General features: G+C 42.9%; 50 protein-coding genes (2 of these 50 running past the window's edge). 28 read left to right on the top strand and 22 right to left on the bottom strand.

Going from position 1 to position 57,671, the window contains the following annotated elements; genetic code table 11:
• The 3 genes from Q0590_RS09790 to Q0590_RS09780 form a co-directional block, all read right to left on the bottom strand.
• Positions 1 to 705: the 5' portion of a sensor histidine kinase gene (locus Q0590_RS09790; RefSeq protein ID WP_302037342.1), read on the bottom strand. 558 nt of this gene lie to the left of the window's left edge; only the first 705 of its 1,263 coding nucleotides appear in the window; it begins with the start codon at positions 703 to 705; its stop codon lies off the left edge, out of view.
• Positions 706 to 708: 3 nt separating this feature from the next.
• On the bottom strand, positions 709 to 1,395 hold the full coding sequence (locus Q0590_RS09785) for a response regulator transcription factor (protein WP_302037341.1): 687 nt from the start codon (positions 1,393 to 1,395) through the stop codon (positions 709 to 711).
• Positions 1,396 to 1,467: 72 nt separating this feature from the next.
• Entirely contained in the window at positions 1,468 to 4,068 is a 2,601-nt protein-coding gene (locus Q0590_RS09780) for a PAS domain-containing protein (protein WP_302037340.1), read from the bottom strand.
• Positions 4,069 to 4,377: 309 nt separating this feature from the next.
• On the opposite strand from Q0590_RS09780, the gene Q0590_RS09775 reads away from it, so the two are divergent.
• The 4 genes from Q0590_RS09775 (at position 4,378) to Q0590_RS09760 (ending at position 7,887) form a co-directional block, all read left to right on the top strand.
• Complete coding sequence (locus tag Q0590_RS09775; RefSeq protein ID WP_366970409.1) at positions 4,378 to 4,698, top strand: sensor histidine kinase; 321 nt, start codon at positions 4,378 to 4,380, stop codon at positions 4,696 to 4,698.
• 146 nt (positions 4,699 to 4,844) lie between these two features.
• Complete coding sequence (locus Q0590_RS09770) at positions 4,845 to 5,375, top strand: GNAT family N-acetyltransferase (RefSeq protein WP_302037339.1); 531 nt, start codon at positions 4,845 to 4,847, stop codon at positions 5,373 to 5,375.
• A 127-nt stretch (positions 5,376 to 5,502) separates the two neighbouring features.
• The gene (locus Q0590_RS09765) at positions 5,503 to 6,642 is read left to right on the top strand and encodes an acyltransferase family protein (RefSeq protein ID WP_302037338.1); all 1,140 of its coding nucleotides are present in this window, start codon (positions 5,503 to 5,505) and stop codon (positions 6,640 to 6,642) included.
• 24 nt (positions 6,643 to 6,666) lie between these two features.
• Positions 6,667 to 7,887 (top strand): CehA/McbA family metallohydrolase domain-containing protein, encoded by a 1,221-nt coding sequence (locus Q0590_RS09760; RefSeq protein WP_302037337.1) that lies wholly within the window; start codon positions 6,667 to 6,669, stop codon positions 7,885 to 7,887.
• A gap of 56 nt (positions 7,888 to 7,943) precedes the next feature.
• On the opposite strand, the gene Q0590_RS09755 is transcribed toward Q0590_RS09760, so the two are convergent.
• From Q0590_RS09755 to Q0590_RS09740, 4 genes are all read right to left on the bottom strand, one after another.
• A complete protein-coding gene (locus Q0590_RS09755) occupies positions 7,944 to 9,395 on the bottom strand; it encodes a Gfo/Idh/MocA family protein (protein ID WP_302037336.1) in 1,452 nt (483 codons plus the stop codon).
• A gap of 236 nt (positions 9,396 to 9,631) precedes the next feature.
• Positions 9,632 to 10,447: a polysaccharide deacetylase family protein gene (locus Q0590_RS09750; RefSeq protein ID WP_302037335.1), complete on the bottom strand. Its 816-nt coding sequence runs from the start codon at positions 10,445 to 10,447 to the stop codon at positions 9,632 to 9,634.
• Positions 10,448 to 10,550: 103 nt separating this feature from the next.
• The gene (locus Q0590_RS09745; protein ID WP_302037334.1) at positions 10,551 to 13,589 is read right to left on the bottom strand and encodes a PVC-type heme-binding CxxCH protein; all 3,039 of its coding nucleotides are present in this window, start codon (positions 13,587 to 13,589) and stop codon (positions 10,551 to 10,553) included.
• Between the two features lie 225 nt (positions 13,590 to 13,814).
• Positions 13,815 to 13,997 (bottom strand): hypothetical protein, encoded by a 183-nt coding sequence (locus tag Q0590_RS09740; protein WP_302037333.1) that lies wholly within the window; start codon positions 13,995 to 13,997, stop codon positions 13,815 to 13,817.
• A gap of 52 nt (positions 13,998 to 14,049) precedes the next feature.
• On the opposite strand from Q0590_RS09740, the gene Q0590_RS09735 reads away from it, so the two are divergent.
• The 4 genes from Q0590_RS09735 (at position 14,050) to Q0590_RS09720 (ending at position 17,218) form a co-directional block, all read left to right on the top strand.
• On the top strand, positions 14,050 to 14,190 hold the full coding sequence (locus tag Q0590_RS09735) for a hypothetical protein (protein ID WP_302037332.1): 141 nt from the start codon (positions 14,050 to 14,052) through the stop codon (positions 14,188 to 14,190).
• A 21-nt stretch (positions 14,191 to 14,211) separates the two neighbouring features.
• A complete protein-coding gene (locus Q0590_RS09730) occupies positions 14,212 to 15,510 on the top strand; it encodes a PcfJ domain-containing protein (RefSeq protein ID WP_302037331.1) in 1,299 nt (432 codons plus the stop codon).
• Between the two features lie 405 nt (positions 15,511 to 15,915).
• Entirely contained in the window at positions 15,916 to 16,581 is a 666-nt protein-coding gene (locus tag Q0590_RS09725; protein ID WP_302037330.1) for a hypothetical protein, read from the top strand.
• A gap of 124 nt (positions 16,582 to 16,705) precedes the next feature.
• The gene (locus tag Q0590_RS09720; protein ID WP_302037329.1) at positions 16,706 to 17,218 is read left to right on the top strand and encodes a TPM domain-containing protein; all 513 of its coding nucleotides are present in this window, start codon (positions 16,706 to 16,708) and stop codon (positions 17,216 to 17,218) included.
• Between the two features lie 246 nt (positions 17,219 to 17,464).
• On the opposite strand, the gene Q0590_RS09715 is transcribed toward Q0590_RS09720, so the two are convergent.
• Together Q0590_RS09715 and Q0590_RS09710 are read right to left on the bottom strand one after the other, a co-directional pair.
• Complete coding sequence (locus Q0590_RS09715; protein WP_302037328.1) at positions 17,465 to 17,920, bottom strand: cold-shock protein; 456 nt, start codon at positions 17,918 to 17,920, stop codon at positions 17,465 to 17,467.
• Positions 17,921 to 18,033: 113 nt separating this feature from the next.
• Entirely contained in the window at positions 18,034 to 19,266 is a 1,233-nt protein-coding gene (locus Q0590_RS09710) for a DEAD/DEAH box helicase (protein WP_302037327.1), read from the bottom strand.
• Between the two features lie 364 nt (positions 19,267 to 19,630).
• Here Q0590_RS09710 and Q0590_RS09705 point away from each other — a divergent pair, with 364 nt between their 5' ends.
• Positions 19,631 to 19,822, top strand: a complete 192-nt coding sequence (locus Q0590_RS09705; RefSeq protein ID WP_302037326.1) for a cold-shock protein — start codon at positions 19,631 to 19,633, stop codon at positions 19,820 to 19,822.
• A gap of 385 nt (positions 19,823 to 20,207) precedes the next feature.
• The gene (locus tag Q0590_RS09700; protein WP_302037325.1) at positions 20,208 to 21,350 is read left to right on the top strand and encodes a fatty acid desaturase family protein; all 1,143 of its coding nucleotides are present in this window, start codon (positions 20,208 to 20,210) and stop codon (positions 21,348 to 21,350) included.
• Between the two features lie 162 nt (positions 21,351 to 21,512).
• Here the strand turns inward: Q0590_RS09700 and Q0590_RS09695 are convergent, their stop codons facing one another.
• The 3 genes from Q0590_RS09695 to fdhA all read right to left on the bottom strand — a co-directional run bounded on the left by Q0590_RS09695 (position 21,513) and on the right by fdhA (position 25,922).
• Entirely contained in the window at positions 21,513 to 23,804 is a 2,292-nt protein-coding gene (locus Q0590_RS09695; RefSeq protein ID WP_302037324.1) for an FdhF/YdeP family oxidoreductase, read from the bottom strand.
• Positions 23,770 to 24,627, bottom strand: a complete 858-nt coding sequence (fdhD, locus tag Q0590_RS09690; protein ID WP_302037323.1) for a formate dehydrogenase accessory sulfurtransferase FdhD — start codon at positions 24,625 to 24,627, stop codon at positions 23,770 to 23,772. The genes Q0590_RS09695 and fdhD overlap by 35 nt, the downstream gene beginning before the upstream one ends.
• 104 nt (positions 24,628 to 24,731) lie before the next feature.
• The gene (fdhA, locus tag Q0590_RS09685) at positions 24,732 to 25,922 is read right to left on the bottom strand and encodes a formaldehyde dehydrogenase, glutathione-independent (protein ID WP_302037322.1); all 1,191 of its coding nucleotides are present in this window, start codon (positions 25,920 to 25,922) and stop codon (positions 24,732 to 24,734) included.
• 302 nt (positions 25,923 to 26,224) lie between these two features.
• Here fdhA and Q0590_RS09680 point away from each other — a divergent pair, with 302 nt between their 5' ends.
• Entirely contained in the window at positions 26,225 to 26,449 is a 225-nt protein-coding gene (locus Q0590_RS09680) for a hypothetical protein (protein WP_302037321.1), read from the top strand.
• A gap of 209 nt (positions 26,450 to 26,658) precedes the next feature.
• Here Q0590_RS09680 and Q0590_RS09675 read toward each other — a convergent pair whose 3' ends face one another.
• Entirely contained in the window at positions 26,659 to 27,537 is an 879-nt protein-coding gene (locus Q0590_RS09675) for an AraC family transcriptional regulator (RefSeq protein WP_302037320.1), read from the bottom strand.
• 425 nt (positions 27,538 to 27,962) lie between these two features.
• Here Q0590_RS09675 and Q0590_RS09670 point away from each other — a divergent pair, with 425 nt between their 5' ends.
• From Q0590_RS09670 to Q0590_RS09660, 3 genes are read left to right on the top strand one after another with little or no spacing between them, the layout of a single operon-like run.
• Positions 27,963 to 28,811, top strand: coding sequence for a methylated-DNA--[protein]-cysteine S-methyltransferase (locus Q0590_RS09670; RefSeq protein WP_302037319.1), 849 nt, complete (start codon positions 27,963 to 27,965; stop codon positions 28,809 to 28,811).
• Positions 28,798 to 29,208: an Ada metal-binding domain-containing protein gene (locus tag Q0590_RS37540; protein WP_366970395.1), complete on the top strand. Its 411-nt coding sequence runs from the start codon at positions 28,798 to 28,800 to the stop codon at positions 29,206 to 29,208. The genes Q0590_RS09670 and Q0590_RS37540 overlap by 14 nt, the downstream gene beginning before the upstream one ends.
• On the top strand, positions 29,192 to 29,797 hold the full coding sequence (locus Q0590_RS09660) for an alpha-ketoglutarate-dependent dioxygenase AlkB family protein (protein WP_302037318.1): 606 nt from the start codon (positions 29,192 to 29,194) through the stop codon (positions 29,795 to 29,797). The genes Q0590_RS37540 and Q0590_RS09660 overlap by 17 nt, the downstream gene beginning before the upstream one ends.
• 167 nt (positions 29,798 to 29,964) lie before the next feature.
• Here Q0590_RS09660 and Q0590_RS09655 read toward each other — a convergent pair whose 3' ends face one another.
• Complete coding sequence (locus Q0590_RS09655) at positions 29,965 to 30,180, bottom strand: hypothetical protein (RefSeq protein WP_302037317.1); 216 nt, start codon at positions 30,178 to 30,180, stop codon at positions 29,965 to 29,967.
• Positions 30,181 to 30,500: 320 nt separating this feature from the next.
• Positions 30,501 to 31,799, bottom strand: coding sequence for a cation:proton antiporter (locus Q0590_RS09650; protein WP_302037316.1), 1,299 nt, complete (start codon positions 31,797 to 31,799; stop codon positions 30,501 to 30,503).
• Positions 31,800 to 32,461: 662 nt separating this feature from the next.
• On the opposite strand from Q0590_RS09650, the gene Q0590_RS09645 reads away from it, so the two are divergent.
• The 3 genes from Q0590_RS09645 to Q0590_RS09635 all read left to right on the top strand — a co-directional run bounded on the left by Q0590_RS09645 (position 32,462) and on the right by Q0590_RS09635 (position 35,251).
• A complete protein-coding gene (locus tag Q0590_RS09645) occupies positions 32,462 to 32,953 on the top strand; it encodes a GNAT family N-acetyltransferase (protein WP_302037315.1) in 492 nt (163 codons plus the stop codon).
• 371 nt (positions 32,954 to 33,324) lie between these two features.
• Positions 33,325 to 34,566, top strand: coding sequence for a T9SS type A sorting domain-containing protein (locus tag Q0590_RS09640; RefSeq protein WP_302037314.1), 1,242 nt, complete (start codon positions 33,325 to 33,327; stop codon positions 34,564 to 34,566).
• Positions 34,567 to 35,014: 448 nt separating this feature from the next.
• Positions 35,015 to 35,251, top strand: a complete 237-nt coding sequence (locus Q0590_RS09635; RefSeq protein WP_302037313.1) for a hypothetical protein — start codon at positions 35,015 to 35,017, stop codon at positions 35,249 to 35,251.
• Between the two features lie 2 nt (positions 35,252 to 35,253).
• On the opposite strand, the gene Q0590_RS09630 is transcribed toward Q0590_RS09635, so the two are convergent.
• Positions 35,254 to 38,508 (bottom strand): ligand-binding sensor domain-containing protein, encoded by a 3,255-nt coding sequence (locus Q0590_RS09630; protein ID WP_302037312.1) that lies wholly within the window; start codon positions 38,506 to 38,508, stop codon positions 35,254 to 35,256.
• Between the two features lie 224 nt (positions 38,509 to 38,732).
• Between Q0590_RS09630 and Q0590_RS09625 the strand changes: the two genes are divergently transcribed.
• A complete protein-coding gene (locus Q0590_RS09625; protein ID WP_302037311.1) occupies positions 38,733 to 39,077 on the top strand; it encodes a hypothetical protein in 345 nt (114 codons plus the stop codon).
• Positions 39,078 to 39,334: 257 nt separating this feature from the next.
• Here the strand turns inward: Q0590_RS09625 and Q0590_RS09620 are convergent, their stop codons facing one another.
• From Q0590_RS09620 to Q0590_RS09610, 3 genes are all read right to left on the bottom strand, one after another.
• On the bottom strand, positions 39,335 to 40,480 hold the full coding sequence (locus tag Q0590_RS09620) for an acyl-CoA dehydrogenase family protein (RefSeq protein ID WP_302037310.1): 1,146 nt from the start codon (positions 40,478 to 40,480) through the stop codon (positions 39,335 to 39,337).
• Between the two features lie 69 nt (positions 40,481 to 40,549).
• Entirely contained in the window at positions 40,550 to 40,933 is a 384-nt protein-coding gene (locus Q0590_RS09615) for a group I truncated hemoglobin (RefSeq protein ID WP_302037309.1), read from the bottom strand.
• Positions 40,934 to 41,065: 132 nt separating this feature from the next.
• Positions 41,066 to 42,145, bottom strand: coding sequence for a nickel-binding protein (locus tag Q0590_RS09610; protein WP_302037308.1), 1,080 nt, complete (start codon positions 42,143 to 42,145; stop codon positions 41,066 to 41,068).
• A gap of 914 nt (positions 42,146 to 43,059) precedes the next feature.
• Here Q0590_RS09610 and Q0590_RS09605 point away from each other — a divergent pair.
• The gene (locus tag Q0590_RS09605) at positions 43,060 to 43,962 is read left to right on the top strand and encodes a class I SAM-dependent methyltransferase (protein WP_302037307.1); all 903 of its coding nucleotides are present in this window, start codon (positions 43,060 to 43,062) and stop codon (positions 43,960 to 43,962) included.
• Between the two features lie 213 nt (positions 43,963 to 44,175).
• Positions 44,176 to 45,000, top strand: coding sequence for a sialate O-acetylesterase (locus tag Q0590_RS09600; RefSeq protein ID WP_302037306.1), 825 nt, complete (start codon positions 44,176 to 44,178; stop codon positions 44,998 to 45,000).
• Positions 45,001 to 45,103: 103 nt separating this feature from the next.
• Here the strand turns inward: Q0590_RS09600 and Q0590_RS09595 are convergent, their stop codons facing one another.
• Entirely contained in the window at positions 45,104 to 45,607 is a 504-nt protein-coding gene (locus Q0590_RS09595) for a hypothetical protein (protein ID WP_302037305.1), read from the bottom strand.
• A gap of 50 nt (positions 45,608 to 45,657) precedes the next feature.
• Positions 45,658 to 46,413 (bottom strand): DUF4386 family protein, encoded by a 756-nt coding sequence (locus Q0590_RS09590; protein ID WP_302037304.1) that lies wholly within the window; start codon positions 46,411 to 46,413, stop codon positions 45,658 to 45,660.
• A gap of 113 nt (positions 46,414 to 46,526) precedes the next feature.
• On the opposite strand from Q0590_RS09590, the gene Q0590_RS09585 reads away from it, so the two are divergent.
• The 8 genes from Q0590_RS09585 to Q0590_RS09550 all read left to right on the top strand — a co-directional run bounded on the left by Q0590_RS09585 (position 46,527) and on the right by Q0590_RS09550 (position 56,900).
• On the top strand, positions 46,527 to 47,555 hold the full coding sequence (locus Q0590_RS09585; RefSeq protein WP_302037303.1) for an AraC family transcriptional regulator: 1,029 nt from the start codon (positions 46,527 to 46,529) through the stop codon (positions 47,553 to 47,555).
• Positions 47,556 to 47,924: 369 nt separating this feature from the next.
• Complete coding sequence (locus Q0590_RS09580) at positions 47,925 to 50,756, top strand: PA14 domain-containing protein (RefSeq protein WP_302037302.1); 2,832 nt, start codon at positions 47,925 to 47,927, stop codon at positions 50,754 to 50,756.
• Between the two features lie 489 nt (positions 50,757 to 51,245).
• Complete coding sequence (locus tag Q0590_RS09575) at positions 51,246 to 51,833, top strand: TetR/AcrR family transcriptional regulator (RefSeq protein WP_302037301.1); 588 nt, start codon at positions 51,246 to 51,248, stop codon at positions 51,831 to 51,833.
• 5 nt (positions 51,834 to 51,838) lie between these two features.
• On the top strand, positions 51,839 to 52,987 hold the full coding sequence (locus tag Q0590_RS09570) for a hypothetical protein (RefSeq protein WP_302037300.1): 1,149 nt from the start codon (positions 51,839 to 51,841) through the stop codon (positions 52,985 to 52,987).
• Between the two features lie 10 nt (positions 52,988 to 52,997).
• Positions 52,998 to 53,702: an ABC transporter ATP-binding protein gene (locus tag Q0590_RS09565; RefSeq protein WP_302037299.1), complete on the top strand. Its 705-nt coding sequence runs from the start codon at positions 52,998 to 53,000 to the stop codon at positions 53,700 to 53,702.
• Between the two features lie 6 nt (positions 53,703 to 53,708).
• Positions 53,709 to 54,878, top strand: coding sequence for an ABC transporter permease (locus Q0590_RS09560; protein ID WP_302037298.1), 1,170 nt, complete (start codon positions 53,709 to 53,711; stop codon positions 54,876 to 54,878).
• Positions 54,875 to 56,146 (top strand): ABC transporter permease, encoded by a 1,272-nt coding sequence (locus Q0590_RS09555; RefSeq protein WP_302037297.1) that lies wholly within the window; start codon positions 54,875 to 54,877, stop codon positions 56,144 to 56,146. Before Q0590_RS09560 ends, Q0590_RS09555 begins: the two co-directional genes overlap by 4 nt.
• Before the next feature lie 19 nt (positions 56,147 to 56,165).
• Positions 56,166 to 56,900: an outer membrane lipoprotein-sorting protein gene (locus tag Q0590_RS09550; RefSeq protein WP_302037296.1), complete on the top strand. Its 735-nt coding sequence runs from the start codon at positions 56,166 to 56,168 to the stop codon at positions 56,898 to 56,900.
• 311 nt (positions 56,901 to 57,211) lie between these two features.
• Here Q0590_RS09550 and Q0590_RS09545 read toward each other — a convergent pair whose 3' ends face one another.
• A protein-coding gene (locus tag Q0590_RS09545) for a PAS domain-containing sensor histidine kinase (protein WP_302037295.1) crosses the window boundary here: on the bottom strand, positions 57,212 to 57,671 show its 3' end. Its footprint extends 677 nt past the window's final position; 460 of the gene's 1,137 nt are visible here — the last part of the coding sequence; its start codon lies off the right edge, out of view — the gene reads right to left on this strand; it ends in the stop codon at positions 57,212 to 57,214.

The raw sequence follows: 57,671 nt of genomic DNA, 5'->3' as shown, positions 1-57,671 counted from the left end.
TAGCAGTTCCAGCTTTCCACGCATAATGGCTAATGGCGTTTGCAACTCATGAGAAGCGTTTTCTGTAAATTCTTTAAGAGACCGGTAATCTTCCAGGGCTTTGGTGGTCATTTTTCCAAGAAAGGTATTCAGGGTTTTAAATTCATCTGTACGGGTAGTGGTGAACGGTATAGGATCTTTTTGTTTGAGATGAAAAGCTTGAATGGCTGAAAGAGTATGCTGAAAAGGGGTTAAGATAGCCTTGGAAAGTAGGCGGCCAGAAAGGGCAACCACCAGCAGCAGTAACCCGAATATCCAACCAATAGACTGCAGCACGCCATCCAGAATCTCGTCGGATTCAGCTACCAGGTTGGAGGCGGCAATAAAATAATGTTTGTCTTTAATTTTGTAGGAGGCCGATGCCCGCAGTTCCCGTTCAAAGTGCTGATGAGGTTCAAACCAGGCAAGGGTATCTTTAATTTGAACGGGTATTTCTGCAGCAGCTGGGTCTAATTCCCGGATTATTACCTGGTGGCCGGCAATGTCGTCTATCTCTGTGCCTTTTTCCAGCAAGCCGGCAATCAGCTTTACAGTGTCTTTCAGGCGGCGGCCTTCTTCATCAATGATTTCCCGCTGTACACTGTAAAACACAATCATTCCGCCAGCCAGTAGCACAATGGCTGAAATACATAGATACCATAACGTAAACTGGTTAATTAATTTCATGGATCAGGTAGCAATACTGGTGTCGAATTTATACCCCAGCCCGTAGACTGTACCAATGTATTCTTTTCCACCGGCAGCACTTATTTTTTTTCGCAGATTTTTTACATGCTGGTACACAAAGTCGAAGTTGGCCAGGTTGTCGGTATAATCTCCCCATAAATGTTCGGCAATCGACTGCCTGGTAAGCACCCGGTTCTTGTTGATCAGGAAATACAGCAATAAGTCATATTCTTTTTTTGTCAGGTCCAGCAGAGAGCCGTTTACCAGCACCTCTAAGGTATCTGTGTTAATGCTTATTTCCTGATAAGTGATAGAGGTATCACCTTTAAGGTTTTTCCGCCGGTAAATGGCTTTGAGCCGTGCATGCAACTCTGGCAAATGAAAGGGTTTGGTCAGGTAATCATCTGCACCAAGATCCAGCCCGGTAATTTTGTCGTCCAGGGCATTTTTGGCGGAAATAATTAACACACTGGTTTCAATTTTCTCGGCCCGGATAAAGCGCAGAATATCTAAGCCATTGCCATCGGGCAGCATAATGTCTAACACCACACAGTCGTAGGGAAAGGAGATGAGTTTGTTTTCCGCCTCAAAATAGGTAAACCCTACTTCGCAAATATATCCTTCCCCCGAGAGATATTCCTGAATCGTATGGGCTATTGTTTTATTGTCTTCTATAACCAGCACTTTCATAGGACTTAAAGGTAGAGGTTAATTTTGAAGCAATTTTGAGGATGTTTTCAGGTAGAATAAGGCCTGTGTGCATTAGGGAAACGGCCGCTTAAAATAGATTTTGAATGTAGATCCCTCATCTATTTTGCTTTCTACGTCTACTTTTCCGCCGGCATTTTCCACAATCCGCTTAACCATATATAAACCAATGCCCGACCCTTCTACATGGTTGTGGAAACGTTTGAACATGGAAAAAAGCGGTTGATCGGCTGAAAGGTTCATACCCAATCCATTGTCTGTTACCGTCAACAGGTAATAGTGTTCGGTGGGCTGGCAATAGATATGGATATGTGGTGTGCGCTCGGGTGACCGGTACTTAATGGCATTGGAAAGCAGGTTATACACAATGCTCCGCAGGTTTTTTTCTGCAAATTCTATTTCCGGGCAAGCATCCACATGTACCTCAATACTGGCTTGTGCTTCCAAAATCTGGGGGGCAAGGTCCAGTTGTATTTCAGAAATGATTTGTTGCAGATTTACCCTGGTAGGCAACTGGCTGCTTTCCTTCTGTAGCTTTACAACTTCTGTCAGGCTAGCAATGGTACGTTTAAACCGTTCAATTGCCTGTTGAATGAATGATAGAGTAGTCTGTACATTTTCTCTGCCCAAAGTTTCTGTAGACAGGTAGCGCACCAGGGCTTTTATTAAGCCTTCAATATTAATAATAGGTGCTTTTAAATCGTGGGAGGCTGTATAAACAAAGGTATCCAGATCGGAGTTGATCCGAAGCAACTGGGCATTCACCTCCGCTAATTCTTCTGCCAGAGCTTGGGCTTCTATTTCCCGTTGTTCGATCCGGAGCATATTTTCTACGGATTCCGTAATGTCGGCAACAAGGGTGAAAAAGCCCACCACTTCTCCTTCGCGTATATCGGGTACATAACTTGTATGAATGTGCTTTACAAAATTATCCCGGTAGGGCATACGGGCCTCAAAATCCAATCGTTCCCCGGCCAAAGCCCGGTCAATGTAGGTTTTAACACCCATATACGCTTTATCTCCCACAACCTCCCGCACTGGCCGGCCCAGTAATTCTTCCGGCTGTTGATTGAACCATGCGGTATAGGCTTTGTTGGCAAAGCGGTACTTTTCTTCTCTATCCAGATAGCCGATCAGCACCGGAAGGGCATCTGTGATGAGGCGAAGCTGGTAAGCATTGGTTTCGACGGCTTTGCGCGCCTCCACTTGTTGGGTAACTTCAAACGCAAATATCATAATGCCATCCACCTTGCCGGAGGAATTAAGGCGGGGTTTGTAAATGAAATTAAAATAGCGGTCTTCTAAGGGTGCGCCTTCTTTTCTGGCAAAAGCAATATGAACCTCCTTCCCATCATAGGTTTCGCCAGACTGATAGGTTTTTCTAAGAATCTGGTAGATGGGTTGCTGCTCAATTTCTGCCACAGCCTCTAATACTGGCTTGCCCAGAAGCGGACGTCCGGAAAAAAGTTCGCTGAAATAGGGGTTTACTAACTCAAAAACCATTTGAGGGCCATCCAGAACACAAATGGCTGCCGGCGCCTGCATAAAAAACTGTTCTAAGCGGTCTTTCTGGGCTTGTGCAAGCTCCTGTGCCTCGTTTGCCTCTTTTGTGCGCTGAACCACACGCTCCTCCAGCTCAATAGTCAATCGTTCTAACTGCTGGTGGGTTTGCAATAATTCTTCCTGGGCAGTAGATAATTTTTCATTAGCCGACCGTAATTCTTCATTGGTGAATGCCAGATCTGCATTGGTAGAAGTCAGCTCCCGGTTAAGCAACTGCCCTTGTTTGCGGTTCTCTTCTACCTTCTTGCGGGAATTGACCAGTTCGGTTACTTCAAAAGCAAAACACACGATGCCATCTACCTTTCCTTGCTCATCCCGCTGTGCCTGGTAGATAAAGGTAAAATACATTTCTTCCAGAGGGCCTCCAGCATGGCGGGCAATATCTACCCTGACTTCTGTTCCAAAATAGCTTTCTCCTGTTGCCATTACGTTCCAAAGAATTTTTTCAATCTCCCGTCCTTTTATCTCTGGCAATGCCTTGAACAGGGCTTTTCCCAATAATTCGCGCCCGGGAAATAATTTCTGGTAGGCTGGGTTGATAAAGGTATAGACAAGGTCTGGCCCATGTAACATGGAAATGGCTGCCGGTGCCTGCATGAATAACCGCTCCAGCCACTCATTCTGAGATTGTATTTTAGCCATGGCTGTTTTTTCTCTTTCCTGGCTATCAGTCAATTGCTTTTGTATGATTACGCTTTCTGTTACATCTTTTACTTTTTGAATGATGTAGGCCACTTCTCCTGTTTCGTCCAGCACTGGGGTATTTACAACAGACCAGTAACGTTCCAGAAATACCCCTGCCTGTGTGGGATGCGGTATATCGTAAGGCTGAACAGCCATTGTATGAGGCTTTTTTGTAGCCAGGGCTTGCTCAACGGAAGCGCTCAGATTAGGAGCCAGAGGAGTGGAAGTATGTAAATTTTCAGGAAACACCTCGAATACATGCCGCCCAATAAGCTGGCTACGTTGCGTCAGCGTCGCCTCTAAGTAAGCATTGCTGGCATTTAGGATAATAAAATCAGGAGAGAATATTAAATATAAATCAGGTACAGTTTCCAATACCTTCAGCATCTCGGGGGTGGGAATATTCATGCAATGGCAAAAATTTATACAAAAGTAAATTATAGAGGGTTTGTTCAGTTTCGTGAACGAAAGGGGCTAATTTACAATTTTACCTGCATTTTTAAATAGTTTTCCTCAGCTATTCACGTATTTGTATGATACAGCATAGATCAAGCTGTCAATCCGGGATTCAGCAGGGTTTTAGTGTATCAGAGAAAGGTATGAAAGTAAATACCCTACAGGATTACTTTATTATATGAACTAAGAGAGAATGGGTAGTTTAATTTTCTAACAAATGGCTAAGCAGTAAGGGGTTTTTAGTGCGTTTACTAACAAGCTATCAACATTGAAGAAATAGCGTTTTTTGGAGATTGGTTCCGCTTACAGATCCTGTTCAACAATATCCTTTCAAATGCTATTAAATACCAGAATCCGTATACAGACAAACATTATTTGCCTATTACTCTTCATAAAACACCTCACAACACAGAAATTATTTTTACCGACAACGGCATTGGTATAAAAGATGATCACAAATCCAGGGTATTTGAAATGTTTTACTGGGCCACCGAAAATACCGACGGATCAGGATTAGGATTATATATAGTTAAACAAACGGTAGAAAGAATGAAGGGAAGAATAGCGTATACGGGCAAATGACTCAGATTACGGTAAATATTCCAAATGCAACTCCCTAGGTGTTTCTCCATCATGCCATACACGTTCCTGACAAAATTCTGCCGCGATGGTATGAATTATTACCCAAAAGCCCTTTCTTAGGAGGTATAAACATTTTTTATGCTTATATGATCTACTTTAGAAAAGCTACTACCCAGGATGCAGAAAACATTGCTGCTTTACATGCCTTAAGCTGGCAACTGCATTACCGGGGCATTTTACTGGACGAGTTTCTGGATAACCATGTGCAACAAAACAGACTGGAACTCTGGCAAAGCCGCCTAGAACAACCCAAAGAAACACAACATGTGGTGCTAGCAGAGGCAGAAGGCAAGGCCATTGGTTTTGTTTGTGTATATGCCCATGCAGACCCGGTGTGGGGAGCCTTGGTAGACAATCTGCATGTGTTATTTCCACAGAAAGGGCAGGGGATAGGCACTCAATTAATTCAACAAGCAGCAAAGTGGGTGTACTCAACGTACGGGGATTCTGGTTTATACTTGTGGGTATATACCCAAAATACACAGGCCAGAGGTTTTTATGAAAAGATAGGTGGCGTAAATCAGGAAGAAATAATAGAAGAATGCCCTGGTGGAGGCAAAGCGCCTATTTGCCGCTATGTATGGAAAGAGATTCAGCAATTAATCAAGCTGAAATGAACGCCAGCCTGCTAGCCTTTATGTATCGGAAGGGCAATAGGTGTTTGCTATATTTTTATTGAAAACTGTAGCAGCTTACCTGCATAAACTGTAACTTGTCTGGAGACAGCCACTAATGCACCTGCCTATGTACACCTTAGAAAAAACACCTGTATCGCCGGTGATTTCAACAAAATCCGGGCGGCTTCTGTCCATTGACACCCTCCGGGGATTTGATATGCTGTTTATTTCTGGTGGGGGCACCTTTCTGGTTTTGCTGGAGAATAAAACCGGTTTACCCTGGATAGATTGGATAGCCAGGCAGCTGGCGCATCCTGCCTGGAATGGCTTTACTTTTTATGATTTTATATTTCCGCTTTTTCTCTTTATTGCTGGTGTATCGCTTCCTTTTTCGTTAAACAAAGGACTGGCAGCCGGATTGAGTAAAGCTGATTTGTACCGCAAGGTTTTTGTACGGATGCTTATTCTGATTGCTCTGGGAATTTTAGATAAAAATGCCCCGGTACCGTTTTTTGAACCCTCCCAGATCCGGTTAGGCAGTGTGCTTGGGCGCATCGGGATTGCTTGTTTTGTTGCTACATTGCTCTATTTGAACTTCTCCTGGGTAAAACGGCTATGGTGGGTAGCAGCTCTTTTGTTACTCTACTATGCTGCACTCTATCTCCTTCCAGTACCTGGGTATGGAGCAGGCAATCTTTCGTTTGAGGGAAATCTAGTAGGCTGGATAGACCGTAATTTTTTGCCAGGCCGCTTATTACAAAAAACCTACGATGAGCTTGGCTTATTAACACAGTTTCCGGCTCTTTGCCTTACTGTGTTGGGAACTATAGCCGGGGATGTATTACGGACTGAACTCCCTGATCGAAAGAAAGTAGCGTACTTGCTGGGAGCTGGCTTTGTAAGTATGGGTATGGGCTTAGTATGGAGCTTGCACTTTCCCATTAATAAACATCTTTGGAGCAGCTCTTTTATTCTGCTCACCGGTGGAATGGCCTTTACTTTCTTAGCCGTATTTTATGTAGTAATTGATGTCTGGAAGTTCCAAAAGTGGACATTCTTTTTTAAAGTTATTGGGATGAACTCCCTGACTATCTATCTGGCTTACCGCTTTATTGACTTCTACCATACGTCCAACCTGTTGTTTGCTGGTCTCTATGCGCCATTGCCTGAGCCCTGGCACAAAGTTTTTGAAGCCCTGGGTGCCCTGGCATTGGTATGGGTATTTTTATATATTTTATACCGGCAAAAAATATTTGTTAAAATCTAAATGGCTCCCATACATTCCCGCTGAATGCAAAAATTAGTTAGCCTGCTCTTATTTCTGATTACCCAATCGGTTGTGGCTCAACAGGCCACCAATCAGTGGTTTAAGGGTAATACACATACTCATTCTTACTGGAGTGATGGAGATGATTTTCCGGAGATGATTATGCACTGGTACAAATCCCATGGCTATCAGTTTATCTCTCTATCCGACCATAATACGCTGGCAGAGGGAGAAAAGTGGAAACAGATTCCTGCCCATCCTTTCCGTCAGCGGCGGTTTAATGAGTATCTGGAAAAGTATGGAAAGGATTGGGTAACCTATAAAACTGATTCTACCGGGCTTATGGAGGTGAAGCTCAAAACATTTGAAGAATATGCTCCATTATTTGAGGAAAAAGGCAAGTTTTTGATTATGCCGGCAGAAGAAATTTCAGATGGGTACAAAGGCAAACCAGTGCATATGAATGCCATTAATGTGAAGGATGTGATACAGCCAAAGGGTGGAAATTCCATAGCCGAGGTTATGCAAAATAATTTAGACCAGGTGTATGCTCAGCGGCAAAGAACCGGGCAACCCATGTTTCCGCACATTAACCATCCGAATTTTGAATGGGCTGTTAAACTGGAAGATATGCTGGAGTTGAAAGGAGAGCGGTTTTTTGAAGTATATAATGGGCATCCGCATGTACACAATTATGGAGATTCCGTAACCATGGGTATGGAAGAATTGTGGGACAAATTGCAAATACATTATATCCAGCAAGGAAAGCCCCTGCTCTACGGACTGGCGACCGATGATGCCCACAATCATTTAGAATACAAAATAAGTTTAAGCAACCCGGGAAGAGGGTGGATTATGGTAAAAGCCAGAGAACTAACAGCTTCTGCCATTATTGAGTCGATGGAAAAGGGAGATTTTTATGCCTCCACGGGTGTAGAACTGAACCAGGTGAGCTTCTCAAAAAATACACTTTCGGTAGAGGTAAGCCCTCAGGAAGGAGTAGCCTATACGATTCAATTCTGGGGTGCTAGAAAAGCTGGGAAAGCTGAAGCTGATAAACGGGTGTTGCTGAAAGAAATAAAAGGAGAGAAGGCTATGTTCAAATTAACAAAGAAACATTTGTTTGTCAGAGCCAAAGTAATCTCTTCTAAATTCAAAGAAAACCCATACAAAGAAGGAGACTTGGAAACTGCCTGGACTCAGCCAGTAACTATACAACCATTGACCGAAATGACACTAAAATGAAATAAGAAAGGACCCAAAACTGGGTCCTTTATGAACAAAATGTACGATCAATAGAATTACACTAGTTTCCAGCCGTTTTCGTATTCCCGTTTCACAAACTGGTTAGCTTCCTCAAAGTTAGTGATCTTCATGTTCTTTCCATCCCAAAGCAATTTCTTGCGGCCAGGATAATTAAATCCTTTGCCATCGGCTCTTTGCGTACGGAGGTCATAACTGCGGATAGCCAGATTCCCCATTAAAACTGTCTCGGTAAGAGGTCCGGCGTAATCAAACGAGGAGGTTAATGCTTTGTGCTTGTCGCTGTTGAAGCCAGCCTTACAAGCTTCCTGCCAGGCTACATTGTGTTCCAGATCCGGCACATTAATAGGTTCTGTTTTAGATTCCGGGCTTTTTCCAGAGTTAAGGAAGATTTTGGGATTAGCGCCATACGCACCACAGGTAATCACACCCTTTGTGCCGATCATATATACTCCATTGGCTCCCCCTGGTTCACTCAGCTCTGCATCTGGTGGAATTACATCCGGACGGAATGGCCGTATACCTCCATCAGACCAGGTCATTATCACGTCTGACTTGTTTTTGCTGGTTGCCGGAAACTTCAATTGCACATGAGAGGAGGGAGGGCAACCTTCCGGAATATATTCAGGCGTCCAGTCTTTGGTGAAAACAGAGCCTACGCTTGCTTCTACTTCCGTAGGGTATCCTAAGCCCAGTACCCGGAAAGGCGGATCAATCAGGTGGCAACCCATATCACCTAAAGCGCCTGTCCCAAAGTTCCACCAGCCACGCCACTTGAATGGATGGTAAGCTGGGGTGTACCCTACCTTTGTAGCAGGTCCAATCCAGAGATTCCAGTCTAAGGTATCGGGTACCTGGTCTCCTCCTTGAGGAACTGGTATGCCTTGCGGCCACACTGGGCGGTTAGTCCATACATGCACGGTATGTACCGGACCAATAATACCTTCGTTCTGCCACTTAATCATAATATTCTGATGCGGATGAGAGGCACCCTGGTTGCCCATCTGGGTTACTACTTTGTATTTACGGGCAGCTTCCGTTATCATGCGGGCCTCATAAATATTGTGCGTTAAGGGCTTTTGTACATATACATGTTTTCCCAGTTGCATTGCTGCCAGGGTCGCCACTGCATGGGTATGGTCGGCAGTGGAAATAGTTACCGCATCTATGTTCTTGCCTTCTTTATCCAGCATCTCCCGGAAATCTTTGTACTTTTTAGCCGTGGGATGTTTGGCAAACTGCTCCTTGGCATGATTCCAGTCTACATCACACAAAGCCACAATATTGTTAGCTCCTTTATTAAAAGCATTATTTACATCAGAGAAGCCTTTTCCTGCTACACCAATCCCTGCAATATTTAGTTTATCACTTGGGGCTATATAGCCTTTGCCTAATACATGCCGCGGAACAATAAAAAAGCTACCGGCAGCTGCCAATGCGCTGGTTCGCAGGAATTGTCTGCGAGATGTCGGTTGTTGTTTTTCTTTCATTTTTAACGTATTTGATTTAGATAGACTGACAAAGGGAATGGCTACAGACAACTGTATCTTTATATAATAACTCAATAACCATTCAATTCCCCTAAAATTAGCCCATAAAAATGGTAATTTTACTATCTGATATTATAATTTACCATGTTTTCAAGACATGGGGTGATACCATAATTAGCAGTCCGATCAAAGAAGAATCCATTAACTTCTCAAAAATGGGAGTGTTGTGGCTGCTTTCAGGGTTTTGCCGGTTTTTTCTGCTTCTGGATATACTCACTTACGGTACCTACCGGAGCAAGCCATATACCATTAGCCGGGTCTTGTGCGTAGGCAAGTAAGTCTTTCAGCATGGAGAGCCGGGTAGTCTGCTCGCCCGAGTCATTCATTTCGTGGCCGGCTAATACTACCCATTGCCCGGTTTCTTTGGCTTTTTCCAGCAAAGGCTTAATCTGGTCGAAGTTTTTACCATCCATTTCCATACCCGTCAGTTGAGCCATATCGCAGAACAAGGGGTCATTAGGACCTTCGCTTAGCCATAACCTGCCCGATGAAAACAATTCAGCAATTACCGGAACATAACTTTTAGTATCTTTGCCTCTGCCAACAAAGGTCTGGCCGCAGGGATAGGCGAAAACCTGTGGTGTTACCCCCAATAAATCCTTGATTTGCTGATTGGCTTCTCTCAACTCATTTCGCATGTTGTCTAGCGTATAGTCTTCTAAAGCTTTTTGTCTGGCCCAGGGAAAATTCCCGGTACACGGATGATTCAGGGAATGGTTGCCAATTTCATGGCCACTGACTACAGCTTGCTTCCAGCTCTCCAGCCGTTGTTTTACTGTGGCGGGCACCACATAAAAAGTAGCTTTTGCCTTATATTCATTAAGCAGGGCGGTTCCTTTTTCTACCTGGCTCATACGGGCATCATCGAAGGTAAGGCTAAGGGCCATGCGTTTACCCTGTGGCCAGGCCAACGGAGGTAATGCCTGGGCATGTATGCCTTTTGTAGACAATAGCAAAAAACTAAGTGTGATAAAAGTAAAAAATAGACGCATAACAAGAAATTTAGGAAAGATGAAGGTAGAAAGTTAGCAGGTCAATAGTTGGGTATTTATGGAATTTATAAGCTTTGTCAGAATGTATCCGCTTGAGAATGATTTATTTTAGTTGTTTGAGATAGGCAAGCAGATCAGCCATTTGTTGATGATTGAGTTGTTTTTCCAACCCGGCAGGCATGGCAGACATGTTTAAGGCTTGTATCTCTTTTATAGCTTGGCGGGCAATGGTTGATTGTTGTCCTCCGGTAGTACGCAGGGTAATAGCTGTAGGCGTTTCTGAAGAAATAATTCCCTGCAAAGACTCTCCGTTTGTTAGTTCAACCATCCATAGATCGTAGCCATCGGCAATAGACTGGTTAGGATTCAGAATATCTTGCATGATAGATGCCGGACGGCGGTTTTTAATAGAAGCCAGATCGGGTCCAAAAGCGGTACCTGCGCCAGCCATTTGATGGCAAACCATACAGTTCTGCTCAAATACTTGCTTCCCAGGTTGTGGATTTCCTTTCAGCGTTAAAGCCGTTTGATACTGTTGAATCACTTCCTGTTCCTGCTTGTCATTTTTTGTAAACAGCATTCTGGCGCGGCTCCGCAAGGTTTCATCGGTATGCCACATCAGGCTTACACTTCTGCGCCAGCCCACGCCGGACGCTTGAATCTGACCTCTTTCAATAGCATCTAACAGGAGCTTTACCCGCTCAGGGTCTGATAAAAAAGTGGTGATGGCCGGGTCACGCAATTCGGGTGTCAGGGAAGGCCAGTGCTGTAACAAATACTGGCTTACTGACTCACCCGGAACCACGCTTAATGCTTCCAAAGCCGCCAGTTGAACAGGTAATGGTTCTGCCGGCGAAATACAGGAAGTCAGGAAAGTACTATGTTCTTGGGGATTTCCCAGGGACAGATACTGGATAAATACTGCTCTTTCTTCGGCCGGTAAACCATGAGCTTCAGCTTTTTTCCTGGCTTGCTGAAGGGAAGTTTGAGCAATGGCTGCTTCCGGCAGACCTGTCACTTTCAATAATGAAACTATTGCTTTGCGTACTGGCAAAGAGGGATGCCGGAAAAAAGCCTGGTTTACCAGGTTTATTTCTTGTTTCCAGGTCGCTGGTTGTATTTCTTTGGATTGTAAGCCTTGTGCCAGGCCTTCCAGTAAGGATGCCTGCCAGGTAGCTGCTTTTTTATCATAGGGTGTAATGGATTTCTGAATCAGTTGCCGGATTTGTTCTGGTTGCTGACTGGCCCCAGCCATGGCGCTTAACCGGCTGACTAAAGATGCATGTGCTGCATTCGATGGGTCAAAATTTTTCAAGACGGCCTCCAGTAAGCCACTTTGTTGAGATGATGTTGCAGAGAGGGCGGCTATCTGTACCCATTCATCCTGAATATCTCCAAACAATAGCTTTTGCCTGGCAAGGGCCGCTTGAGGACTATCGATAAATCCCAAGGTGCAAAGCAATTGATACCGCACTTTTGCATTTGAATCTGACTGCAAATTAAGCAAGTCCTGGGCTAGGACAGGAGTAGAAGCTAACTGAAGTTCAGCCAGTTTAATGGCATTTTCCCGGATGCCTGGAACAGAATCTTGTAAGGCCACCCGGATAAGATCAGGCGAAAGCTGTTTCATTCCTTCCAGAGTCCATAAGGCATGTAAACGGCCAAGCGGAGAACTACCTTTTTTCGCCAATTGCTCCAGCGTAGGTACAGATGCTTTGGAATTACGGTCGACCAATAAGCGCTGAGCATTTCTGCGCCACCATATATTTGAATGTGATAAATACTCTACCAACTGCTCATTTGTGGCTTTCCCTAACGCAAGGCCTTTTGTCCAGCTGGCAGCTTTAGCATCGGTAGTTGAAATACGGTAAATACGTCCTTTATCGGTGCCATTGTATAAAGCTCCGGACTTAACTACGTCGTCTGCCATCCATTCCGGGTGTTCAATAATCTGGCGGTAATAATCCACTATATACAGGGCGCCATCCGGCCCTATGTACATATTTACCGGCCGGAACCAGGCATCAGTAGAAGCCAGAAACTCTTTTTGAGGATTAAGGCGGCTGGCTGTAAAACTAGACCCGTTGCTATGTATCCGGTCAGCATGGATTAAATTACTTACTGGCTCCGCTACAAAAACTACACTATCATACACCGTAGGAAAAGCATTGCCCAGGTAGGCTGTAATGCCGCAGGCTGAAGTTATTACACCAACATCTGTTAGCAATTGATGCTGGGGATTCTGTGTGATAGGAAAAACTTCTGCCGCATCTCCATGATCGGATAGAGACTGAGTTGTAGTGGATACCAGCAGATCGGGATTCCGGTTGAGGTAAGGTGCAGAAAATACTTCCTGAAATATATGGTTGTAGTTGGTGACTAACAGGTGGTTGCCCCAGGCATCAAACGAATGCCCGAATTGGGTGTTGCTGGAAGTCATTTCCAACTGGTAGGAGTCCGGCCGGAAGCGTACACTGCGGCCACGGGCATTCTGAGGTAAGGTAGGCGCATTAGGTTGACCGGGGTAGGTAATCTCTTTTCCTTGGTCGCCAAACTCTTCTGTGTATACCTTTGCCGTTACCGCAGATTCATGACCCAGGTAGATCCAGTTATCTATTCCCAGGATTGGATTATTGACATTATGCTGTGGATTAGATACGGCGAAACCAGAAAGTACAGTTTTCCGGATATCAGCTTTGCCGTCGTTATTGCTGTCTTCCAGATATAAAACATGGGGTGGATCAGTAACCAATATACCTTTTTTCCATCGCAAAATTCCAGTGGGAAGCGTCAGTTTATCGGCAAAAGTAGTGCTGTGGTCCATCTGGCCGTCGCCGTCCGTATCGGAGAGCAGCTTTATATTTCCTGTACCACTTTTATCCAGAGGGTAGCCGTGCATTTCTACTACATACAGCCTGCCAAATTCATCTATTTCCACCGCCACGGGATCGGAAATAAGGGGTTCACTGGCCACTAATTCTATTTTGAATCCAGGTTCCAGTTCAAAGCTGGCTAAAGAATGCAAAGCGGATGAGCTTGTATCTTTCTTGGATGGTTGACAGCCAGCCAGTAGAAAAGCGAATATAAAAGGTACACCAGGCAAGCAGCGGATCTTCATTAGCTGAAAAAAGGGAGTGGTCATAGAGGATCAAACTTACTATCACTTAAGTTAGATAAAATTTCATTATTCAGAAAACATACCAGGCAAGTTTCCATAAATAGCAACCTCAGAGCTGTTTCTGGCCGGAGGTTAAAAAATAAATTTTAAGAATTTCTTGCAAACCTTACAGATGGCCCCTTACCTTTGTGAAGCAACTAATTTACTGTACGATTCTTATGTTTCGCATTCACTTATATCATCAAGCTCCTATGCAAGCTTTCCCTCTGGGTTCCAGAGGCGGAAAGTGGGCGATGATGCTTCCGGATGCAGACATGTATAAAAGAATTCCTTAACAGATACCCATTCTTTTTTATATTCCTCTGTCACCCGGAAACTGATACCTCCGGGTTTTTTATTTATTTCTTTTTTCCTATTCTGAACAGCACACATAACTGGGTATAGCTATGTATAAAGTAAGTAGAAACAAAACTTAACATTCTTGATGATGGACCGAAAATCCTTTTTGCAGGCGGCTTTTCTGAGTTGGTACCAGAAAAGAGCCCAGGCCCGGTATGCCTTTCCGGTTGCATACCCGAGCCATACTATGCCTTTGCCGGCCAATCTTACCGGAAGACCTCCTTAGGTACAATAATTACAAGTAATCATGGGAAAATCCAACAAACGAATGCTTTCCAGAACGGAACGCATTCAGCTAAAAACAGAAAAACAACAACGCGAACTTGCTTTGCAAAAAGCATTAATTCAGCATAATACATTAAAAAAGCCAATATCCGGATGGATTAAACAATTACCAACTACCAAAGCACCTTCCCAGCCAATAGATGGAATACCTTTACTGGCGATAGCAGGGCTTTACCACCAGATAGCAAAAAAAGACGGGGCAAAGCAAAAAGCTTTTCATGACCTGCTTTTGCATCTGGAAAAAGAGCATTGTTATAAGCTGCTGTCTGACGAACAATATTTGAAGGGCTTGTTCCATATAGCTCATTTTGCCCATTATTTTATCCGGGATATAGCGCAGTGGAATAAAGGAAGCTACCAGCCAGAAAAGCAATTTGCTCACTTACTCAGGCATTTGTTTGCCAACTATCCGGTGCCCCTTTTTCTGAATAACGCCTGGCTGATGGAAGGCGCTGAAAAAGAACAGCAGTGGTTTATAGCGATAGCCAGTGGGATAAGTGTACGAAAATTACATGGTTTGCCTATCGTTCTCACCAAACGGATGGCGCATGCCTTTCTGTGGACACCTCCTTATTTTTCTATCACTGGGGCTTTCCGCTTTGCGCAGGTAATAGCCCAGGGTGGCGACGAGTGGCTTGCCTGGCATATCACGGCAACCCTGCTGGGCCGGAATAATTTCCGGGATGATGACTTCTGGATTACCGTGATCCGCTTTTTTGCACAAGCCTCCTTATTTGATGTAAGGCGATTAGATGAAGTAGTAGATTATATTCATCACCGCAAAGTAGCGGATGCAGGCTATTCTATGAAAGGCCGTACGCCAGATTCGCTGATGCGCCAGGTAAATGAATGGCAAGTACAGATGCGGTATGAACATACCCTGAGTGGCAAACTAACGTGGCCTTCATCCGGCATTGCAGCATGGGAGTACGAGACAGGCACAGGCCAAGAAGCAAAAATATATAAGATCCGTGAACTGACTTCCAGCAGCGACCTCCGGGCCGAGGGCAAAGCCATGAGGCATTGTGTCTACACCTATGTCAGGTCATGTCATTTGCGTGCGTGTGCAATTTTCTCCTTAATGGCCGATACTTTTTCTGCCTCTGAACGGCTGGTTACCATAGAAGTAGACCTCAAAAAGCGGAAGATTGTACAGGCGAAAGCCCGTTGTAACGCTGCTCCCTCAACAGATGCAATGGAAGTAATTAAGCTATGGGCGGAGATAGAGAAATTGAGCATGGCAAACTATCTGGTTAACTAGCTCTTTTAAGTGATTTGAGCTGAACATCCATGTACCGGAAGATAACCTTACCTAGGTTCTTCCGGTACATAGGTAAAGTTTATTCAACCATATCAACTTCTGGTGCAATGAAATAATAACAATCAAAAATAAGTTACTTACCCAATCAGGCATCCGGGGCTGTTTTCAGTTGAATATTTTGCAGGTATGCAGCAACTATGCATCTTACCTACGTTGTATTAATACAGCAGCTGTTATGGCATTGTATAAAATAGTTGGAATCGGCTTATCCTTTTTGCTCCTGACAGTTTTGACTCAGGTAGGTGGGCTGATTTTAGTAGCGTGTTTGCCATTGTTTGGAATCATTCAGCGGCAGGTTTCCAGTCTCTTATTTGGCTATCTGGCAAATTACGTTACTTTTTACTTTTGTATAGCTTTACCTGTTTTACCATTGTTCCGCTGCTGGCAATACAATTCGACAGGGTTCCCTTGCCGGTTTCCCCATCTGGTAGCATCCAACCTTTAACTATCCTTACTTGTCTATTAAATCGGCATTATGTGAAACCTGCCTTACAGTCATCCCTACTGGAAGTGGCAGAAGAAATACGCAAAAAATACCCAGGTACAATAATTTCTTATTTAGATGCTAACTTCCCTTTTCTCGATGGATTTCCGCTGATGCCACACCTGAGCCACTACGATGGCAAGAAAGTAGACCTGGCCTTTATGTATGCAGATGCCCGTAACGGAGGATATGTGCCTGGCCAGGCACCTTCACCCATAGGCTATGGCGTATGTGAAGAACCTACCGGGAATGAAAAGAACATGCCTCAAATTTGTGAAAACAAAGGATACTGGCAATATAGTCTCTTGCCGAAACTTATTTCACCCTATGTAAAAACCAACCTGAAGCTTGACCCGGACAGAACCAGAGACCTGATCCGGTTTGCTTCTGGAAATAAACGCATTAGTAAAATCTTTCTGGAACCACACCTCATTAAACGGATGCATCTGGAGGGACTTAACAAAATTCGTTTTCATGGATGCCAGGCTGTGCGGCATGATGACCATGTTCATTTACAAGTAAAATAAGGCTAGTTAGTATACAGAGCTACTAACTTTTACTAAACCTATTGCATTCCTCTGATAGGTTATTTATCTTTTACTGATCTAGTTAGAAAGCTCTGGTCAAAAAGAATATACCGGGTTTATCTCTATGAAGACAATTCTGCTAGTTATATGGCTTTTTTCTATGGTTTCTTTCCAGACTGTTGGGCAAACTGTACCGGAAGCAACACCGTCCCCTTCTATCCGGGCAGTATTCCCAGAGCCAGTAGGGTATGTTAATGATTTTGAACATATACTATCGCCTGCCCAAGAAAAAGAGTTAACAGAGCAGATTACCCGTTTTGAAAAACAGACCAGTAATCAAATAGCTATTGTTACCATAGACTCTATTGCTCCATACCCTACTATGCAGGCCTATGCCACTGACCTGAGCAATACATGGGGCGTTGGACAAAAGGGTAAAGATAATGGGCTGTTGATCATTGTGAGTGCCAGACTACGGCAGGCCAGAATTGCTACCGGATTAGGCACCGAAAAAATACTTACCGATGAGATCTGTCAGGAAATAATGGATGTGCATATGCTGCCTCAATTCAAAAATGGACACTATTTTAATGGACTAAAAACAGGGGTAACGGAATTGATAAACCGATGGAAATAAACTCACCTTTTCTGCTTTCTTATTCTGACTATAAGGTTTAAAATAAACCATACTTATAAAGCTTTCTAGTGAAAGATGTTTTGTAAACGTTGAGCAGGCTGCTGAAATAGCTACCTTCAACATACTGTAATTATAGCCTTATGTGTAAAGCGACAATTCCTGTGATAGGAGGGAAATAGAAAAAAGTAGGGGAAGTATATTCTCCTACTTAGCTTGCCTTAATCATGCAACATACGGCCATATACCTTATACAGACCGTTTTACCTTTACAGCGTTCCAGCCTTTTTGTTTCTTTTCCAGTTCGTAGGTCACTTTATCATGTTCCTTAATGGGCTCAAGCAATTCACTGATGTGAACAAAAATGCTTTCCTGTGATTGCAGATCTCTGATAAATCCATAACCTTTGGATTCATTATAGAACGTAACAATCCCTTTTCTGCCTGCATTTGCTGTAGGATCGATCACTTGTTTGGGAATGCTGATCTGGATATCTTCTTGTTCTATATCCCGTCTTTTTCTCTCCGTAGGGGGGGTATCCGAAATATTTCCGTATTCATCTACATAAGCAATCATATCGTCAATGGGTTTGCCTTTTGAAGAGTGGGCCTTCCGGTCTTCTTTCTTTTGCTCTTTTTCTTGTCTTTTTTGCTGCTGTTTCTTTTCTCTTTCTTTTTTGTTAAAACTTTGTGTCGATTTTGCCATAGATTAGTATAAGTTGGTTTACAGGTGTTAACCCGCCATAAGGGTTTAAATGATGAAAAAAGATCAATTGTATTGAATGAACAAAGTACTGTTTTTAGGTAATACCCCGCTTATCAAGCGCGCCTGCTAAGTTTGCTTCTAACGGGTGGCTTTCTGGAAAATCTGCCGGCTTGCTGCTTTTTAGGGGCTGTTTGCAAAAGTGATTCATTGCTTATGACATAGGGATGGTCTGGAATAACTGGCAGAATTTTGCCGGTAAGCTTATGAATTTGCTTCAGGGCATCCATTTCTTCGACATCACAAAAAGATAGCGCGCTTCCGCCAGCGCCGGCTCTTCCGGTACGGCCAATCCTATGCACATACGTTTCCGGGTCGTGCGGCAGTTCGTAGTTAATAACCATCGGCAGTTCTTCTATATCTATGCCTCTGGCAGCAATATCTGTGGCCACCAATACGCGGATTTGCCTATTTTTAAAGTTAGCCAACGCCCGCTGACGTGCATTCTGAGACTTATCTCCATGAATGGCTTCTGCTGTAATGCCTGATTTATTCAGGTCTTTGGTTACCCGGTCTGCGCCATGTTTGGTACGGGTAAACACGAGTACCGTAGAAAGCTGGTTGTCATTCAAAAGGTGCATCAGCAGCTTACGCTTGTTGCTGCGCTCTACCATGTATACACCCTGGGTTACTTTGGGAGCCGAGGAAGAGACAGGCGTTACGGCCACATGCTCCGGGTTTTTGAGTATGGTACTGGACAGTTGTTGAATCTGGGGCGGCATAGTAGCCGAGAAGAACAATGATTGCCGCTGTAAGGGTAACTTGGTAATTATTTTTTTAATATCGTTGATAAAACCCATATCCAGCATCCGGTCGGCTTCGTCAAGCACAAAATGCGTGATGTGTTGCAGGTTGATATATTTCTGGTTTAGTAAGTCGAGTAAGCGGCCTGGGGTAGCAATTAAAATATCTATTCCATTTCTTAACGCTTCTGTTTGTGTAAACTGTGATACACCTCCAAAAATTACGGTATGTCTTAGTCGGGTATTTTTGCCGTAAGCGCTAAAGCTCTCGCCAATTTGAATGGCTAATTCCCGGGTAGGAGCCAGGATCAATGCTTTAATTGTACGGTTGCCCTTAGCAGGCGCTTGTGCCGTATGGAGCATCTGGAGTATGGGAACAGCAAATGCAGCGGTTTTTCCAGTGCCTGTCTGGGCACAGCCCAGCAAGTCTTTGCCACCTAAAATAATAGGTATAGCCTGAGACTGAATGGGTGTAGGTGTGGTATATCCTTCTGCGGCCAGTGCCTGCAAGATAGGATCAATTACATGTAAATCTAAAAATGACATAAACGAGTGTTCGTGGATAAAGGCGGGCTAAAAATGCTGAACGAATCCGGTTCTATAAGCAGAAGAGGCAAAGAGAGAAGGAAAATTTCACCAAACAATTATACCGCGTGACTGTGTAAAGGTACGTATTATTATTATATTATTTCTCAACTATGCAAAATGCAGATAAGTTCAGTAGAAAATTGTTCTACAACTGAATACTTCCTTTTTCTCGGATAGGCATACGGAATGGGGAGCAGAAGAAGTTGTTGAACCAGGTGTTTTGAAGGCAGGTAAAATAAATTTGAAAATAATAGGACAGAATGAAACTATAATGCCAGCCAATTGTTAACTTGCTATACATATTATTTATAACAACATTAGAATGCAAAAAGGAACAGTAAAATTTTTCAATGAAACGAAAGGATTCGGATTCATTACCGTAGACGGATCCAATCAAGATGTTTTTGTACATGTGTCAGGTCTGTTGGATGAAATCAGAGAAAATGACAAAGTCACTTTCCAGGTTGAGCAAGGCAAAAAAGGCCCTAACGCTGTAAATGTAGCTTTAGCATAGTATATTTCACATATATTATCATTGAAAAAAAGCCCTCTGGGGCTTTTTTTATGTATGTTTGCATACGAAAACTACGAGGATGGCTGGTTGTAAATTGTGATGCCAGGTAGCTGATTAAGTGAGTTGAGTATTAAGAGTATATCTGCTAACAATTTCTTCTTCTACGGGAACAGCTTCGCAGGTTTTCAGGTAGGCTAGCTTATTACTAACGAAAGCAGGTGACTGCATTCCTGCATCACAAACGATGATTCACCAGGCTTTTACAAAAAAATGAGTAAATCCTACATACACTGCTCAAACTTTTGCGTTCAATAATCTTTAACCCTATTCTTCTGACAAAGAACCAACAGACCCAGATCATTTTACTATCAATTTACCACCTCACATGAATCAAAAAATTAAATTCATTAACAGCAATCAATCCACCTTCTTTACCACTGTTCGTCAACGAGTAGATACATATTTCAAAGAGAAACAAATTTCTAAGCATGCCAATGGCCTGATGTGGATCAAAACAGGCGTTTATTTAACAGGCTATTTTATACTCTACGGGCTTCTCATCTCCAATCAGTTTGGTATATGGACGATGCTGGGCTTAGCCATTATGCTGGGTATCTTTTCTGCCTTTATCGGGTTTAATATTTCCCACGATGCTATTCATGGCTCCTTTTCCAGCAGTAAGAAAATTAACAAGCTGATGAGTCATACCTTTATTCTGGTGGGTGCTAATCCCTATGTCTGGAGTATTTCCCATAATATTGTCCACCACACCTACACCAATATTCATCATCACGACGAAGACATTGAAATTGCTCCGGGACTGGTACGTGTGGATGAAGACGAGAAGGTAAATAAAATACAACGGTATCAACATTTTTATGCCTTTGCTTTATATGGCCTGGCTTCTTTATCCTGGGTATTCAGCAAAGATTTCCTGAAGTTTTTCAGCCGTAAAATTGGTCAGCACGATCCGGGAAGCCATCCAAAGAAAGAATATTTTAATCTGTTCTTTTACAAATCCATCTACTATTTCATGTTTATCGTGTTGCCTTTACTGGTGCTGGATATTACCTGGTGGCAGTTTATTATCGGCTTTAGCATGATGCATTTTATAGAAGGATTAGTACTAGGCCTGGTATTTCAGCTGGCACATGTGGTGGAAGGGACACAATTTCCTGCACCGAATGAGGCAGGAAACATGGAAGAAGCCTGGGCAGTACACCAGTTGCAGACCACGGCAAACTTTGCCCGTAAAAGCGGATTAGCCAGTTTTCTTTGCGGAGGTTTGAATATGCAGATAGAACATCACTTGTTTCCTAAAATCTGCCATATCCATTATGCTGCCATTTCCGAGATTGTGAAGAATACAGCCAAAGAATTTAATCTGCCCTATCTGGAAAATAAAACATTCTTTACAGCCATACATTCCCATTACCGCTTATTGCGGAAATTAGGGAAAGAAGCTTATCAAGAGCAAATGCAGCTAAAGAAACCATCCCGGCTACAGGAAGTACCTGTAAACGGATAACTTTACCTAAGGGCTTGCCTGGGTAAACAGTAGTAAAATAGATAGTCAGCGGACCCTGGTGTAAAGCCAATGGTCCGCTTCTTTTTTGTGCATGGGTAGGAGAGAAATGTAGGAGATTTCTGTAATGCTAGAACTAGCTTATTGACCTATATAAAACAGGCATTATGTAACACTTAGCTTTTCTATCTGGGGTTCTTTTGACGTTGATTTCTCCAAGGTAACAACAATGTATTTGGATAGGGGAGTATGGCTTTTATCAGCTACCGCATCTATGGGAACAAGTGCATTGGTCTCAGGAAAATACGCGGCTGTACACCCTCTGGGAATATCATAGGGCACTACTTTGAATGAATAAACCTTCCGTAAACTTCCATCCGTATGCACACTTGTGATAGTTACCAGCTCTCGAGCTGCTAAGTTAAGTTGCTGCATATCCGCTACATTCATGAAAAGCACTTTGCGTTCTCCTGTTATTCCGCGATACCTATCGTTCAGCCCATAAATGGTAGTATTATATTGGTCGTGTGAGCGGATGGTCATTAAGCGTAGGTGCCCGGGAGCAAGAGGTAATTCAGGCAGCGGCGCTGTAATAAACGTTGCTTTACCAGTGTGGGTATGCCACTCCCGCTCCCGTGCTGAATTGCGAAGATGAAATCCTCCTGGTTGTTTAATCTTCTCATTGAAGTTGGCAAAGGCCGGAAAGACCTCTGCAATCTTCTCCCGGATACGGGCATAATTGTTTACTAATTCAGCCCACTGAATGCGGGTGTTGGGTAAAGAAGAAATGGCAATACAGGCAACAATGGCAGGTTCAGAAAGCAAATGTGGAGAGGCGGGCTCATTTTTTCCCTCCGAACTATGCACCATCGACATAGAATCTTCTACAGTTACTTTCTGCGGTACGCCTTGCTGTAGGTCTATTTCAGTTCGGCCCAGACAAGGTAAGATTATGGCCTCTTTCCCAGTTACCAGATGGCTCCGGTTGAGTTTGGTACTGATTTGTACCGTTAACCGGCAGTTACGCAAAGCTTTTTCTGTGTATTCGGTGTCTGGCGTTGCCGAGGCAAAGTTACCACCCATACCAATAAATACCTGTACTTTCCCTTCCTGCATAGCTTTTATGGCCTCTACCGTGTGATAGCCTGGGGTTCTTGGCGGAGAAAAACCGAAGACCCGTTCAAGCGAATCCAGCAATTCTTTCTTTGGATTTTCAACGATTCCCATAGTTCGGTCGCCTTGTACATTGCTATGGCCTCTAACCGGACATACCCCGGCTCCTGGTTTTCCGATGTTGCCTTTGAGCAGCAACAAATTTACTATTTGTTGAATAGTGATAACGGCGTGTTTCTGCTGCGTCAGGCCCATGGCCCAGCAAACAATGGTTTTGGATGATTTGAGGTAAATAGTAGCAGCCTGTGTAATTTCTTCCATACTCAGGCCAGATTGTTTTGTAATGGCCTCCCAGCTTGTTTGTTCGATGTCTTGTTGAAGTTGTTCAAAGCCAGTAGTATGTGTCCGGATAAACTCCCAGTCCAGTTGTCCGGGCTGTCTGGCTTCTGCGGCCAGGATAACTTTTATGAGCCCTTTTAGCAAGGCAAAATCACCGCCGGTGAGTGGTTGCAGGTATAGCGAAGAAATCTCACTTCCTTTGTTAAGCAAGGTTGGCATCACTTTCTGGGGGTGAATAAAACGTTCTAACCCAGCTTCTTTCAGCGGATTGAAAGATACAATTTCACAACCCCGTTTCCGCGCTTTTTCCAGTTCAGTGAGCATGCGAGGGTGGTTTGTTCCAGGATTTTGCCCAAAGATGAAAATAGCTTCTGCCGCTTCAAAATCTTCCAGCGAAACGGTTCCTTTGCCTACACCAATGGCTTCTCCTAAGGCTACCCCAGAAGATTCGTGGCACATATTGGAGCAATCCGGAAAATTATTTGTACCTAGTTCTCTTCCAAACAACTGATAAAGAAAGGCGGCTTCGTTGCTGGTACGTCCCGAGGTATAAAATACAGCCTCATTGGGATCTTGTAGCGATTGAATAGTTTGTCCGATCCGAAAGAAAGCCTTTTCCCAACTAACAGGTTCGTAACGGTCGGTGTTGGGATTGTAAGCCATAGGTTCAGTCAGGCGGCCTTGTTGCTCCAGCCAATATCCATCTTTTTGCAGAAGTTCCCGGACCGTGAATTGTTTAAAAAAATCGGCAGTTATCCGTTTGGTAGTACTTTCTGCCGCAACAGCCTTCACTCCATTTTCGCAAAATTCGGTTACCGATGGATTTTTAGGATCAGGCCAGGCGCATCCCGGGCAATCAAACCCTCCTGGCTTATTCATATGGAGCAGGGCTTTTACACCAGGATATAGGGCTTTCTCCTGCAAAATATGCCGCAGACTGGAGGCTAAGGCTGCAAATCCAGCCGCTGGCTTATTCCGGTGAAGAGGGGTGGAGGTAGGTTTCATAGGGCTGGTTGTATGGTAAAATTTTTGGCAGAATCCGGTTTGCATGTGTGTAGACAGTTGCCCTGTTTTCCCGGCAAAAACCGGCGAGTGTGATTCCTTTGCGATTACATAGTTCAACCGCCAGAGAAGAAGGCGCAGATACGGCCAGTAAAAATGGAAGCCCTGCCTGGGCACACTTTGCCACAATTTCATACGAAACTCTGCCGCTAACCAATAAAATGGCTGCTTCTATAAGCTTTTTGCTAAGAAACAACTCTCCAATAGCTTTGTCTACCGCATTATGCCGTCCGATGTCTTCTTGTAGGGATAAAAGTTCTCCGCTGATGCTGAAAATGGCTGCAGCATGCGAACCGCCTGTCTGCTCAAACGTCTCTTGCCTGGCGTTCATCGTCTGTAGTAATTGTGGAATCAGGCCAATGTTCAACTGATGGGTAGTATGAATGGTGTAGTCTGGCGTAATCAGATCGCAGAGTTCGGTTTTGCCACATACCCCACAGGAAGCACTGGAAGCAATGGAGCGGTTGCCCAGGTTTTTGCCTTCCAGTAATTCTTCCGGAAGGCTAATATCTATGATCAATGTATGTTCTCCTTTTGGCGCAGGAATCTGTGTTACTGTCCGTATGTTTTCGGGTGAACGGATAATGCCTTCGGTGAAAAGTAAACCGGCGGTAAGGAAAGCATCTTTACCAGGGGAACGCATGGTAATGGTATATGCCTTTCCATTGATTTTAATTTGCAGGGCTTCTTCCGGCGCAAGCGTTTCAAGTATGTCTTTAGGCATCCCCGAAACGTATGTAATGGCTTTTACTTTCTTATTCAGCATAGTACTTACAGATCAAATAGGCAAAATCCTGTATCCCACACGTTAGAGTGTAGAAAAATAAAGCCAGGTAGCATTCCCTATCTGGCTTTGTAAACGTGTGCCTGTTAAGCTGGCACCATGCCGTGTGGGTCTAATACATATTTTTTGGCTGCCCCTTTGTCGAAATCTTTGTATCCGTTGGGCGCATCTTCCAGGCTAATTACCTGTACATTCACTGCTTTGGCAATCTGTATTTTATCATACAAAATGGCTTGCATCAGTTGCCGGTGATATTTCATAACCGGGCATTGTCCGGTGTAAAATGCATGAGATTTTGCCCAGCCAAGTCCAATCCGGATGTTAAGCATACCGATTTTAGCATTCTCATCTTTTGCTCCAGGGTCACCGGTTACATACAGGCCAGGTATGCCGATGGCACCTCCTGCCCGTGTTACTTCCATGACAGAGTTTAGCACGGTGGCTGGCTGCTCATGATTGCAATTATGCCCATGGCCACGGGCTTCAAAACCCACACAATCTACGGCTGCATCCACTTCCGGCACTCCTATAATGGCCTCAATCTGTTCGGCTAAGGTGGCATCCTGCCGCAAATCAACAGTTTCGCAGCCAAAACTTTTAGCCTGTGCCAGGCGTTCGGGAATCATATCTCCGACAATTACGCAGGCAGCACCCAGTAAATGGCTGGAGGCAGCACAGGCAAGACCCACCGGGCCGGCACCGGCAACATAAACAATAGAACCAGGGCCTACGCCTGCTGTAACAGCACCATGGTAGCCGGTAGGAAATATATCAGAAAGCAAGGTGAGGTCTTTGATTTTTTCCAGTGCCTGATCTCTGTCCGGGAATTTTAATAAGTTGAAATCGGCATAGGGAACCATTACATATTGTGCCTGTCCGCCAACCCATCCACCCATATCTACATACCCATACGCCGCTCCAGGTCGGGAAGGATTCACATTCAGGCAGATTCCGGTTTTGCCTTCTTTACAGTTACGGCACCTGCCACAAGCAATGTTGAAGGGTACGGATACTATATCGCCAACTTTAATAAATTCTACATCGCGGCCGGCTTCAATAACCTCTCCCGTAATTTCGTGTCCAAGCACTAAGCCTTCCGGAGCTGTGGTGCGGCCCCGAACCATGTGCTGATCGCTGCCACAAATGTTGGTAGCAACAATTTTCAAAATAACTCCATGATGGCACATCCGGTCTCCTAAGGCTAACTTTGGGTAATCAATGTTTTGTACTTCTACCACCCCCGGTTTTATGTACGCTACTCCTTTGTTGCTAGACATATGTGATAAGGTTTAAGGTTAGGAAATTGGTAAGTAGGTGAGTATACAGTTTAGAGAAATTCTAGTAAAAAAGCAATATTTTTAGAATGAATATCCTTTTTTTAAGTAAAAAAATGAAGAATCAGAGGGATATGCCTATTTCATCAAACGTCCATTGGAAAAACAAAACAGGTTGCTGTATCCGGTTTTCTGTGAAAAGCCTGAGCCTAGAAAAAAGTAGCCGTAATATCCGGAGAATAGCCAACCTGTTTGCATTTCATTCGTTTTAACATCCATCTAAACCTATAAACAAACCATTCAAGATGAATAACTTTTTTAGAGCTATACTAGCCGGAGCAGCTGCCAAAAAATTTGGCGGAGGCTGCCTGGGTACCATTGTTATATTTGTAATTGTATGGGTAGCCCTTGGCCAGTGCGGCAGTAATTTCAAAGCTAAAAGTCCTGCCAATGACACCAAGGCAAAGAAAGCTGCTACTACCTATATTTATCCGGCATCCTATCAACCGTTAGTCCGGCTGGCTGGGTAATACGGGCCTAATCGTTTAATAGCAATAGCAGTTACGTTGGCACTGATATATTATTTTGCCTGTTTTACGCCTGTTAACGCCATATTTTTCTGAAAAACACATCCTGGTTTATTATGTAAATGCCTTCAATAGCACCTATGAAAAGTAGGTAAACTTGGCTACCAGGAGAGGAGTATAACTTTTGGCCAACAGAATATAACTTGTAGATGTTAATTGATCTTCCGTAATTCGCTGGGGGTGGTATGCATTTTTGATTTATACATCCTTGAAAAATAATGTACCGACTCGAAACCGCAGGCATAGGCGATCTCTGATAAGGTGCTATCAGTCTCATAAATTAACTGCTCTGCTTTTCTGAGTTTGATAGATAAGTGATATTGGTTAAGGGAAGTGCCGGTAATTTCTTTAAAGGTTTTACGTAGCCAGGCATAGCTTACACCATGGGTATTGGCTAGCTTTTCAAAGTCAATGGCTTGTTGCCAGTTATCGGTGATCGCTTTTTTTATTTCCCCTACAATTTTCTCTTTCCTGGAAAATTTTTGGTTGGAAAGTAAAACCGACGAGTATAAGATGCCCAACAGTTGTATTAATAAAAATGAGGCCAGTTTCTGGTAGGATTCCTCACGGATTTCTACTACATCTAATAACTTTTCAAACGTGGCCAGAAACTCGGTATTAAACCCTACTTTAATTATTGGGTTTTGCGGATTAAAACATTCCTGCTCTAATAAATGTTTGGCAAAAGAACCGGAAAAGCCAACCCAGTATTCTTCCCATCCGCTAGACAGCAAAGGTTTGTAACGGTGCCACGTTCCCGGATATAACAATATGACTGTACCTGCTTCTATGGTCTGAGGAGGCATTCCGGTTGCCTCAAAAGCTCCCTCGCCTTTACAAATGTAGAGAATCTGATATTCTTTTAACCTCCGCCCTTTTTCCCAGCTAAAATAATGACTCTCCGGATGATTGGCATCTGGATACGGTGTGTTGGCTGGGTGTATGTGATACCCCAGGGTATGAATAATTACACTGAGGCTATTGTCCAGTTTGTCATCCGCAAATTTAAAATACCGTCTGAATGTTTTCATGGCAAAAAGTGCAAAATGAATGGATGGAAGATACTGGATTTCTTAAAATAATTCAATAAATATTAGAAATAACTCTAAAATGCCAGAAAATAGTCTATAGGTTTTTAGCTAAAATGATAACAGTGTGTGAAAGTAATTTGGTAATGAAGTGCCCTTGAAAAGCTTACTACAAAATAAGCTACACATATCAGTCAATAGAGTATACTCATTTTTGTTCGGCATTGCTGTTTATGTAAATTACTGCCTGAAGTTTATAGCGAATAAAGAAAAAGTTTGATTCGGGGTAATACGAAGCTTTATTAAGCAGCCAAGAAAATTCAGCAAAGAACTGGGAAAGTATTATTTTCTTAACGGAAAACATTAGCAAGTTTCGGATTTTATAAAGGCAAAAGAGTTGCCACCTTTGTTCTATAAAACCTGACACCATGGACACGCAAGAACAACTTACTTTTAGCCGGATTGCACAGGCCATAGAGTACATCCAAGTAAACTTTCAACAACAGCCCACCTTAGAGGAAGTTGCCGAAAAAGTGCATCTTAGTCCTTTTCATTTTCAGCGGCTTTTCAGTGAGTGGGCCGGCACAAGCCCAAAGAAATTTTTACAATACATCAGCCTGGAGCATGCAAAAAAGCTGCTGCAAAATAGCCATACTTCGCTGGTTGAAACGGCTTATCAAACAGGGCTTTCTGGCACCAGCCGGCTTCACGATCTGTTTATTACCATTGAAGGAATGACGCCCGGCGAATACAAAAACGGTGGGAACAATCTCCTGATCAATTATAGCTTTGCTGAAAGTCCCTTTGGCAACCTTATCGTGGCCTCTACGCCTAAAGGGATATGTTATATGGCTTTTCAGGAAGATGAAACTCAAGCATTTGCAGAACTCCAAGCTAAGTTTCCAAACGCCAACTTCAGCAGGAAGCTGGATATCCTGCAACAAAATGCCTTATTCATTTTTCAACATGACTGGAATAAGCTGCCGCAAATTAAATTGCACTTAAAAGCTACAGAGTTTCAGCTCAAGGTATGGGAAGCCTTACTTAAAATACCCATGGGCAACCTTTCTACGTATGGTTCCATTGCTGAGCAAATAGAAAAGCCCTATGCATGCAGAGCCGTAGGTACTGCTATTGGCAGTAATCCGGTAGCTTTTTTAATTCCGTGCCACCGGGTTATCCAATCATCTGGCGCCATTGGCGGATATATGTGGGGAAGCACCAGAAAAAAAGCCATCATCGGGTGGGAGGGAGCCAAAATAAATGCGGTTAGCTAAAATTGAAAGAATCAATAGCAACAATCTAATTTCTATTAACTGGCAAGTCCTTAGATTAGCTAGGGACAATGTAGAGAAATTATTGCCACTAGCCAACCTGTTTGTTTTGACACAGCAGCTATCTAAGAGGCAAGCTAAATTTTTAAGTATGATACATCATTTAGATATAAGTAGGCAGGCTTTACGCAGTGCGATCAAACATCACTTGATTTGTTTGGGAGGTAACCGGAAGTTGAAAATTTACGGAACCTTATCTTGTTCCACAGGTAAACGAATGAAACGGGAAAATAGAGTTTTCTTTGCATCCGAAAGGGAAGCAATTCAAAATGGATACAGACCTTGCGGACATTGTATGAACAAAAAGTATCAACACTGGAAGAATGGAATTATTTCGTAAACAGCCTAATGCACTCATTAATTTACTACCCAGCCAGGGAGTGGTACATTACTATGGGAAAATGTTTTCAGCTGAGCAAGCAAATCATTATCTGGATACTCTGCTGCATACCATCGCATGGAAAAATGATCAGGCCATTATGTTTGGTAAACTAATCACAACCAAACGCAAAGTAGCCTGGTATGGTGACCGGGATTTTGAGTATAGCTACTCCAACATTACTAAACGGGCTTTACCCTGGACACAAGCATTACTGGAGATAAAAGCAAACGTAGAGCAACAAACCGGGGAAACCTATAATTCATGCTTGCTTAACTTATACCATACAGGTGAAGAAGGGATGGCCTGGCACAGCGATGATGAAAAGGATTTGAAAAAAGACGGAGCAATAGCCTCGGTAAGTTTTGGTGCAGCGCGTAAATTTTCTTTTAAACACAAAGAAACGAAAGAAACAGTTTCGTTACCTCTGGAACATGGAAGCCTGTTAGTTATGACTGGAACTACCCAAACTTACTGGGTACACCGGTTACCACCAACAAAACTCACTACCGAGCCTAGAGTAAATTTAACGTTTCGAACAATCGTCTAACCCTTTAGCTGCTTGAGATATTCGGGCTGTAGCAGAAAAAATCAGTTACTGGATGCACTCCCACATTAGTTTCGAAAAGAAGGCAGCGCGTGTCGTACTGAAAAATTATGATAGTACCCTTGAAGAGATTGAACGAGATACGTATGTTTGAAAAGTAGAGGCCAATCTTAGCATACGGCCAGTTGAGAAGCTTCTTTTACAACAACATTCCGTACTTTATTTTCCTCAGCATCATGCCAGATTTGCGCATAATGTCTTCCAAGCCGGAATAAGTTTATTTTATATTTGCCCTCCCAGTAACTGTAGCAATACTTACCCTCATTCCAAACATATTGGGCTTTGCTCTGCATCGGCAGAAATTTTATTTTTGATAAGGTATCCATAACTTGAGAATTTAATGGCTGTTAAACACATACGATACAAGATAAATAGTCTTTATAGTTAATGATTAAAAGCTTCAGAAGTAAACTGTTCGTTGCCTGGAATTTTGGGTGATATGATGCTATGGAAAAGAATGAGCAATTATACATAACTGCTCACTAATTGTATGGCGACTATAAACAGTAAGATTATTCTCAATTTGTACAGGTAAGTAGTAATCTTTAATAAAGCTGGAAAGGTGAGATTGTATTCTTTGTTAGATTCACTGCAGATGTATCCATAATTGGCCACAAGGAATGTATTACGATACTCTTGTGCTGGTTTACACGACAGCTGCTTCTTCTTTCTTCATTTTTTTCTGTTTCTTTTCGTGCAAATTATCCGTAGCCGGATCTTTCATTAGTCTGTTGATGGTTAACCCTTGCACAATGATGGAGAAAAGGACCACACAATAGGTAATGGTAATAATAAAATCTTTTGCTTCCATAGCTGGTAATGACAGTGCTAAGGCAATAGGAATGCCTCCCCGCAAGCCACCCCAGGTAAGAATCATAATGGCTTTCTTGCTGAATGTTCGTTTAAAATTAAACAGGTAAATAGGGGTTAGCACACCAATGTACCTGGAAGCAAGTACCACAACTACGGCTATAGCGCCAGCCATAAGAAACTGTGGCGTAAAATGCATATGAATGAATTTTAGCCCAACCAACATAAACAATACTGCATTTAGCAGTTCGTCTATTAAATTCCACAGCTTGCTGACAAACAGATTGGCTATGTTTGATTTGTGTTGACTACGCCCTTCATAACTGATACACAAACCGGTAACAACCATAGCCAATGGACTCGATACATGCAGAAGTTCTGCTAAACGTGTACCTCCAATTACCATGATTAATGTTAGTAGCACTTCTAATTCATAAAAGTGATTGTCCACCGCTTTCAAACAATGGAAACCTGCCGTACCTACAAGCAAACCTAGCAATAAGCCACCAATGGCTTCATGAAAAAAGATAGAGGCTACCATCATGGGCGTTACGTTTCCCACACCGGCATTTACAATCTGCAATACAGCCAGGTACAGTACTACCCCAAATCCATCGTTAAAGAGTGATTCGCCAGAGATGCGTACTTCTAACCTGCGTGAGATAAAACTTTCTTTAATCATCGCCATTACGGCTACCGGATCAGTAGGAGAAATGAGTGCTCCGAAAAGTAAGCAATAAATGAAATCCAGTTGAATAGAAATTAAAGGCAAGGCGTAATAGAGCAATACCCCGGAAACAAAAGCGGATACAGCCGTTCCAACTGTGGCTAGTACGAGCACTGTCCATTTTTCACGCTGCAAACTCCGGATGTTAATGTGCATAGCTCCTGCGAAAAGCAAAAAGCTTAAAATAAAATTGAAAAGAGCTTCCGTAAAGTTGAAATCAATAATAAACTGCTTTAAGGGAATTGTAGTCCCCGGGAATATATATTCGGTAAATACAATTCCAAGCGAAGTACAAAGAGCCAGTATGGTTACACCAATAGAAGCTGACAGTTTCAGCCAACGGTTGTTAACATACAGGATGCAGGCACATAAAAGTATTAAGATCAGTACAATATCTAAATTTTCCATAACTGTTAAGCGTATCTTCTTTCATTAACGTGCACGCATTTACCCAACGAAGAGACTTGGTTTGGCTAAAAGCCAGGTGCAAAGAAGATAGAAGTATACAAAGAAATAGATGATTCAGGTCAGTGTAGGGGTGGCCAGCAAAAGAAGTCCTATGAAGAAGGTAAGAAAACAAAAATATACTTGCTTTAACAGGCCAGATGAGCTACATTTTAGCTGGTATACACGCGGGAAGTTCTACCGCGTAGGTAGAAAAGCACGTAGAAACACCCTTAAAAAAGAGTAGATACCCGGGTTGTGAATAGCGGCTAGGTGAATGTTTTTAAAAGAAATAACTATGGTACATGGGAAGTAAAGAAATAGGTTTCATATCCTTTTCAGGTTGTAAAGGCTACTGCTGTCCAGGATTAAACTCCGTATGCGTCGTCAGTCAGAAGCAAGGGTTGCTATAATCTGAGAACTAATTCTATTAAATGGGCTAGTGCTACATGGCAGATAGGCTAAAATTCTACTGCTGAACACTTATTCGAGAGCCATCCAACGTAAGTTCCAGGCTGTACATGTACTTTTACCTGTTAGTTGAGTGCTTTGTTTAAAGCCAAAATTGTATAATTTTATATCATCAGTTTTAATTAGATCACCTACATAAGCTGCACCACAGTAAAATGACTTTTACTTTTCATAACGACCGGCCTGAAGATTTTATAGCTATTCTCCGGGAAGTTGGCCAGTGGCTCATTGAGTCTAAGCAAGAGATGTGGCAATTGGACACCCTTACGCCTGAAAACCTGTTCGACGATTGCGCAACAGGGAATTGTTATGTAATGTATGCTGACGGAGAACCCGCCGCTACCTTTATTCTTCAATGGAAAGATCCCCTGTACTATGCCGATGTTCCAGACAATACCGCAGGGTTTATTCATAAAGTAGCCATCCGACGCAAGTTTGCTGGTCAGGGCTTTTTTGCACATATGTTAGATTTCTGCCGTAACGAATGCAAAAAGCGGAATATTTATGAAATACAATTAGAGACAGATGCTACCAGACCATCACTGATGCGTTTTTATGAAAAATATGGCTTCCAACCCATCTATCGTAAAATGATCGAGGAATTCGGACAAACCTTTAATTGCCAGTATTACAGGCTGGAGGTTTAATCCCATACTAATATACTGTTATCTATCTGGTGTGCTTTAGCTTCTTTCCTTATGTGCTCTACACCTGTACTCAAATCCATCGTGCCTCATAAACCCTGGTAACACCTGACAACAGAATAGGATTTCCAAAAAGGATAAAATATACATGAAGCGTAAAAGGCAAGATCATAAGTAGCGTATTTATGTTTCTAACTCATTGGAAAGTATTAGTAATCAGCTCAGTAAAATAAGTGTTAGATCGGGTAAATACTGTCTGTCCAGCTCCCTGCCAAGTGCCAAATAGCTAAGCCATACCCGGGCTATAGATTTACCTTCTAAAAGAGAAATAGATTAACCATTACGTGCCAAGCATAAACTAAATGCAAAAAAGTATGGATCTACGTAATAACATATTGGTTAATAGGGATGGAAATTTAAAACACAAAATATGGGTTGCTGCTTGTTTTATACTCTTGTTTTTAATGGCAGGTAGTTTCGCTCAGAAAAGTTACGGGCTTTCATTTGTTTCTTCAAAAAGTGGAAACTGGAACGATCCCTGCACCTGGAACAATGCAAACGGGTGTCCTGGAAATCCGCCAGCAGCCGTGGTGGGAGTAAATGTGCCCGGACCCAACGATGATGTCATTATTTTTAATAAACATATCATTGATGTTACGGTGGCATCAGCTGTAAGGAACCTGACTATCGATAATGGTACAGGCAATAATACCACGACTGTTAATATCAAAGGTAACATTACCTTTACCATCCACGGGAAATTAGTGATAGACCGCCATGGAAATATCATCGTAGATGGGGCTTTTGTGTATGTCAAAGGCGACATTTGTGTGAAGAATAATGGGAATATTGCCGTACAGGGGACACCGCCAACAGTCGATAGCTACTTTTTTGTAGAAGGTTGTTCTTCCAGTGGAAGTACAGATTGTTCGACGATAGATAGTAATCCCCCTACGTTTATTCAGGGTGCCTACATGATCTGGTGTATTGCTTGCAAAGGCAACCCAAGTGCAACTTTTGAGGGAACGCCAGGCGCATGTATGAGTTTTTTACCACTGGAGTTTTTTGATTTCGCTGCTACCTATAACAAAGATCATCTGAAAGGGCCAGCTGTGCAACTTTCTTTCGTCACAGTAGGCGGACAAATCGGGCATACCTATACGCTTGAACGCTCAAGAGATGGCCACCGATTTGAACCCATCACTACTATTCAGGCTAAAGCTTCCAATGAAGGGTACACTTCTTATGCGTATGTTGATTATAATCCGCTGCCAGACTTTTCTTATTACCGGCTTAAGCAGGTAACAGAGGGTGAAAAACCTGATTACAGCAAAATTATAGCTGTTTATGTGCCTGCAGAAGATATTGGGTTATTTACCCTTTTTCCCAATCCATGTAGTGGCCGGGGTTTAACTATATACTTTGTCCGGTGTAATGCTTTATGGATAGAGATTAGTGATGCATATGGCAACCGGATAGATCAAAGCCGGTATACGCTTAGCGCATCTACGGCACAGGCAAGGCTTCACTTCCTGCAACCGCTTCCTAAAGGGCTATATTATCTGAAGTTAAGGTTAGATGAAAAACTTGTACAAAGTAAATTTATCGTTCATTAAAAACACAGGTGGTTTATAGATAGTATCTATGTAAAGAAATTGCCCCACGTATACATGAAAATCCAATGTGTACGTGGGGCTTACTGTAAGCGGTGAGTTGTATAATTGATCAATACATTGTAGAAGTAGTAGAGTCCCATCAACAGCCAAACAAATTACTACTAATAGAGAAGTTTACATACCTACTTCTGCTGCCCAACCATTTTATAAGAACTTGTTCAGGCTTATTATCTCCTATGTAAGAAGAATAGATCAGGTTCCTAGCCAACATATATATTCACACATTCAATCTGCCTGCATACTGGCCAAGCCCTTGGTTTATTGATTTAAGAGAATATACACTTATTTCTTCAATGTGTTTTTGAATCAAGATAGAACTCAGTCAACAATCATTTGTTGTATAATGTAAGTCAATGCATCATATTTTATCTAAGAAACATTTATTGTTTTGAAAATATACAATAATTTATGTATATTGAAGAAGGTTAATCTATGGTTATTGCTTACTTTATTTTACGATACATTGTCTACAGACGGCGCAATGAACAGAGCAGAATTCATTAATAAGTTATTAAAATTAGATCCCGGGCTAGCTGTCCGGGCCTTGCGGAATGATAGACTTACCGCAAAGCTGAAAGTAACTTCCTTACTTAAAGAACTGAGGCTATTAGTGAAAGACACGTAAAGCTAATTTGTTAACGTGTAGGTGTTTTTCTGTTGCTGCAGATGATTGGCAGGAGAAATGGACACCTGAAGAATGACTTCCGTACCTAAACCTGGCTTGGAATGTACAGTAATAGAGCCATTTATTTTCTTGGCCCTGGCTTGCATATTCTCCAGTCCGTTTCCCTTCTTTTTCAGTTTATCAGGCTCGTATCCACAGCCATTATCTTTAATTGCAATTGATAATAATCCTTCCGTAGAAGTGGCCACCACATGCACTGTTTTACAATGGGCATGCTTGACTATGTTTGTTAGAATTTCCTTGCAGATTAACGTAATATGCCGGCTATTGCCACCAGCAAAACTAAGCGCAGGGTCATGCAGATCTTTGAAGAAATAAAAAGCTATATCTGTCCGGTCAAATAACTCATCGCCAAAATCTTTTATGTTTAACAGAATTACTTCAACCTTATCGCTTTGAGGGTCAATAGACCAAATGAAATCTTTGGTGCCGTAGTACAAGGTTTGGGCATGCTGGCTCAATTTTGAAAGTAAGTCTTCAATATGAAAATCTTTTTTGCCATGCCGTAGGGTAATCAGGTTAATAAGTGCCGTAATACTGGCCAGTTGATTGCCCATTTCATCATGAAAATCCATGGCTACCCGTTTCCGGATGGCTTCTGCCTCCTGAACTTTCACGCGTTCCATCATTAGCAGGTTCTCTGTTTTTACCCGGAGCCAGATACGGTGGATAATAAAAAAAAGAACGCCAAATAAGAGCAGCATAATAGCCCTGAACCACCAGGTTTGCCAAAAAGGAGGGCTTACAACAATCTTAAGAAAAGTCACTTGTTCATTCCACACCCCATCGCTATTCGTACCTTTTACTTTTAATATATAATTCCCGGGCCGAAGGTTTGTATAAGTTGCATATCGTTTGCTTGCATTCGTATAATTCCATTCTTCTTCGAAATTTTCCAGGATATAGGCATACCGGTTCTTTGCCGGCGAAGCAAAATCAAGCGCCACAAAATCAATAGAAAACGCATAATCTTTGTAGGTAAGGTTAATTTGGTCTGTTAAATACAGCGGCTTCTCCAGCACTGGCTTTTGACCTTTCCGTGTATTTTTATGAGGTTTGCCTACCTCCAACCGTTCATTAAAAATATGTAGGTCACTTAGTAAAACCGAAGGTTTAAAGTTGCTCTCTTTGATTTGAACCGGATAAAACATAGTAAATCCGTTGTTGCCTCCAAAGAACATAGCCCCATCTCTGGCTTTGCAGTGTCCGGATAAAAAAGAAGTGCCTTGCAAGCCGTCGGATACATCGTAGCTTTTTGACCGGCCGGTGAAAGTGTTGTAATGAATAATTCCTTTATTGGTGCTTATCCAGAGATTATTCGTTTCATCTTCCAGAATACCATATACACTGGTGGAGTGAGTTAAAGATTCTCCTAAAAATATGCGCTGAAAGTTGCCTTTGTCAGCATTATATAAACATAGGCCGCCACCTTGTGTACCTACCCATATCCTGCCTTTGCTGTCTTCAAATACTATTTGCGGCGTATCGCTACCGATGGTAGAAAGATCGTTCGCTTTATAGCGTAAATGCGTATAGGTTGCTTTCCCATTTTTATCCATCTGCAAGCGGTCAAGACCGCCATCTGAGGTGGCTATCCACACATTTTGCCTGGTATCTACAAAAATATGCCTGATCCAATCGTTGGCTAATGAATTAGTATCTTGTTCACTATGCAGAAACTGCTGGGTTGTATGCTTATTCTGGTCGTGCATATAAAAGCCTCCGCCCCAGGTGCCAATCCATAATCTGTTCTGATTATCAACAGCTACCGATGTTAATTCAGTATAAGGAATCTGGGCTGCTTTGTTATCTTTTTGCAGATCATTAAAGTGAGTAAAGCTGCTGGTTTGTCTGTTAAACCGGTCTAATCCGTTACTGGTAGCCACCCACAGATTTCCATCCAGATCTTCACACAATCCCCATACCCGTTTGTCGGCAATGGAGCCAGGGGTATTCGCCTGCGGCCTGAAATGCGTGAATTGGTTTTTAACCCGGTCGTATCTACTTAATCCCGCGCCCCAAGTACCTATCCATAGCATAGCATCGTTTGTCTCGTACATAACCCCGATATTGCTTTTTGCGACACTGTTCGTTTTAAAAGGGTTATTTTTAAAATGGGCAAATTTAGGTCCCTGCGGATTAAAATGACTCAAGCCCTGGTCGTGTCCAAGCCAGATATTGCCGCCATTGTCCTCAAATATACTTGTTACCCACTGGCCTTGAAGTGAGTGGGTTTGCAGAAAGTCTGTCTGGTAATGTCTAAACGTGTGGTCTGTCCGATTGAAATAATTTAATCCGCCTGCATGCGTACCTATCCACAAGTCGCCACTGCTATCTTCCATAATGGATAAAACAGAGTTATTGCTTAGGGAATAAGGTTTGGTCTTATCAGAGGTATAAATAGTGTAGTTTTTACTGGCCGGATCATAGCTGTGCAGGCCATTTTGCTGCGTTCCAATCCAGAGAGTGCCCTGGCTGTCAAAGGTAAGTGCTTTTACAAACTCTCCGGTCGTTTGCGGAATAGTGGTTGCCTCTGCAAAACTTTGAAAAGTGCCTGTTCGTTTATTGAACAAATAAACACCTTTACCCCAGGTACCTACCCACAGATTTCCCTGCGTATCTTCGGTAATACCGTCAACCGCCACACTGCTTGTGGCATCCGCTGAAGGAATGAAATAGTTATTGAACTGGTTGGTAGTTTCATCATACCTGCTCAAGCCTTTATTCGTTCCAATCCATAAATATCCATCCCGGTCTTTAAACAGGCACCAGATTGTATTGTCGGCTAACGAATGAGCAATGGCCGGATCGTTATAATAAGAACTGAACGTAGCAGTCTCTGCGTGGTATTTATTAAGCCCATTATTGGTACCCACCCACAAATTTCCCTCTTTATCTTCACATAAAGCTTTTACCCAGTTATTAGATAATGTATGTGGTTTGCCTGGAACAACATTAAATACCTTAATAGAATAGCCGTCGTAGCGGTTTAGGCCATTTTGTGTGCCTATCCATAGGAACCCGTCGTTGGTTTGTTCAATGTCATATACCGAGGTGTTGGAAAGGCCTTTATCCAGGGAGATGTGTTTAAAATTGATAATTCGTGTAAACGTATCTGCTTGTGCAAATCCAGTTACAGAACAGATGAGCAGCAGAAAACAAATTAAAAAAAGTTTGATCCAAGAGAGGCAAACCATTGGACATATTGTATATGAGGGTCCTAATTTAGTGTAAAATATGGGCTTTAACAAGCAACGTACGAAGAGCAGAGATAGGCACCCATAAAATTTGTACGTATACTACCCATCTGGAATAAGTAAATTCTGTAAGATTGTGTATCGGTATCGTTATGGGTTTTCTTTAACAGAATTATTCAACGCTTACACCTACTTTTGAAACACATCCGGAAAAATACTCGCTTATGAAAGCAACATACCTGATTTTACTACTGTCCCTGATAAGCATTAGCGAAGGGTGCCATTCTACAACCAGTAAACCAGAAACAACAACTGAGCAACAACCTACGCCCATGGACAATGGATTTGTGACAGGAGAAGTACAAGCCGTAACGCCGGGCAAAGATGGCTATACCGCAAAAATAATTTCAGCTGATAGTCTGCTTTACTTTGCTACTATTAGTCATGCCAATTTAAAAGAGAATGCTGCCCAGTACCGGACCGTAAATGTAGGAGAGAAGATAACTGTAAAAGGGGATATTTGGAAGATGGGTGAAGAAACCCACATTACGGTAAGAGAATTAAAGTAGCTAGCAAAGTAGCAAAATTCTTTATCTAGTCAATGCTAAGTAAACTCCACCAATAGATGATTGTATATGGGAGTAAAAAGCTCATTTTACAGAAGCGGTAGAGCAAACACCGGGAAGTATAGCCGGATATCTATTTTTCACTCGAAGGAAGATACTCTGCAAAACCACTGCTTTAAGTAGATGCACTTAAAGTAGTGGTTTAAGAAAAAAGGTTGGTTCCATGAGAGGGAAAATGGATTGTCCAACGGCTTCAACAACTATTCTGCTTCATCTGTTGGGAAATAGCCTGTGGTCATAAAATGGCCGGTAAAATAATGTTGATTTTTTTCAGAAAGCGGATGGAAAGTCGCAGCCTGCACATCCCGGAACAATCTTTCCAGCTCCAGTTTACGGAAAAAGCTGCGGCCTCCTACTACTTCCATTGCCTTCGTTACAGTGGCTATACATGCATTGGCAACCGTCGTTTTCCTGATTAGAATTTCATTGGCTTGCGTATTAACAGGCTGAAAGTTGTACTCATTAGTTAATTTGAGCATGTCCTGCCAAAGCACCTGGGCAGTCGTGAGGTAATTCTGCATCTCACCCAGCAAATAGAGCACATGGTTCCCTTTTTTTGCATGCGTCCGGGCAATCTGGACTGCCCTTTCTGCTATACCTACATATACGGACATAATTAAGGGCATAGCCACCGTGAGTACCGTATTCCACACCGGATGAAATTCTCCTTGCGGCCTACTCAGCGAAATGGCGGAATCTGGTACGAATACCCGGGTTAATTCCACCGTATGAGAGCCGGTTCCCCGCATGCCCATGGTATCCCAATCGCTTTTTACCGAAAGGCCTTCAGATGTAAAAGGAACGCCGAAATGAAGCACAACAGGACCTTTTTCCGGGTCTTGGTATCTGGCACTGGTTACCAGAATGTCTCCGGTGGGAGATTGACTGGCAAAGTGTTTTCGGGCAGTTACCAGATAACCACCCTCCGTTTTCTCCATCGATCCATTGGACGACAACCAATCGCCTGCCCCCGTACTGACTAAAACCAATTGATTCGCAGCAATTTTCCGGAGCAGGGGTTCGGCATTTTGCCCTTGCTTGTACCGCCATATATTGGCTGCGACCAAATGCTGGTGCATAGACAGTGCAAGGGCTGTAGACCCACAATGCTGGGCTAGTTCCCGTATGATATTACACGTTTTTGTATACGATAGTCCACCACCTCCCAGCTCTTGAGGAATGGCCATTGAAAAAAAATGATTTGCTTTTAATTGCTCGTAATTTTCCAAAACAAACGTATTTGTCAGGTCGTAATGTGCAGCCCGTTGTGCAAAAGTATCACCTAGTTGGATTAAGGAATCATCCCACTGGGCTAGGGTGGGTGTTTCTGTGGAAATAATAGTCATACGTAAAAATAGTTTTAGTGGTAAGGGTTGTTTATTGTTTGCCAGGAGAAGTCTGGCTTTTTCGGCTGCTTATATATGTATAATTTCAGATTTCATGGAATAGAGTATAGCCAGCACATCTCTTTTCTCTGTTTCTCCATACTTATTCTTCTGCATGGCCTCCATAACATCATCTATAACCGCTATAAATTCTTGTTCAGATACATTCATGCCTTTATGTGCACCTACCATTCCTTTGCCACCATATACCTGTGGTCCGCCAGATCCGGCACAAAAGAAATTGATTGTGTGTTGCCTGATCCTGGCAAAATGCTCCGGGTTTTCAGTTAAAGGTAAATACCTGGCCTTGATCAGCGGATTGTTTAAGTGAAAACTCACTACATCATCCACGAGTCTGGTGATACCTGTTATGCCGCCTAATCTTTCGTAAAGAGTGGTTGTAAGTGTTAACATAGAGTTTGTTTTTAATGAATGATTGCTTTAGTATACCAAATAAAATTACAACCGATCGGCAATAGCTACTAGCACATTTGATTCAAAAACATGTACTATTGGTTCAAGCATCTGTTTTTAATGGGGCAAACCTTATTCCTTCCGGTTGGGCAGGTAATCGGATGGCGCAATTCCGTATTTTTTTTTGAAGCATTTAGCAAAATACGATGGGCTGTTAAAACCAGTCAGGGCAGAAACCTCGGAGACGTTGGCTTCATTTTTCAATAATAGGTGTAAGGCCTTTTTTAAGCGGTATTCTTTCAAAAAGCTATTTGGCGAGTTCCCTGTTAATTCTGTGAGTTTGCGGTATAGCTGCGATTTGCTGAAGCCAAGTGCCGTAAAATCATCTACACGCAACTGCTCATCTTCCCAGCGGCTTTCTACAAAATCCATCAGGATATGTAAAAATGTTTCTTCTGCTCTTGTTAGCGAATACAGGTGTTCACTGGTCAGGTCCGCATTCAGATTTTCATTTTGATACCAATCGGCAACATCTGGCGAAATAACAATCGCTGCTTTGTTAATGTGGCAAATGCGTTTGGCAGCCTCAATTGCTTTTGCAAAAAGTACATTTTCATTTGTTACGGGCACCCCGGCGCTAATGGCTATTTTTAACGTAGCATCCGATGAGTTTTGAGAAGCAAGCTCGCTGAAGGTTAATTGACATTTATTTGCACATTCAATGGCAGCAGATGCGGATGTAAAGGAAACCAGCAGTTGATCCATTTTTTGTTCAACAATTCTGCCATTATATTCAGGTACCATTTCTGAAATAGCCCTAAGCGTGGAAGTATCTTCGTGCATTAACCGATGATAAATTAATTCCATCCGCATAATGGCTCTGAAAGCCGGATCGTTAATACTATTCAGTTTCGTTTGCCGGGTGTTTGCCGGATCTTCAATTCTTCCTAAAAAAGATTCCACCAGTACCGGGTCAACTTCAATTACTTTATGGGGTACCTGGCCATGGGCATGCAGGTGCATTTGTTGAATAGCTTGCGAATCAGGTGCTTCAATCAGGCAAAAAGCGGTATTCCGTTTGTCATCAAACCAATATGTTAGCCCTCTACACCCAAACTTATGCTGAATTTTCAGGTCTTCCTGGTGTAGTTGTGCTACATTTTCTGCGGTAACTATGTCTGATACATCATGACGGTCCATATAAATAGGCATAGGCTGTAGTTTTATGGAAGTTAAATTGATAGTAGTTGTCTACTATAGTTGATCCCTATACTGGTATAAAATGCAGGCAGTTGAAGTATCCTTTCAATGTAAGCAGGTAGTGAAAATTACTTCAATTAAAGAATATTTACGGGTTTTTGGTTTTAACCTGCAAATGGCATTAACTCTGGAAGCTGGTGTAATAAAGCTGTAGGTAAAGAAAAATAGCTGAACTTGGGTCTCGAAACAATTACTTTCTTATCTAAGGTAACTAAAAATCAGCTGATCTGGAAATATATTAGGAGTAGTAAAAATGAGCATTGCTATATAGGTTTTGGATGCACACTTGGTATAAAATTTATTGGTGGGTGGGCTAATAGCTTAAGAACCATGTCGCCAGGTGCAAACTACTGCTTCTTAGTCTACCGGCATATAGTTGATTTGCTTAAAAAGGACTATATATTTTTTGCGTTTCAGTAGCAATAGTTAAAATAAATGCTGATTTTTAGACGTATGAGCTTATAATGGATAGCTTCCCTGGAAAAGATAGCTGCCAGTTACTGAACCAGGTTATCGAATATATTCTATAGCATTTATTAGTGAGTCAGTTTTTTTGTGCTTGCTATACTATGTTGTATATTTTTTTACCAGATTTTACATATAAAATTACCTCTTTTCTGCAAAGAGATTTTTCAGCCATAGGCCAAATAAGAGAAGGTATGTTGACTTTTCTTAGGTTGTATGAGCTAACGCAGTAATTTTTCAAGAAACAATGTATCGTACAGCAAGGCCATAGCTTTCGCTTTGTTGTATACCTGATATACAGAATAGCCCGTTTTTAATATGCTTCATGGGGTTGTTGTCCTTAGCTCAGTAACAGGCAAAGAAAAACTTCCGATTTATTTACTATTAACTAAACTACTTTTATGGCTTCACAAACAGATATAGATTATTCGTACACCACGATGGATAAGATATGGCGTATCAGTGTTGGCGAAATGGCTGATTTTACTGGCGCCAAATACGATGGTGATTTTTCAATCAGCCTGGAGGAGGCACAAAGAAGAAAACATGACTTTATCGCCCAGAACCTGAATATTACTGCAGGCAGCAAAGTACTGGATATGGGATGTGGGTGGGGGCCATTCCTGAATTATCTGCGGGGAATAAAAGCAAAGGGTATTGGGTTAACCCTGTCTAAGGGCCAACATGCTGCCTGTCAGCGGCAAGGTTTTGAAGTGTATATACAAGATTGCCGCACCGTAAAACCCAGTGATTATGGTATGTTCGATGCAGTAGCTTCCGTGGGCGCATTCGAACATTTCTGTTCTGTGGAAGACTACCAAGCCGGCAGGCAGGACGAAGTCTACCGTAAGTTTTTTAAGACCGTAAGTGATCTTCTCCCTGTTGGAGGGCGGTGTTTTATTCAAACCATGGTATTTGGAAAAGACATGATTGATTTGAAGGATTTTGATATTGATGCCCCCAAAGAATCCAACGAATATTTGATGGCACTCACGATGAATGAATTTCCAGGCTCCTGGCTACCCTATGGCAAAGAGCAAATCATTAAAAACGCAGAGCCCTTTTTTGATGTGGTTACCTATCATAGCGGACGGTTAGATTATATAGAAACCATTAATGTATGGCGGCAACGGTTAAAAAGTTTTGGATGGCAAAAATACCTGGCGTATTTAACACTGGCTCCTGCATTGCTATATGATTCCAAGATGCGCAACCGGCTGAGTAACCTGCAAATTGCGCCTATCCGCGTGGCTTTTGAACGCCAGTTATGGGACCACTACCGCCTTGTATTTGAGAAAAAATAAGGTTTCAAAAGCCAGGTTTCTGTACAAAACGGCATACACCCGCAGAGATTGCTCTGTCTACATATACCCGTTTATATGTAGACAGAGGGGTATAAACCAAAAGTTGGCATTAGCATAACCCTGCAAAGACAGATACCAATATCATAGCATATAAAGTAACTACTTACAGGCGAAGGAGGTACCAGCCTTTTAATTTATTTCTTACCTTCAGGCATGAAACAACAGATATACATGCGTTATTTCGTGCTAATGGTAGTTGTACTGATCAATGGTTGTTCCAAGTCCCATAACTTGCCAAAGCAGGCATCGGTAACGCAGGATTCTGTATTCCATATTTACTTATTAATGGGACAGTCCAATATGGCTGGGCGAGGTATAGTAGAGCCGGAAGACCAGCAGACACACAGCAGAGTATGGATGCTGGATAAAAACAATACCTGGCAACCTGCCAGAGAACCCATGCATTTTGATAAACCCATTGCCGGCGTTGGACCAGGGTTCCGTTTTGGTAAACAAATGGCTGAAGCCAATCAAACAGTTACCATCTGCCTGGTTCCCAGCGCCGCCGGAGGCTCATCCATCGATGCCTGGAAAACTGGCGGTTACCATGACCAAACCAACAGCTATCCCTACGATGAAGCAATGAAGCGGGCGAAAATTGCCAGCCACAAAGGAGAAATAAAAGGTGTACTCTGGCATCAGGGTGAATCAGATAGTAGACCCGGACAAGCAGCTACCTATAGCCAAAAACTTCAAGAACTTATTCAGAACATCCGCAAGGAATTGGCCTCACCGGAGCTACCATTCATTGTTGCTACTCTTCCGGATTTTTATGTGCGTAAGTTCCCTGAGGCTAGCCTTATTAATCAGGCCTTGCAAGACTTACCTAACCAGGTACCCAATACCGCTTGCATCAGCACATCAGATCTGAGCCACAAAGGTGATACTACTCATTTTGATAGCCCCTCTGCCCGTAAGCTGGGAGAAAGATATGCCAGAGCCATGCAGGCCTTGCAAAAGAAATCACGTACCAAATAGCATTTCTTTCACAAGGAAGGCAGGCCATTTGGCTTTCTATTCATGAAACCTAGCCGTAGGTTTGAAATTTCCTGATCGTTTCTTTTAACAAGGCACTGGGTGATTACTTTAGGTAAATGGAATACGAAATACCTGGGGTTGGATTAATTTTTACTTTGCTTCCGTTACCACTCAACATGGCCACTCCCAAACGAAGATTAAGCCCTTTCCATACTACCCATTTAAATCCTATTTCAGCTAGCAACCCATTTTTTGCCTTCCATTCCTGGTCTAGTCCCCGTACATAAGAAGCCGACAGATAAAAGGAAGAAGGGGCATGCGTAGGTGAGTAAATGGGAAGAAAGAAATAAGAAACACCAGCCCTTAGAAAAGAAGTAGTTTCTCCTTTTCCGTTTTCGGAAGTGGAAATAATGGTAGGATAGTATCCGCCATGCATGGAAAACCGCTTATACCGGTATTCAAGGCCAATGGAAGGATTTCTAAAGCCATTAAAACTGAGCTCACGTGCCGGGAAAGGCATTTTCTGCGTATAATTGGATGAAGAAGATTGGCCGTTGACACTATAAAAAGCACACAACAAAAGAATAAAAACAGTAAGCGATTTCATAAGAAGAGAAAGAATAAGGTGGAAGAAAAAGAAATTCACTAGGTATACAATCAATTAACCCGTTCGAAGCTTGTCTGCCCAACTTTACGGTAAAGGCCGGCACGTCCAAACTTCAGTGTAGGGAGGCGGTATAAATAAAAGCCTACTAGGGCAATCCATAAGATAAGGAATGATGAACTGATGGAAACCACCTGGGCAGCAAACTCCCATCCGGTAGCTTCTAGTAGTCCAAGGAATGTACCCAGCGAGGAAACTATGCCTAGGCCATGAAGCCACTTAGGGAAATTCGTATTCGCATACAGAAACAAGGAAAAGCTACTTCCCCAGCAGGCCAGAAAGAGAAAGCCCAGATGCTCGCCAAGGGAGAATCCCAAATACTGATGAAACGCTTCAAAGATGAGTGAAATCGTTTGTTTGGTTGCCATGCTGGCATCAGGGTCTACATAGGAAGCTGCCAGAGAAGGTACCAAAAATACCCATCTGATAAAGCCTAAGGTATTAAACAATCCGGCCAGTACGCCTACGCCGGTTATAAAAGGCACATACTTTTTTTGAAAAGATGCCAGGCTGTTATGCAACAACAAACAAATGATAAGGAGTAACAACGATCCCAGAGTCATGCCATACCACAACAACTGAAGGGATACACCGCCCCGGTGGTACGTACTGAGAACATAACCCGCAGGCATTCTTAAAATATCCGGATAGAAGAATTGCTGGCGCAACCCTTCAAAACAAATACCAGTCATGAGCCCCGAAAGGAGTAATAGCATCCCGGTAACTTGCAACAGAGAAGGAGCTTTCATAAGAATGTGTAATTAAGGCGTTTAATAGTATTACAAAGGAAGAGGATATAAAGCGGCTTTTCGTTAACTTCCCATGCCAATTACATGACACTTAACGCCATAGCCTGCTGCTTATGAAAGTATCTGTGAGTATTATCCGCGACATTATATATGGTGCTGTGGCAAACGGGGCAGATCTGAATAGCATCTGCCAAGCCATTGCTATTGAGCCGGAAAGCTTGCAAGAGCAGAAAATGTATGAAGTTGAGGCAGTTCATCTGCTGTGGCAGGCGGCTGTTGAGCAGACAAAAGATCCCTTCATTGGCCTCCACATCGGAGAGAAAGCCCACTTTGAATCTATTGGTATTGTGGGTTTTACTCTACAAAACAGTGTCAATCTCCATACGGCATTGGAAAGAGGTGTCTATTATAACAACCTCTATAGCAGCATGGTCAGTATCCGGTTACAACAAGAGGGCCATTTAATGAAGGTGACCTTTACACCTGTTGTTCATTTTATCAGAGGCTTTCCCTTGGCAGCCCGTCAATCCGTAGAAGCAAGTATGGCTTTTGTAGTGATGGCCTTGCGTAAATTAAGCGGAAAAGATATTCATCCGCTGCTTGCTACTTTTGAATTTGTTTCAGCCCGTGCATTGCCTGTAAAAGAATACGAAAAGCTGTTTAACAGTAAACTGGTGTTCAATGAACAGCAAAGCAGCCTTTTGTTTAGGATACAGGATTTGCAAACTGCCGTACTCAGCTATAATAAAGAGGTATTCAAGGTATTAGATCAACAAGCCGAAGTAATGCTTAAGGCCTACGAAAACAAATTAACCTACACCGAAAAGGTAAAACAATGTGTGGTAAGGCTTCTGGAAAGTAATTATGTAACCATTGAACAAGTGGCCGATGAATTACGGCTAAGCGTGCGTACCCTTCAACGGAAACTGAAAGAGGAGGGAAGCAGCTTTTTGGAAATTATAGATAGCATGCATATAGAACTCGCCATCCGCTACCTGAAAGAAAGCCACTTATCCATTTCCCAGATTGCGTATTTATTAGGATATGCGGAAGCAGGGGTATTTACCAGGGCTTTTAAACGGTGGACTGGCTGTAATCCTACCGAATATAGAAATAAGTACCCATATACTCACCAGGTGTGAACCCATCACATATTCATTCTCTTCCCGGAAGCTATATAGGAATAAGCAAGTAAAATGTATAAGTAATACTTGATGTAGATTGAAAAATGTAGTAGTTTAACTAATAGAAAAAAACCTCAAGAAGGCCCTGCTCCCTACAGATCTTAACCTATATACTTGTATAGCTATGAAAGGCAGTTCAGGGATAATCCTGGATTTATGGCCTGATAATACGTATTTTTTGCAAACCTGATGTTCTTTTCTGAGAAAAGCTTAGTTGTGTTGGCTGGCGTTTAGAAAATAATGTATTTCTCTTCACCCAGTACAACTGCTCTAGGAGAAAAGGCAGGAGTTAGTTAGTTATATTTTTATCACATGAACGTTTCAATTATGTGCACACCATTACCTACCCAATCTACACAGAAAGAATCCCACACATTAATCAAGATGCATGCCTGCCGTGTGTCTTTGTATCTGTATCTAATAATACTCCTGCTATATGGAATGTCTTCCATAGCAAATGCTCAGGTAACAGTGGGCCAATGGGACCGGTTTGAAGCTTCCCTAACTAATCCAACTGTCTATACCGATGCATACAATGATGTTACCTTAGATGTAACCTATACAAAGCCAGATGGAAGTAGTGTTAACTTCTGGGGTTTTTATGATGGAGAGAATACCTGGCGCATCCGTTTTATGCCTGACCAATTGGGAGAATGGGCTTATCAGGCCACTTTTTCAGATGGATCGCCTGGAAGTAGTGGCACGTTTACCTGTGTTGCCTCTTCTATTCCAGGCATGTTCTCTAAAGATGAGACTAATCCCAGGTGGTTTGGTTTCAAAGGCGGAAAGCATACACTGGTGCGTAGTTTTCATGGCGGCCCACCTCTCCTGGCGTATAATTTTTCTGATACCGATAGAAAATCATTTCTGGACTGGGTAAATGGGCAAGGCTATAATATGCTATCGGTAAATGACTTTTACGATGCAGTGTATGATATTCCGGACCTATGGCCCTTAAGTGCTAGGGCTTACCAGCAGATTGAAAAAGTACTAAATGAGTTGGCTGCCCGGCAAATTATCTTTTATTCTTTTGGGGGGCTTTTTCCGAGGGATGAGGCCATTCCCAGTAACGAAGAAGAGGAAATACTGTTGGTAAAGTATTATCTGGCCCGGCTTGCTCCGTATTGGAACATTTTACTTAATGCATCTGGTTCGGAAGCAAATTATGATAATTATATTACCAGTAGCAAAGTTAACCGGGTGGGAGCTGAGATACAAATAAGAGACCCATTTAAACACCCGGTTGGCAACCATAATAAAGATGGAGATGATCCTTATAGGTATCAATCATGGGCAGGCTATGCAACGCTTCAGGTGGAAATTACAGATTTGTATGCTTTAAATACGTATCTGTTGAAAAATCACACCGGCACCAAGCCTGTCTACGCCCAGGAAAATTTGTGGCCGGGCAATACCCTGCAACCTTCCGGGCAATTTGATGCTACCACCATCCGCAAACATGCCTGGGTGCATATGTTATCGGCCACTTCGTTGAATTATGGAGATATGAATGGAAGAAATCATTCCGGGTTCAGTGGGAGTTTAAACCTGGCCGACAAAGTACAAGCACGGCATGATATAGTGGATAAAGTATGGGATTTTATGGAAACGGTGCCCTTCTTTAAAATGAGCCCTGACCAGAATGCAGTAAACAATGGTTTTTGTCTGGCCGAGGCAGGACAGCAGTATTTGGTATACCTGCCTGTCAGAGGTTCTGTTTCTATTGCTGTGGAACCCGGGAAAACCTATGCAGTAAAATGGATCAATGGGCAGAATCCCTTGCAAGATCAACGTTCCGGTGGCACAACCTCTACGGGGCAGAATCTGGCTTCTCCTACCGATGGAGACGATTGGCTGGTGTATCTGACGGTTGATAATTCACCCCAATCTTGTACGGCTACCGGTAGTATATTGCGGGAATACTGGGCCAATGTCAGGGGAGGAGCCGTAAGTGATATTCCGGTCAACACTGTTCCCACCTCTTCTACCCAGCTTACTTCGTTTGAAACCCCTTCCACTATTGGCGATAACTACGCCCAGCGCATCCGGGGCTATATTTGCCCACCGGTAACCGGCAATTACATCTTCTATCTGGCCTCCGATGATCAGGGAGAGTTGTGGCTGAGTACCAACGACAATCCGGCAAGCAAACAAAAGATAGCCTATATTACCAGCCATGCCGGCAGCAAACAATGGACGAAATTCCCAACCCAGAAGTCCATAGAAATTGCTTTGGAGAAAGGCAAAAAGTACTACATCGAAGCCTTGCATAAAGAGGCCGTCTATGGTGATAATCTGGCTGTCGGCTGGACACTTCCCGGTAGCACAAGCATTCAAGTGATTCCAGGGGCTGTTCTCTCACCCGTTTTGCCGGAGCCAGTAGCTTGTACGGCTACCGGTAGTATATTGCGGGAATACTGGGCCAATGTCAGGGGAGGAGCCGTAAGTGATATTCCGGTCAACACTGTTCCCACCTCTTCTACCCAGCTTACTTCGTTTGAAACCCCTTCCACTATTGGCGATAACTACGCCCAGCGCATCCGGGGCTATATTTGCCCACCGGTAACCGGCAATTACATCTTCTATCTGGCCTCCGATGATCAGGGAGAGTTGTGGCTGAGTACCAACGACAATCCGGCAAGCAAACAAAAGATAGCCTATATTACCAGCCATGCCGGCAGCAAACAATGGACGAAATTCCCAACCCAGAAGTCCATAGAAATTGCTTTGGAGAAAGGCAAAAAGTACTACATCGAAGCCTTGCACAAAGAAGCCGTCTATGGTGATAATCTGGCTGTCGGCTGGACACTTCCCAGCAGCACAAGCATTCAAGTGATTCCAGGATCAGTCTTGTCGCCTTTTGTGCCTTCGCCTGCCAGACTGGCTGGCTATTATGAGTCAGCGCAAAATCAATTTATTGTCTTTCCTAATCCGTTCTCAGATAAACTATCTATCGCAACACAAAGGCAACAGGGCAAGGTGAGGATAAGCCTGACGGATATAGTAGGCAAAACCTATTTTAGCCATGAATACCAGCTTGCCGGACAGGCAGAACTAACAATAGATTTTTCGGCTTTATCCTTAAAGCCAGGGATGCATCTGCTCAAGCTGCAATCAGAAGAGGGTAAAATACACGTACTAAAACTGATAAAGAAATAACTATACTCTATTGTTATAAGTATCCATTGGTACCTCATTTCATCAATACCCTCATGTAATAACTTTCATAGGAAATAATTTCCTACCTAGAAACCTGTTAGGTTTTTCAAACCTAACAGGTTTAAGCCTAAATCTTAAGTAGGTATTTGCTGAAAGAACGATACTACTTTTAGAAAGATATAATCCAGGTAACCCGTATGTTTCAGCTTACTAGGGGTGTAACTAGCTTAATCAGGAAATTGAGTAACCGGATGTTAGCTGGTCTCTCTTAAACTATATACTTAGGGTACTTCATAATTATAGGCCCAGCTAGTGGTGAGGCTACACAATACATTCAATCCCGGGTGTATCATTCTCTATCGTACTTGCCTGTAAGCTAATATCCCATCCTGAAAAAAATAATCACATAATATACTTTTATATAAAATGTTACTATATTCGTATTTTAATACTATATTAGTAATATTAATTAAGTTTTAGTAAATTCTAATGGAAAAAGACCAGACTACTAGCCAGAAGTATAGCAAATTATTAATGACTAGCAGAGAGTTATTCTGGAAATATGGCTTTAGCCGGGTATCTATTCAGGAAATATGTAAAGAAGCCGGAATCAGCAAAATGACGTTTTACCGGTTTTTTCCAAACAAGCTGGAATTAGCCAAAGCTGTGTTTGATCGGGTGGTGGACGAAGGTTTAGTCAAATTCAGAAGCATTATGCATGCAAATATTTCCTCGGCTGACAAAATAAAACAAATCGTGCTCTTGAAACGGGAAGGGGTACATGAGATCAGCCAGGAGTTTTTGAAAGACTTTTACGCCAATCCTGAGCTGGGATTAAAAACCTACATTGAAGAAAAAACAAAAACTGCCTGGCACGAGATGCTGACCGATTTTAGGCAAGCGCAGCAAGATGGCTGGATACGTGCTGATATGAAGCCGGAACTCCTGTTTTATATGTCTCAAAAAGTTGGCGACATGTTAAACGACAAACGCCTTTCCAGCTTATATAACAGTCCGCAAGACCTGGTAATGGAGTTAACAAACTTCTTTGTCTATGGCATTTCACCACATGAGTAGGTAAGATGAAAACTGCTTCTTCCATAAGGATATTTCTGCTCCTGGTCATTTCCTGGAATGGCTTTGCGCAGGTTACCCAAAAACAGGATACGTTGCTAGTTAAAGGGCAAATATCCTCCTGGCTAAATATCAATATGGATAATAAGATGCCACTCTGGCTGGGTGGGCGGTATATTCCTCAGGCAAATTATACCTTACAGTTTCCAAAAAATAAACTCATTGATTTTGAAGGTTCACTCAATATAAGCGGTCAGGCAGGATTTCACCCGTTTGACAGTGCCACTGCCGATGGGAGTATCAGGCCATACAGAATTTTTGGGCGGTATTCTGCCAAACAATTCGAAACCAGAATCGGCTTGCAAAAGATAAACTTCGGTTCGGCCACCATGCTGCGTCCCCTGATGTGGTTCGACCAGGTAGACCCCCGCGATCCCTTGCAACTAACCAATGGTGTCTGGGGCATTCTGGGCAGGTATTATTTTCTGAATAATGCCAATATCTGGCTGTGGGGGCTATATGGCAATGACCGGCCAAAAACCTGGGAAATAGCTAAAACAAGCCAGAAATACCCGGAATTAGGAGGCCGTTTCCAGAGCCCGGTACCTAAAGGGGAAGCTGCTATAACGTATCATTTCCGGATGGCCGACATGGGAGAGTTCGTGAATGCAGAAATGGAACAGGTGCCTGAAAACCGGATTGGGTTGGATGCTAAATGGGACATAGGCATTGGGGTATGGGTGGAGGGCGTGTGGATACATAAAAGCAAAAATGTGGGGGCTTTTACCAACCAAGAACTCATAACCGTAGGCGCTGATTATACCTTCGGCTGGGGAAATGGAGTAAATGTGGTGTATGAACAATTTCTCTCCTCTTACGATGAAAGGGTTTTTGCTTTTTCGAATAGCATTACCATGTCGGCGGTATCACTTTCTTATCCGCTGGGTATGTTTGATAACCTTTCTTCCATTGTGTATTACGACTGGATGAATAAAAAGGCCTACAATTTTGTGAACTGGAAACACCAGTTCAAGAAGTTTTTCATCTATACTATGGCGTACTGGAACCCGGTAAACTCCCAGTTGCCGCAACAAGGGGTTGCAGGAAATATATATGCAGGTAAAGGCATCCAAGTGATGCTGGTCTATAACCATTAACATACGAAACATGGAAAAACCAATTGTTCAGATAGACAATCTCACGAAACGCTTTCCGGTGGGCAACAGTGAGTTTACCGCCTTGTCACATCTTTCTCTTACCATTGATAAAGGAGAATTCATGGGGCTGGTGGGTCCGAGTGGGTCAGGCAAAACCACCTTGCTCAATATCATCGGTTCTCTGGATACACCTACGGAAGGCAGCGTAGAAGTGATGGGACAATCGATTGCTACCCTTACCCATAAGCAGGCCGCCATACTGAGAAACTACCACATTGGGTTTATTTTTCAATCGTATAATCTGCTACCGGTATACACGGTTTTTGAAAATGTGGAGTTTGCTCTATTGCTTCAAAACCTTTCGGCCGATGAAAGAAAAAAATGGGTGATGCAAGCCCTCGAATGGGTAGGACTCACCGATAAAGCCAAATCGAAACCCTCTCAACTGTCGGGTGGAGAGTCACAACGGGTATCTATTGCCAGGGCCATGGTTAAACGGCCGCAACTGGTACTGGCCGATGAACCGTCTGCCAACCTGGATGCCAGAAACTCGCATCACATTGTGCAAACCATGAAAAAGCTAAACAAAGAACTCCATACCACCTTTATTTTTTCTACCCACGATGAAAAAGTCATGCAGTACCTGGACCGGATTGTTTCCCTGAAAGATGGGATGGTGGAAAAAGACGAGGCCGTTCTTCACATACAAAACTGAAGGTCTATGTTAGCCATTCAATTAGCTATCAAAAATTTGTTAGGCGCAGGACTACGCACCTGGCTCAATGTAGCCGTACTTTCCTTTGCCTTTGTGGTAATCGTTTTCTATAATGGCATGCTTGACGGCTGGAACAGGCAAGCCTTAAAAGACACCAGAGAATGGGAGGTAGGCAATGGGCAGCTATGGCATCCGGCCTACGACCGCTACGATCCGTTCAGCCTGCAGGAGGCACATGCACCGCTTTCCGGAGAAGTAGTATCCCTGGTACAACGCAAACAACTTACCCCTGTGCTCATTACGCAAGCCTCTGCTTATCCGAAAGGAAGGATGATCAACATTGTCCTGAAAGGAATAGATCCGGACCAGCAAATGCTAAAACTGCCTACCTCGTTACTAAAGGAAGATTCCGGAGAGATTCCGGCCCTTATTGGCAAACGGATGGCCCAATCAGCCCGGTTAAAAACCGGAGACAAAGTACTCGTCCGGTGGCGGGATAAGAACGGAACTTTTGATGCCCGGGAAATACACATTGCGGGTGTTTTTGATGCCAATGTGCCTTCCGTGGACAACGGGCAGTTCTGGATTCCGCTGGGCAACCTGCAGCAGATGACAGGCATGGAAAATGAAGCTACGTTGCTGGTGGCAGCCAATACACACACCGTACAAAAAACAGGGATATGGGAAGCCAGGGACCTGGATTTTCTTCTCAAAGAGTTCAATGAAATTATGGATAGTAAAAAAGGCAGCAGCAAAGTCATTTACTTTTTGCTGCTGGCTATTGCCCTGCTGGCTATTTTCGACACACAAGTATTATCTGTGTTCCGAAGGCAAAAAGAAATTGGCACCTATATCGCCTTAGGCATGACGCGTGCAGAAGTAGTACGCATATTTACGGTGGAAGGAAGTGCCCACAGTTTTCTGGCCTTGCTTCTTGGGGCGCTATATGGGATTCCTTTTCTTGCTTACCTGGCAAAAACTGGTATACCTATGCCAAAATCGGCTGGTGAGGCAGGCATTGCCATCTCAGACAGCATTATTCCGGTGTACAGTGCCGGAATGGTTGTAACTACCATCCTGCTGGTGGTGATTACTGCTACCGTGGTAAGCTATTTTCCGGCCAGAAGAATTTCCAGCATGAAACCCACAGAAGCGTTAAAAGGAAAAATACAATGATCCGTTTTTTGTTAAAAGGAATACTGGGCGACAAAAGCAGAAGTCTGCTGCCAGTAATCGTGGTTTGTATCGGCGTTTCCCTGACGGTGTTATTGAACTGCTGGCTGAAAGGCGTTATGGGGGAGTCTTTGGTGATGAATGCCAACTTTGATACCGGACATGTAAAAGTAATGACCCGGGCGTATGCGCAGGAGGCTCAACAGATGCCCAACGACCTGGCCATTTTAGGGGCAGATACTCTCACTGAGCAGTTGAAAAAGACTTACCCGGACATGGACTGGGTAAAACGTATCCGCTTCGGAGGCATGATTGATTTTCCGGACGAACAAGGCGAAACTCGTGCCCAGGGACCGGTGGTGGGCTGGGCAGTGGATTTGTTATCTGCTGGTTCAAAGGAAGCAACGCGGTTTAATATAAAGAAATCCTTAGTGAATGGAAAACTTCCTTCTACCGCAGGTGAGGCGCTAATAACACATGATTTTGCCGAGAAATTCAAGGTAAATCCCGGAGATGAGTTTACCCTTTTTGGCTCCACCATGGAGGGCAGCATGGCTTTTAAAAACTTTGTGGTATCCGGTACAGTCCGCTTTGGATCGAATGTCCTGGACCGGGGAGCCATTATTATAGACATGGCCGACGCACAGCAGGCCTTGGGTATGGAAGATGCTGCCGGGGAAATACTGGGTTATTTCACTACCAATCAATACGATAATGCAAAAGCCACAGCCATCACTACTTCCTTCAATGCCAAGTATACTCAAAATACGGATGAATTTGCCCCGGTTATGCTCCGTTTACGCGATCAGGGAGGCATGGCGGAATACATCGACTATTCCACTACCATGGGTAGCCTTATGGTTTTTGTGTTTGTACTGGCCATGTCGGTGGTATTGTGGAATACCGGATTGTTGGGTGGCCTTCGCAGGTATACTGAGTTTGGTGTCCGCCTGGCTTTAGGAGAAGAAAAAAACCATATTTATGCTACGCTTATTTATGAAGGCATACTCATTGGAACCATCGGCTCGGTGATAGGCACAGGCATTGGCTTATCCATATCTTATTACCTGCAGGAAGTAGGCGTGGATATAGGCGGGTCTATGAAAAACTCTACCTTAATGATGCCTTCCGTGGTTCGTGCAGCCATTACCCCAACCGCTTTTTATATTGGCTTTATTCCCGGTATTTTTTCTGTGGTACTAGGCAATGCCCTGGCAGGAATCGGGATTTACAAACGCAAAACAGCCCAGCTCTTTAAAGAACTCGAGTAATTAGCATAAACCAAATACAATGAAAAAATTAATCCTTTTACTTTTTACCTGTTTTATTGTTTACCAGGCCAACAGTCAGGATGCGCAGACGATCTTAACAAAGGTAGATCAGAACATGTCATCCACCAACCGGATATCCGAATCCAGCATGACCATTCATGGGAAACGCAGCAGCCGTACCCTTACCTCCAAAACATGGGCCGTCGGCACAAAAAAATCCTATACAGAATATTTGTCTCCAGCCAGTGAGCAAGGCACCAAAATGCTCAAGCTGGAAAATCAGTTGTGGATTTTTTCTCCCTCTACCGACCGGATCATTCAGATTTCCGGGCACCTGCTCCGGCAATCGGTTATGGGCTCGGACCTTTCCTATGAAGACATGATGGAAGACCGCAAACTGACTGATATTTATACGGCAAAAATAAGCGGTGAAGAAAAAATAGAGGACAGAACCTGTAACGTGCTTGAACTTACCTCAAAGGTGGCCGATGTGGCATACTATTCCCAGAAGATATGGGTAGATGCCGAGCGTTTTGTACCGTTGAAACAGGAGCTCTATGCGAAAAGTGGCCAGCAACTCAAACTGGTAGAGCTAAAAGATGTAAAGCAGATTGATGGCCGCTGGTTTCCGACAACAGTTATTTACAAAGATATTCTGAAAGGGGGAAAAGGTACCGAAATGAAAATGATGGATATAAAATTCGACCAGCCCATACCAGACCATGTGTTCTCCAAAGCTTCTCTGAAGCAATAACAAAGCCTGCCACAAACAGAACTATTGAATAGGCAATATTCTGAGCCTAAACAACATCCGGGAATTGTTCAGATTACTGGGAATTGGGAAGCCATACTTACTCTTGCTATCGTTCCGTACCTACTTTTTAGAATCGGAGAAGGTGTATGGATGCACCCAATGGTTAGATGCTAGGGCTAATAGCCTGAAGATTCCTGCGGTCAAACTGAGTCTTTCTCCTATCAATGTTCGGGTGCAAGTCTGTACAGGTTAACTGCTGTATGGGGTAAGGAGTAGTTTCAGGTTGGAATCATCAACAGGATATATCCATATTATGTTGAAATGGACTTTTCTTTGGGTATTTCAATATAAAAGGTTGTGCCCTTGTTTTCTTTGCTTTCAAACCCAATTGTTCCATCATGCCATTCGACAATGGTTTTTGTGATGGACATACCCAGTCCTACTGATGGTTCGCCTTTGATTCCGGGCCTTCTGGCTTTAGTAAATTTCTCAAATAATCCTTCCCGCAAGTGTTCTGGGATGCCAATGCCATCGTCCTGGATGCTTATCACAACAGATTTGTTCTTATCCTCTATCCTTGTAGTAATTACTCCGCCATCATAGGTAAATTTAATGGCATTCGAGATGAGATTATTAATAACCTGCATAAATTTTACCTCGTCTATCTCGGCATATATTTTTTCTCTGGATGAGCTGAAATGAAAGGTTTTGGCAATATTTTGTTCTGACAGTTTATACTGCTCAATTATCTGCTGAATTTTAGAAACCAGT

The organism is Rhodocytophaga aerolata, from assembly GCF_030503435.1.
GTDB lineage: Bacteria > Bacteroidota > Bacteroidia > Cytophagales > 172606-1 > Rhodocytophaga > Rhodocytophaga aerolata.
Note: the sequence above shows the minus strand (reverse complement) of the source record. Positions and strands in the feature narration are given on the sequence as shown.

Excerpts from the sequence above, each read along its gene's own strand:
- Q0590_RS09785 (WP_302037341.1), bottom strand. The coding sequence starts at position 1,395 with ATGAAAGTGCTGGTTATAGAAGACAATAAAACAATAGCCCATACGATT.
- Q0590_RS09780 (WP_302037340.1), bottom strand. The coding sequence starts at position 4,068 with ATGAATATTCCCACCCCCGAGATGCTGAAGGTATTGGAAACTGTACCT.
- Q0590_RS09770 (WP_302037339.1), top strand. The coding sequence starts at position 4,845 with ATGATCTACTTTAGAAAAGCTACTACCCAGGATGCAGAAAACATTGCT.
- Q0590_RS09765 (WP_302037338.1), top strand. The coding sequence starts at position 5,503 with ATGTACACCTTAGAAAAAACACCTGTATCGCCGGTGATTTCAACAAAA.
- Q0590_RS09760 (WP_302037337.1), top strand. The coding sequence starts at position 6,667 with ATGCAAAAATTAGTTAGCCTGCTCTTATTTCTGATTACCCAATCGGTT.
- Q0590_RS09755 (WP_302037336.1), bottom strand. The coding sequence starts at position 9,395 with ATGAAAGAAAAACAACAACCGACATCTCGCAGACAATTCCTGCGAACC.
- Q0590_RS09750 (WP_302037335.1), bottom strand. The coding sequence starts at position 10,447 with ATGCGTCTATTTTTTACTTTTATCACACTTAGTTTTTTGCTATTGTCT.
- Q0590_RS09745 (WP_302037334.1), bottom strand. The coding sequence starts at position 13,589 with ATGACCACTCCCTTTTTTCAGCTAATGAAGATCCGCTGCTTGCCTGGT.
- Q0590_RS09740 (WP_302037333.1), bottom strand. The coding sequence starts at position 13,997 with ATGTGTGCTGTTCAGAATAGGAAAAAAGAAATAAATAAAAAACCCGGA.
- Q0590_RS09735 (WP_302037332.1), top strand. The coding sequence starts at position 14,050 with ATGATGGACCGAAAATCCTTTTTGCAGGCGGCTTTTCTGAGTTGGTAC.
- Q0590_RS09730 (WP_302037331.1), top strand. The coding sequence starts at position 14,212 with ATGGGAAAATCCAACAAACGAATGCTTTCCAGAACGGAACGCATTCAG.
- Q0590_RS09720 (WP_302037329.1), top strand. The coding sequence starts at position 16,706 with ATGAAGACAATTCTGCTAGTTATATGGCTTTTTTCTATGGTTTCTTTC.
- Q0590_RS09715 (WP_302037328.1), bottom strand. The coding sequence starts at position 17,920 with ATGGCAAAATCGACACAAAGTTTTAACAAAAAAGAAAGAGAAAAGAAA.
- Q0590_RS09710 (WP_302037327.1), bottom strand. The coding sequence starts at position 19,266 with ATGTCATTTTTAGATTTACATGTAATTGATCCTATCTTGCAGGCACTG.
- Q0590_RS09705 (WP_302037326.1), top strand. The coding sequence starts at position 19,631 with ATGCAAAAAGGAACAGTAAAATTTTTCAATGAAACGAAAGGATTCGGA.
- Q0590_RS09700 (WP_302037325.1), top strand. The coding sequence starts at position 20,208 with ATGAATCAAAAAATTAAATTCATTAACAGCAATCAATCCACCTTCTTT.
- Q0590_RS09695 (WP_302037324.1), bottom strand. The coding sequence starts at position 23,804 with ATGAAACCTACCTCCACCCCTCTTCACCGGAATAAGCCAGCGGCTGGA.
- fdhD (WP_302037323.1), bottom strand. The coding sequence starts at position 24,627 with ATGCTGAATAAGAAAGTAAAAGCCATTACATACGTTTCGGGGATGCCT.
- fdhA (WP_302037322.1), bottom strand. The coding sequence starts at position 25,922 with ATGTCTAGCAACAAAGGAGTAGCGTACATAAAACCGGGGGTGGTAGAA.
- Q0590_RS09680 (WP_302037321.1), top strand. The coding sequence starts at position 26,225 with ATGAATAACTTTTTTAGAGCTATACTAGCCGGAGCAGCTGCCAAAAAA.
- Q0590_RS09675 (WP_302037320.1), bottom strand. The coding sequence starts at position 27,537 with ATGAAAACATTCAGACGGTATTTTAAATTTGCGGATGACAAACTGGAC.
- Q0590_RS09670 (WP_302037319.1), top strand. The coding sequence starts at position 27,963 with ATGGACACGCAAGAACAACTTACTTTTAGCCGGATTGCACAGGCCATA.
- Q0590_RS37540 (WP_366970395.1), top strand. The coding sequence starts at position 28,798 with ATGCGGTTAGCTAAAATTGAAAGAATCAATAGCAACAATCTAATTTCT.
- Q0590_RS09660 (WP_302037318.1), top strand. The coding sequence starts at position 29,192 with ATGGAATTATTTCGTAAACAGCCTAATGCACTCATTAATTTACTACCC.
- Q0590_RS09655 (WP_302037317.1), bottom strand. The coding sequence starts at position 30,180 with ATGGATACCTTATCAAAAATAAAATTTCTGCCGATGCAGAGCAAAGCC.
- Q0590_RS09650 (WP_302037316.1), bottom strand. The coding sequence starts at position 31,799 with ATGGAAAATTTAGATATTGTACTGATCTTAATACTTTTATGTGCCTGC.
- Q0590_RS09645 (WP_302037315.1), top strand. The coding sequence starts at position 32,462 with ATGACTTTTACTTTTCATAACGACCGGCCTGAAGATTTTATAGCTATT.
- Q0590_RS09640 (WP_302037314.1), top strand. The coding sequence starts at position 33,325 with ATGGATCTACGTAATAACATATTGGTTAATAGGGATGGAAATTTAAAA.
- Q0590_RS09630 (WP_302037312.1), bottom strand. The coding sequence starts at position 38,508 with ATGGTTTGCCTCTCTTGGATCAAACTTTTTTTAATTTGTTTTCTGCTG.
- Q0590_RS09625 (WP_302037311.1), top strand. The coding sequence starts at position 38,733 with ATGAAAGCAACATACCTGATTTTACTACTGTCCCTGATAAGCATTAGC.
- Q0590_RS09620 (WP_302037310.1), bottom strand. The coding sequence starts at position 40,480 with ATGACTATTATTTCCACAGAAACACCCACCCTAGCCCAGTGGGATGAT.
- Q0590_RS09615 (WP_302037309.1), bottom strand. The coding sequence starts at position 40,933 with ATGTTAACACTTACAACCACTCTTTACGAAAGATTAGGCGGCATAACA.
- Q0590_RS09610 (WP_302037308.1), bottom strand. The coding sequence starts at position 42,145 with ATGCCTATTTATATGGACCGTCATGATGTATCAGACATAGTTACCGCA.
- Q0590_RS09605 (WP_302037307.1), top strand. The coding sequence starts at position 43,060 with ATGGCTTCACAAACAGATATAGATTATTCGTACACCACGATGGATAAG.
- Q0590_RS09600 (WP_302037306.1), top strand. The coding sequence starts at position 44,176 with ATGAAACAACAGATATACATGCGTTATTTCGTGCTAATGGTAGTTGTA.
- Q0590_RS09595 (WP_302037305.1), bottom strand. The coding sequence starts at position 45,607 with ATGAAATCGCTTACTGTTTTTATTCTTTTGTTGTGTGCTTTTTATAGT.
- Q0590_RS09590 (WP_302037304.1), bottom strand. The coding sequence starts at position 46,413 with ATGAAAGCTCCTTCTCTGTTGCAAGTTACCGGGATGCTATTACTCCTT.
- Q0590_RS09585 (WP_302037303.1), top strand. The coding sequence starts at position 46,527 with ATGAAAGTATCTGTGAGTATTATCCGCGACATTATATATGGTGCTGTG.
- Q0590_RS09580 (WP_302037302.1), top strand. The coding sequence starts at position 47,925 with ATGTGCACACCATTACCTACCCAATCTACACAGAAAGAATCCCACACA.
- Q0590_RS09575 (WP_302037301.1), top strand. The coding sequence starts at position 51,246 with ATGGAAAAAGACCAGACTACTAGCCAGAAGTATAGCAAATTATTAATG.
- Q0590_RS09570 (WP_302037300.1), top strand. The coding sequence starts at position 51,839 with ATGAAAACTGCTTCTTCCATAAGGATATTTCTGCTCCTGGTCATTTCC.
- Q0590_RS09565 (WP_302037299.1), top strand. The coding sequence starts at position 52,998 with ATGGAAAAACCAATTGTTCAGATAGACAATCTCACGAAACGCTTTCCG.
- Q0590_RS09560 (WP_302037298.1), top strand. The coding sequence starts at position 53,709 with ATGTTAGCCATTCAATTAGCTATCAAAAATTTGTTAGGCGCAGGACTA.
- Q0590_RS09555 (WP_302037297.1), top strand. The coding sequence starts at position 54,875 with ATGATCCGTTTTTTGTTAAAAGGAATACTGGGCGACAAAAGCAGAAGT.
- Q0590_RS09550 (WP_302037296.1), top strand. The coding sequence starts at position 56,166 with ATGAAAAAATTAATCCTTTTACTTTTTACCTGTTTTATTGTTTACCAG.